The sequence below is a fragment of the Pontibacillus yanchengensis Y32 genome, from assembly GCF_000770635.1.
GTDB lineage: Bacteria > Bacillota > Bacilli > Bacillales > BH030062 > Pontibacillus > Pontibacillus yanchengensis.
In genome coordinates this window covers 57,672-101,112 of record NZ_AVBF01000007.1, presented here as the reverse complement: position 1 = coordinate 101,112, position 43,441 = coordinate 57,672, and the positions used below count along the sequence as shown (strand labels likewise).

The following is a 43,441-nucleotide window of genomic DNA, read 5'->3' as shown; positions in this document are numbered from 1 at the left end:
ACTCCCTCCCCAATAATATCTCGAATCCAAGTCTTCAAGATTATGCCTCGATTATTGAATAACCTTTCATTTTCATTTTTTACATATCATAAAAAAACCCTACGCTTTAGGCGCAGGGCTTAATATGTGAATTCATTATACTTGTGGTCCACCAGTTTTCTTTTTCTCAACGTATTGGATTGGTTTTTTATCTAGCATGCTACCTCTCCATACTAACCACAGTTGTGCTGCGATAAATAAGGAGGAGTACGTACCTGCGATAAGTCCAATCACTAATGCGAAGGAGAAGTTCGTGATGGAAGTTGCACCGAATAACATCAACATGAGTGCTGCAAAGATTACCGTTAGAACTGTGTTGATACTTCTAGGCAATGTTTGCATGAGGCTTCGATTGACAACTTCTGAAAGTTCTTTAAATGTTCGTACTCGTTTCTTGAGCTTCAAGTTCTCTCGAATTCGGTCAAACGTCACGATTGTATCATTGACGGAATAACCAACTATCGTCAGTATCGCTGCAATGATCGTAATATCAAATTCTAGTCGAGTAATACTAAACAACGCGATAATGAAGAATGCATCGTGCAACAATGCCACGATAGCAGTCAATGCAAAGTAGAATTCAAATCGGATTGTTACGTAAATAATAATCCCGATGGAGGCAATAGCTACAGCATACACCGCATTTTTCACTAACTCTTGTGCAACAATTGGAGAAACAATACTTGTGTTTATGTTCTCAGGACTTCCATATTTCTCTCCAAGTGTCGTTCGAATTTCAGCAATTTGATCTTTTGTTAGTTCCTCATCAAAGCGGGCAACAGCTATTTCATTGTTGTCGCCAGAAGAATTGATTTTTTCTGGATTAAGCCCAAGGTTTTCGAAATCTTGTTCAATTTCATCCACATCTATGGTGTTCTCTGCTAGAACCTGCACACGAGAGCCATTTGTAAAGTCAATTCCTAGATTTAGACCATTAAAGGCAATAATAACCGCTCCGGCAAGTACTAGGAAGATAGATAGACCAAAGAATTTCTTACGATTTTTAACAAAATCAAACTCTCTACCTAAGACTTTGGCTTCTACTTCTTCACCATCTTCAATATTCTTGATGTCTTTTTGTTTAACACCAAAGAATCCAGGCTTCTTGTTCAGGGCTCTACTATTCACCCATAACCCTAGCAATAGACGTGAACCGTAAACAGCTGTGATGAAGCTGACTATGATACTCAGAATCAACATAGTAGCAAAGCCTTTCACAGAGCTTGTACCAAAGGCAAACAGTACAACGGCAGCTAACAATGTGGTAATGTTAGCGTCTAGTATTGTAGCTAAGGAACGACTATTCCCTGATTTAAAAGCAGATAGTGTTGATTTACCAGCTTTCAATTCTTCCTTTATTCGTTCATAGGTAATGATATTGGCATCGACCGCCATACCAACACCTAGCACTAGTGCTGCAATTCCAGGTAGTGTTAACACACCATTCATCCACTCAAATACTTGAAGAATCAAGTAGATATATAGAGATAATGTGATGACTGCTACTACACCTGGTAGTCGGTAATAAAACATCATAAATATGAAAATTAATCCAATACCAATAGCACCAGCAAGGATTGTTTTATTCATAGCTTGAGCACCAAATTGTGCTCCAACTGATGTAGAGAACTTCTCTTCCATATCTACAGGAAGAGAACCAGCGTTTATGATATTTGCAAGTTCTTTTGCTGATTCTACAGTGAAGTTACCTGTAATCTGCACATCACTTGTCATTAAGCGCTCGTTAACTCGTGGAGCTGAAATGAATTTCTGATCTTCTGTTGGCTTTTGTAGTTCAGCTAAGTAAGAATCACCTTCATCAAAGTCCATCCAAATGACCATAGAATTTTCACTATAAGCAGGTGTAGAAGGATCGTCTCCTAGAGCGGCAACCTTTTCTGTTACTTGAGCAAAATCATTTGCATTCTTTACCTTAAGGGTAACCATTGGTGCATTGGTTTGTTGGTTAAATGCTTGTTGTGCACTACCCTCAACGATGTTAGAACCATTGAAGATTTCGCCTTCTTCTGTATCGGGCTCATTTGGTTCATTTTCTTCTTCTAACTCTAAACTTAATGGTTGATCATTAATTCGAATAGGATCATCATCAATCGTTCTAAATGACAATCGAGCTGATGTAGATAACAGCTCTCTAGCTTTTTGCTGATCATCAATACCAGCTAATTGAACGCGAATTCGATCATCTTCTTCGATGCTTACATTTGTTTCACTAATACCGAGTGCGTCAACACGACGATAAATGGTTTCCACTGTCGCTTCCATAACATCTCGATTAATTTCTTGCCCTTCTTCAATTGGCTTTACTTCATATAGAATTTCAAATCCACCTTGCAGATCCAATCCAAGGCGAATGTCCTTTGATATTCCTTGTATCGTTGTTCCTATTGTTCCTGCAAATATCAACAACAATAGAAAAAAGGCAACGATACGACTCCGTTTAATCATGAGTGTTTATGCCTCCTTCTTCTCCAACAACCCTTATCTTACAACATTCATCTTATAACAATCATAAATCGGGCATAAAGGTAGGACTTTATGCCAATAAAGCAATTATAGAAATGTTTTACAAGCCCTGTCAATCATACATTTCTGCTTCTTCATGACTTTCACTCTCTGGATAATTGTAGCGTAATGCTTCAATGGAAGCCAACAAATCATCGCTTTGATAAGCTTGAACAGTTAAATAAGCCATATATGTACCGACACTAAGATGGAAAACGTCTTGGACAATTTCATACAATCGTTTATTTGGTTTACCCTTCCATACTTTATGAATCAAGCAATCCCATATTTCTTCTTTCCGTGCTTTTTCATAACCCAGCATATGGAATTCCTCTACCTTACTTTGCAAAACAGGTTCAATCCACTTTTTCCACTCAACAACCGTTTTTCCTTCTTCCACTTTGCTCCCCTCCATCAACTGTCTATTAATATATTCTATAAAAAGGACACCGATAGGGATAGGGCCCCTACCACAATACCTGCAATCAACACACCCATAGCGATTGATAGAAAAGCGTACCAAAAACGAATCGCAAAAAATGCTGCTGCTAAGCAAGCACTATATGCTCCGGTAGTAGGCAATGGAACGGCTGTAAATAAAATCAATCCGACTGCACCAAATTTTTCAACATTTGAGCTTTTTTTCATCGTACGCTCATAAATCCAATGATACATTTTTTCATACCATGGAAAACGCATAAACCAATTACTAATGGGATGAAATAACAATAATAACGGAATGATTGGGAGGATGTTTCCAAATACACTTAACATATATGATTTAAAAAAAGTGAAATCATACACTCCATAAGCGACAGGAAGTCCCCCTCTTAACTCTAGAATTGGCATTGCCGATATGACCATCACTACCATCTCTGGTGGTAAAAAATCAAACGTATGAATAAAAAAATCTATTAACTTTTCTTTCAACTATTCGCTCCTCCTGCTTATGTAAAATCAAAAACAATCTTGATTGCTTGTCATGCTTGACCACCTTTTTCGCATATACATTCATTGTATATGAATTTCAATTTTTTGAGAAGGTAGGGCTTTACTATGAGCAAGCAAACCTTTTTACAAGGAACGCTTATTTTAATAGCAGCAGGAATGATTACAAGATTCTTAGGTTTTGTAAACCGCATTGTAGTAGCAAGAATAATGGGTGAAGAAGGTGTAGGCCTATATATGATGGCTATCCCCACACTTATTCTTGTCATTACTCTTACTCAATTTGGGTTACCAGTTGCTATATCCAAACGAGTGGCTGAAGCTGAAGCTCATGGAGATTTACTAAAAATCAAAAAAATCCTTGTAATTTCGCTTGTCGTAACAGGGGTTTTAAGTATTATTTTCACAGCGGGAATGATTTTTCTGGCACCATTACTCGCCAAGACACTACTTACGGATGAGCGAACCCTTTATCCTCTACTCGCTATCAGTCCTATCGTTCCAATCGTTGCAATATCTTCAGTACTTCGAGGATATTTCCAAGGTAGACAAAACATGAAACCTCAAGCCTATTCTCAAGTCATTGAGCAAGTAGTACGAATTACATTTGTCGCTTTATTTACAAAAGCATTAGCTCCTTATGGTGTAGAATATGCTGCAGCTGGCGCTATGTTTTCTGTCGTACTTGGAGAGTTATGTTCCTTGTTATATATGATCCGGATGTTCAAAATGAAAAAACGTATTAAAATAAGAAAAAAATTCGCTTCTTATTTGAAGGAAGGAAGAGACACGTTAAATGAACTTCTTTCGATTGCCTTACCAACAACCGGTAGCAGGCTAGTTGGTTCGTTATCTTTCTTTCTTGAGCCTATCCTAGTAGCACAGAGCCTAGCAATTGCCGGAGTTCAGACAGCCTTGGCTACGAAACAGTATGGGGAGTTAACTGGATATGCGTTACCGCTTCTTATGCTTCCAACGTTTATTACGCATTCTCTATCGGTTGCACTTGTTCCAAATATTAGTGAAGCTGGAGCAAAAAAAGACATAAAACTCATTCACTACCGTATTCATCAAGCAATACGATTATCTTTCGCATCAGGTGCATTAGCGACAGTGGTACTTGCTATTTTCGCAACGCCAATATTAACGTTTATGTATGGACATGCTAATGCTTCCCGCTTTTTAATTGTAATGGCTCCTTGTTTCTTATTGCTTTATTTTCAAGCACCACTACAAGCAGCACTTCAAGCTTTAGATTTGGCTAAAGCTGCCATGTGGAACAGTCTAATTGGTGCATTTGTTAAGTTTGCAGTGCTATTAACCCTAGCTACCCAACCAGAATTTGGGATTATGGGTGTCGCTTTAGCTATTGTTGTAGGGGTGGTATTAGTGACATTCTTGCACTTATTTACGCTAATGAGAGCTATCCAGTTTAAGATTCCTATATTGGATGTGTTTAAAATGATAACGCTTATTATGTTGACCTGGTTAGTTGGAGATAAACTAAATGATTTTTTTCAAGAGGCTACCATGCACGTTCTACCATTTTTACTCATTTTAATCCTGTTCACTACCGTCTACACCATGCTACTGTTCTTATTCCGTTTTATCACCGCTGAAGAAATTAAGCAACTCCCGTTTTTCAAAAGAAAATAGTATAAATAGAGCAAGGGGGCTACATAGTCAACATCCCTTGCTTTTTGTTAGTACTCTAACTATTGTAGTGCAAACCACACTTTCCCTCGATTGTTGCTACTGATCTCGAGTTATTTTCTGAAACACCATCCAAGTGGCAGTTTTTCCTGCTAGGTATAAATCAACTCCCATTAGACAATCTCTTAACTGTTTAACCACAGGAACAAAAGCGCAAGCGCCCGGTTAGTGACGTACAAACTGTCCTGCTTATGCGGAAGTTCGATTAAAACCGCTGCGTCACGCAGCAACATCGAACCAACCCACCTCGTGTGGGCCGAAAGGAAACACGAAGAACGAAGTGATTCGATGTTAACTTATCGTACGGAGGCGAGGGAAGCATACTAGTTGCTGTGCGCTGGAGCTAGACACTTATGCGCCAGTAATTTATGCTTTCTTTACTTTTAAATTAGGCTTTGTTAAAGTTTGGTGTTGATTTTGGAATCAACTAATCTAAATAGTTTTATTCAAGATAAGAAGCATAATCTGAAAGACTTGGTTTCGAGATAATTTGGGTTAGGTGGACCCAATGCTTAATGAGGGTTAGGGATGGGTGGGAAACGGCTCGCGTCCTGCCGGCGAGCTGGCAAGCTACCTTCGGGGAAAGCGCCCTCAGGGGATCTTGCCTACCTCTTTCTCCGGCGGGAGTCTCCCCGTTTCCCACCCATCCCTACTGAAATGTTACGATCGGACTAGTCACTAAGTACGAACTTTTTTTGACGGACATATAATCTCTTATTTACTGTAAAAAACCTATTTTGGAGAGGCTTTCGGACATATGGTATCTTATTTGTGAAAGAACACATTACATTAAGGTGATTTAGGCCAAATAGCGAACTGAATGTCCGTTACGAATGCAAAATAGCCTTCAAATTGAAGAATAAGAGACTATATGTCCGCATAGCCTCATTTTTGTGTCATGTAATCTCTAGCCTGGCTATGTTTCCGTTATACCACACGAACGCAAAGATGGGCCGGGAAATGGCGAGACTCCCGTGGAAAAACGGATGTGTCAAGACCCCGCAGGGCGATTTTTGCCCGAGGAGGCTTGACCGTTCGTCCACAGGAAAGCGAGCTATTTCCCGGCCCATCTTTTCTCTAAATTAACACAACGGAAACATTTCTCTAATCCATAATATCTCGATTCCAAGTCTTCAATTTAATGGTGCTTATATAGAAGAACATAATACTTCAATTATATCAACAACAAACTTTAACACAGCCTTAAATTAAAAAGAGCTTGGATTTCTTATAATCCAAGCTCTTTTTTTCTCACGCATATAAGTCTCGTATCAACTATTATATCTAGCTTACTCCTTTTGAAACATAAAAAGCCACATGAATGTCAGTGCTTGTTTAAGCTGTTTAGGAAGGGTTTCATAGTGTTCTGGTTTTACACCCTCTTTATACACTCCTTGGCCATCTATGACGCTCCAGCTACTTTCTAAGGCCAATTGTTCAAACTCCCAAGGCATCATTGTATTACAGATAACACTTTCCCCTAAAAGTCTTCTAAAGCTGTTTTGTCTAGGCCCTGCAGTTGGGCCTAGGAGTCCTACACATAATAAACCGCCTGGCTTTAGTACTCGTTTTAACTCCTTTAGTGCTAGATAAGGTTCCTCTGTCCATTCGATGGAATTAATTGCAATCAAAGCATCAAATGTATTATCTTCAAATGGTAGTGAAGCTAAATCACCTAATTTAAAGCATAAATTCTCATCACAGACTTTGTTCGCATGTTCAACCATTTTAGGAGAGAGGTCAACACCTATCACATCATATCCCGCTTCTTTTAATTTATAGGAGCCATAACCATCTCCGCATCCTATATCCCCTATGTAACTCCCTTTTCCTACATGCTTTTCAATAAATGGAACAATCGATGATCGACTGCCATGGTCCCACATCGCTCGACTTTTCTCAGACCAGAATGTTACATTTTGGTCCCATTTTTTCTCTACCTCTTTGTGCCAATTAAATGATGTTGTCAAAATCATCTCTCCCATCCCCTATTTATTCATCTATTATCTATTCGATAGTATCAACATTTAATCCTTCGTTTCTGATTCGTATGTGTCAATGTACCATTTGTCTTTCTGATCTACAGATAAAAATGATATTTGTTCCGGGTGCTCATATCCTCTTTTGCGGATTTCTTTCCTGAGCCACTCTTCATCTTTATCATTTTGTTTAAGGTTTTCATATTGAATTTTACCATCTGCAATCAATGGCATAATAAAACCAGAGAAATCATTAGAACCTTTTTCACTTTTATCATAAATAGATAACTTACCTGATGGCTCAAGCACTGCAAAATCAACATCTGCAATACTTCTTGTACCATTTTCCCTTAATTGTTGCATAAGATCATCAAAGTTATATCGCTGTTTTCGCATTTCATTTTCGTTAATTTTCCCTTCACGTATAATAACAGAAGGCTTTCCATCCAGTAGAACACGAAACATTTGGCTTTTCAATGATAGCCAAGCTGTAGCGCGCTGAATAAACAGTAAGACAATCATTGGTATAATAGCGTGAATAAATTCATCTTGAGGGGACTCAATGGAGAATACTCCAATTTCCGCTAACATAATAAAAACAACCAAATCGAGAATACTCAATTCTCCAATCTCACGCTTTCCCATTAGACGGAAGATAATTAATATGGCAAAGTATGTTGCAAATGTACGAGCAATAACAATAATCATTTCGTTAATTGGCAAGAGAACTCCCTACTTTCTATAAAATGTCACCATTTTATAGAATGAACCAATTTACGTTCATTATGCCTATAGTGAGCTTTGAATAAATGGTAGTAAGTAACGGAAATATACATAAATAGTTGAGACTATCAGTGAAAAAAGCACCACTGGCATACCATACAGCATAAATTTCAAAAAGCCTATGGGGTGTTTGGCACTAGCAGCTAGTCCTGCTACTACAACATTAGCAGATGCTCCTATTAGTGTACCATTCCCACCTAGACAAGCCCCTAATGCCAACGACCACCACAATGGATCGAGGTTTGCCATTCCGTAAGATTGGAATTCTTGTATAACTGGGATCATCGCCGCTACAAACGGAATATTGTCGACAATTCCAGAGAACAACCCTGACATCCACAAGATAAGAAGAGCAGTTAATGGTAAATCACCTTGAGTTAACCACATCATCCCTCTAGCCATTTCATCAATTACACCTACTTGTTCAAGTCCTCCCACAAGCATAAACAAACCTATAAAAAAGAACAGTGTAACCCATTCTACCTCTTCAAATACTTTTTCAGCATTAGCTTCCTTATCTGTTAATAATAGCAATAATAAGGCCCCGCATACAGCCACAGTCGTTAGTTCCACATGAACAAAGGCATGTAATAGAAACCCTAAAATTGTTAATGACAGAACTGTAATGGATTGATATAGCATCGGTGTTTTCTTTAAGTAGGTACTAGCTGTCATATTCATTAGCTCATCCACGTGATTCCCTTGTTTCGTTTGCAGTCTCTTTCTAAAAAGTATCACTAAAAAGAACAAAGTACTTGCAAAAATCAACAGTACAACCGGCCCAAGATGCACGATAAAAGAAACAAAAGTTAAATGTTCTACAGCTTGCCCAATCATTATATTTGGTGGATCCCCAATCAATGTAGCTGTTCCACCAATATTGGCGCAAAGGATAACGGTTAATAAATATGGGAATACAGGTAAGCTTAATAACTTTGTTAAAGTGAGCAAGATTGGTACGAATAATAAAACTGTAGTCACATTATCTAATAAAGCCGAACCGATAGCTGTTAGCACACCAGATACAATAAGTAATGGTATTGGTGCCCCTTTCACCCTCTGAGCTAATACAATAGCAACATACTCAAAGAAACCTGTCTTCTTCGTAATGGATACTAGAACCATCATGGAAAATAACAGTGTTATCGTTCCCCAATCAATATAGTCCGTAAAGGCGTCATTCCACTTGTATATACCCGTGACAAGCATTAAGAAACCACCAGTTACAGCAATCAGGGCTCTATTTATTTTTTCAGTCATTATGAATATGTAACTAACGATAAATACCGCAATCGCTAAGGTGGTTTCCATATATATACGTTCCCCTCTTCTTGTCCATTTTTACTAATGTATTCAAGTAGGTAGGGAAAATATTTTATTCTATTTTAATTTCTTCGAGAATAAGCTAATAAAAAGTGGGACGAACAGGGGGAAATCCAATGACAAAAAACCGTATGACCGCACTGGCCTATGGATGGGGAACTATATTTACTATGATGATTCTTAGTAGCCTTATTCTAGCTTTAATATTAAAGTTTACGTCCATGACAGAAACAACACTTCAATGGGCAACACTTATACTCGGGCTATTAATCCTATTTATAGGAGGCTTTATTTCTGGAGCAAAAGGAAATGAAAAAGGCTGGATGCTAGGTATCTTTACAGGATTAGGCTTTTCGCTTATCGTATTGTTATTTCAATACCTTGGCTTTCAAGAAGGAATGGGCATGACACAGTTGTTCTACCACGGTGGATATATACTCATGGCTCTACTTGGAGGAATGATTGGTGTTAACGTAGGTGGAAAATCAACATAAAAAGAAACAAAAGCGCAAAAGGAAGCATTATAACAAGAACAAAAGCGCAAGCGCCCGGGTAGCGACGTACAAACTGTCCTGTTTATGCGGAAGTTCGATTAAAACCGCTGCATCACGCAGCAACATCGAACCAACCTACGTCGTGTAGGCCGAAAGGAAACACGAGGAGCGATAGCGATTGGATGTTGACTTATCGTAAGGAGGTGCAGGAAGTTTGTTAGTCGCTGGGCGCTGGAGCTGGACGTGGCTACTTCACTTTTTCAGTTATACACAAGCATTAAATTTTATAGTACGCTAGACAATAAAAAAGCGCCATTCATTATGAATAGGCGCTTTTCCTATGGTTTAGTCTTTATTCACTACTTCTCTTACTGATGAACGATCATATGTAAGCTTTGTGCCATCCTGGCCTTCGACTACAAGAGTTCCTTCATCCAATGCATGAACGGTTCCATGTAAACCGCCAATGGTAATGATTTTATCACCCTTTTGAAGCTCAGCTTGCATTTGCTGCACTTTCTTCTGCTTCTTTTGTTGAGGGCGAATAAGTAGGAAATAGAAGATCACAAACATCAAGATTAATGGAATAATCGATGCTAAAGTACCTCCACCCATTATAAATTCCTCCTTTCTTTATTTAAAAATTCTTAGCATTTGGTTTATTTAAGCCATACTGCTCGAAAAATTCTTCACGAAAATCGCCAAGACGGTCTTCTCGAATGGCTTGTCGCACTTGCTCCATTAATTTTAACAGAAAATACAGGTTATGATAAGTTGTAAGTCTGAAACCAAATGTCTCATTAGCTTTTACTAAGTGACGGATATATGCTCTAGAGTAATTTCGGCACGTATGGCAGTCACAATTCTCATCAATAGGTCGGAAGTCACGTGCAAATTTAGCATTTCGAACAACCAATCTACCTTGAGAGGTCATACATGTTCCATTACGAGCAATTCGAGTTGGTAGTACACAGTCAAACATATCAACGCCTCTGATGGATCCATCAATAAGTGAATCTGGTGAACCCACTCCCATTAAATAACGAGCTTTGTCATTTGGAAGCAACGGAGTCGTAAAATCAAGTACACGATTCATGACATCCTTTGGTTCTCCAACAGACAAACCACCAATAGCATAGCCTGGGAAGTCTAAAGAAATTAGATCCTTCGCACTTTGTCTACGAAGATCCTCATATTCTCCTCCTTGAATGATACCAAACAATCCTTGATCGTGCGGACGCTGATGTGCTTCCAAACAGCGCTCAGCCCAGCGACTCGTGCGCTCTACAGAACTCTTCATATATTCATGACTAGCTGGATATGGAGGACATTCATCAAATGCCATCATAATATCGGCACCGAGTGAGTTTTGAATATGCATTGCTTTCTCTGGTGAAAGGAAAAGTTTCTCGCCACTTATATGGTTTCGAAAATGTACCCCTTCCTCTTTAATATCTCGTAAGTCACTTAAACTAAACACCTGAAAACCACCTGAATCGGTGAGGATAGAGCCATCCCAATTCATAAACTTGTGAAGACCACCAGCTTCCTCGACAATGTCTTCACCAGGTCGAAGCCACAAATGATAGGTGTTTGAAAGTATTATGTCTGCTCCCATTTGTTTTAATTCCTCTGGAGCCATTGTTTTCACAGTAGCCAATGTCCCTACAGGCATAAACATTGGTGTTTCAAATGAGCCATGAGGTGTATGGACACGTCCTAAACGTGCTCCGGTTTGCTTACACGTTTTGATTAATTCATATCGTATTGCTGGCATGAACGAAACCCTTTCCTTGTTAAACTTTTATTTAATAAACATTGCATCTCCGAAACTAAAGAAGCGATACCTTTGCTCAATGGCTTCATGATAGGCTTTCATTACAACATCCTTACCAGCCAGTGCACTCACCATCATAATGAGCGTCGACATCGGTAAGTGGAAGTTTGTAATTAATCCATCAACAGCCTTGAAAGTATATGGAGGGTAAATGAAGATATCCGTCCATCCTCGCGCCTCCGTAAAGCCACCATAATCGCGCACAATCGTTTCTAATGTTCGCGTTGAAGTTGTACCAACTGGAATAATACGTCCACCATTCGCTTTTATCCGTTTCAGCTGCTCAGCCGTTTGTTGATCCATATCATAAAATTCTGCATGCATCTCATGTTCTTCCACAGTCTCTGCACTTACTGGGCGAAACGTTCCTAGTCCAACGTGTAACGTTATATAGGCAATTTCCACACCCTGTTCTTGAATCTCTTCTAGAAGCTCATTGGTAAAATGAAGACCTGCGGTTGGGGCTGCGGCAGACCCTTCTTCCTTTGAATATACCGTTTGATATCTCTCTTGATCTGGCAGTTGTTCCTTAATATATGGAGGTAGCGGCATCTCTCCTAGTGATTCTAGGACTTCTAAAAAGATTCCATCATAGTGTAGCTTAACAATACGACCACCGTGATCTTTTAATGCTGTACATTCAGCAATCAACTTACCGTCACCAAATGATATTCTGGTACCTTCTTTTACTTTTTTAGCAGGCTTAACCAGAACTTCCCATTCGTCCCCTTCTTGTTGATGAAGTAATAATACTTCTACTTTTCCACCTGTATCTTCCTTCACACCATATAATCGTGCAGGAAGTACACGAGTATTATTCAAAACAAGGCAATCCCCTGAATTAAGATAGGAAGGTAAATCATAAAAGTGTTTATGATCAATAGTCTCGCTTTCTCTATCTAATACAAGCATTTTGGAATGGGTTCTATTTAGCAAAGGAGTTTGTGCAATAAGTTCTTCTGGTAAATCAAAATCAAAATCCTTAATGTTCATAACGCTCTCCCTACTCTATTTCAACGAATTTTTCCTATAAAATAAAAGATTAATGATAAAACGATGCTGACCACTATGGAGGTAACAATCGGGAAATAAAACGTCACATTCCCTTTCTTGAAAGAAATATCACCTGGTAGCTTGCCAAACATCGTCCATATTAACCCAATGACAATAAAGACGACCCCAATAATAATGAACAATTTAGGTAAATCGGTCAAGCCCCTGGCACCTCCCGATTAAAATGCTCGTAAGTTTTATTGGTAACCAGTCTTCCCCTAGGGGTACGTTGTATAAACCCCATCTGCAAAAGAAATGGCTCGTACACCTCTTCAATTGTTTGTGATTCTTCTCCAATCGTAGCTGCAATTGTATCTAAGCCTACTGGTCCACCTTTGAAGTGATCCATGATACTTGTAAGTAATTTATGGTCAACGTGGTCAAGTCCTTCCTGATCGACCTGAAGCATCGTTAATGCATGTTGAGTTGTATCTTTAGAAATAACTGCTTCCCCTTTTACTTGAGCAATATCACGAACACGCTTCAATAAACGATTAGCAATTCTAGGGGTACCTCTTGATCTCCTAGCGATTTCCACTGCGGCTTCTTCACTTATATCTACATGAAAAATGTCTGAAGTCCGCTCCACAATAGCACATAAGTCTTCTGTGGTGTAATAATCTAAGCGACTTAAAACGCCAAACCGATCACGTAATGGAGCAGATAAAAGACCTGCTCGAGTAGTCGCACCAACCAAGGTGAAAGGAGGTAAATCTAAACGAATGGAACGCGCTTCCGAACCTGAACCAATCACAATATCTAAACAGAAGTCCTCCATTGCTGGATATAGCACCTCTTCCACAGAACGAGGAAGTCGGTGGATTTCATCAATGAATAACACATCACCAGCTTCAAGTGATGAAAGGATAGCAGCTAAGTCCCCTGCTCTTTCGATTGCAGGACCGGCTGTTGTTCGAAATTGGCCTCCCATCTCATTGGAAATAATAGAAGCAAGTGTAGTTTTTCCTAATCCAGGAGGTCCATATAAAAGGACGTGATCAAGTGGTTCGTTTCTCATTCTGGCTGCTTCTATAAAAATCTTTAAATTTTCTTTTGTCTTTCCTTGCCCAATATATTGGGCAAGGCTTTGAGGTCTAAGGCTATATTCAACCGATTCTTCATCAGGTTGAACATCACCACTTACCATGCGATCGTCCATTGTACACCTCCTCCTTTATTATTTTTGCATCATAAGAGATAACCCTTTTCTAACTAGGTCATCAGTACTTGTAGTTGTTTCTTCCTGTAGCCGTGGACGAATGGATTTTAATTCTTTCTCAGAATATCCTAAAGCTTTCATAGCTTCGATGGCTTCCTCGAGCTGTTTGGACTGCTCTTCTTTTGTTTCACCCTCAAAGAAAATTGTACCTTCTTCTTGCTCCACTGGTAACCATTCTGTCAATTTACCTTTTAAGTCAAGAATCATTTGGCGAGCTGTTTTCTTACCTACACCAGGGAACTTCGTAAGGAACGTCTCGTCCTCACGCTCAATAGCTGATACAACTTCGCCAACTGATGTAGAGGCAAGTATAGCTAAAGCCCCTTTAGGGCCTATTCCTGAAACATTCAACAACTTTGCAAATAAAGATTTTTCTTCAGGGGTTTTAAAACCGTAAAGCATTTGTGTATCTTCTCTCACATAGTGATATGTATAAATACGTACCTCTTTATTTTTATTAGCCTGATAAGCAAACGGATTTGCACAACAAATATCATATCCTACTCCATTTGCTTCGACAATAACACTTTCCGCATCAATAGATGTTAACACACCTTGTATATAAGCAATCATTTCCGTAACTCCCTTACTCGTACTTAACCTCTATTTATTTTAACACAAGATGGCTGTGTACTCGAAGATTGTTTCGGACGTATGTTCGCCTGCTTTATTTTCCTAACACATATAATTTTTCGAAAATAATGGTTGACTGACTGGTCATTAAAATCTACTATAGAAGTTAGATAAGTCTGAAAGGTAATGAGGTGCCTCCGTACATGAAAACCATCGACCGCATCATCAAATACTTAAAATCACTGGGCGTAAACGCAGAAAAAGTAACCAAACAACCGAAGAGTTCCAGATAAACTCATAAGCGAAATGGTTATATACATAGGAAAGAAACGAGCTTCCATATACGCCTAAATAACAAAAACCTTCCTGATTTCAGGAAGGTTTTTTGCTATTTAATATGTTGGGTAGCATATTGCTCATATGTCTTAAGCAAACTTAAGTATTGATCTTTGGAATGTATCTTTATCCCCTTCTTCAATTCCTCCGTTTGATGACTCTCTAATTTCTCTGTATTAATATAGAAGAAGGATTGTATGGCCTTTTGATGATTAGGCGTTCCTTCAAAAATCGTAAGCTCTCCTTTTTGATTAATACCAAAGTATCCATCATGCTTCATTGCTGGAGATAGTTCATCTACTTCTTTTTGAAATACCACTTTTCCTTCTATTTGCTCTACAAGATTCCAGTCTTCATACGTTGACCAGAAATCCTCCAGGGACCATATTGTTTCTGTAAATGTTTCCTCACTAACCTGACCATCAACATAAGATCGACGGAGTACAATCTCCAATTCCAAGGGATCCTGCTCCCATGATTTTTTCTCATCACTTTTGCTCTGATTGGTAGTGTCACCTTCAGACGCCTCACTATTAAATACTGATATACTTCCAGCTACCAACACGACAAATATGGTTAGTACTAGCAAACGAAACGCATTCATGTATGTCCCCTCCTATCAAGGATTTCTTTTCACAAACTGAGAAGACGTTTCTCGACAGATTAAACTTCCTTTTAATCAAATAAAAAAACTTCTAATCTCAGTATGTCCTGAAATTAGAAGTTTCATCCCTCCATTGAGGTAGAATCATTATTTTTGGTTGTGATAAATCTCTTGCACGTCTTCAAGGTCTTCGAGCATATCAATCAGCTTTTCCATTTGCTCAGCTTCTTCTCCTTCAACGTGTGAATAGGTTTGCGGGAAGAATGTAACCTCTGCATTTTCTAATGTGTAACCTTGTGCTTCTAACGCAGTGCGTACATCTTGAAACGACTCAGGATCAGTATAAATCTCAAATGACTCCTCATTCGTTTCCATTTCCTCGGCACCTGCTTCAATAACCTCTAGCATAAGTTCTTCTTCATCCACATTATGTTCCGTTCGACTAATCACAATATAACCTTTACGATCAAACATAAAGGATACACAACCATTTTCCCCAAGGTTGCCATTGTGTTTATTAAAGGCGTGACGAACTTCAGAAGCTGTACGATTACGATTATCCGTAAGCACCTCAACCATCACTGCAACTCCCGCTGGTCCATACCCTTCATAAGTAGTTTCCTCAAAGTTTGCACCATCAAGGTTTCCAGTGGCTTTATTGATTGCTCGATCAATATTTTCATTTGGTACATTATTTGCTTTTGCCTTATCTATTGCCTTACGAAGAGCAGGGTTCGTTTCAGGATCCCCTCCACCTTCTTTTGCAGCTACATAGAGGTCCTTTGCAAGTTTCATAAATATTTTCCCGCGTTTTTTATCTTGCGCACCTTTCCGATGCTTAATATTGGACCATTTCGAATGACCTGCCATGGGACATTCTCCTCTCTCCTAATTCCATAATTCGAAATCCTTATATAATATAACACAATCACCTATAATACAAAAGGTTCACGGTACTCAGCACAGTCAGTGTGGAAGGTGAGCTTTTCTCTATCTAGAGAGTCATTTACTTACTTCGTATAAGCACCATTATGTTGAAGACATGGATTCTAGATATTATGGGGAAAGAGATGTTTCCGTTGCTTTAAATGGAATAAAGATGGCCCGATTAGAGTGGGACTGTTTCGGAATCATGGTATTCACGAAGCAAGGAATGAATTGTGACACGAGGTGATGCTGCTAGTGGACATATAGTATCTTATTCCCCGATTTGAAGGCTATTTTGCATTCGGAACGGACATACAGTTCGCTATTTGGCCTAAATCACCTTAATGTAGTGTGTTTTTCACAAATAAGATACCATATGTCCGCAAACCTCTCCAAAAGAGGGTTTTTACTGAAAATAAGAGATTATATGTCCGTCAAAAAAGTATTATTGCACAGATACCTTTACGCATATGTCCTTTTAAATATGTATAAAAAAAGGAGCGCTGGTTGGCACTCCTTATCGATACGTTTGTTCTCTAAATTGGTCAACACCATTTGGCATTTCTTCATCTTGGTGCAGTCGGCTTTTTAAATCCTTCATACGATCCCAATATCGCTCATCTGTGTACACCACGATTTCTTTCCCTTTAGTTTCTGGCATTTCTTTCAATACTGCCCTTACCTTTTCGGCAACATTTACTCTTGTATATGTGGTTCTGTCTGGCTCTTCAACAGCTACAACAACCTTTTCATTGGTTACGACTACTTGAGCTGTTTTTACATATCTAGATTCACTTAACCGTTTGCCAATTTCTCTAGACTGCTTATCATATTCCTTATTATTTGTGGACATCGCGTCGGGATCACTCTTTGGCGTGTTCTTTTTAGGATATTCATTTTGAGGAACAGAACGATCGATATATTCTTGATGCTTTTCGCTAGGCTGATCTTTTCCATCATTATCAATCGCCTCTTTGTTCATGCGATCTCTTTCGAGGGAGAGAGATTCAGGTTCTAGCTCAGGTTGGATATCTGATTCAGACTCCTCTTGTGCAGCACAACCTACTAATATCGCTAAGACTAGCACAGATAACAGCATAAATTTGTTTTTCATTATAAAAAACCTCTCTTTCCTTCTTAGGATGGATGAGAGAGGTTTTGAATAACCGAGTTACTTTTAGGTAATTTTTTCTTATGTTTAAAACTTAGGGGGAGCTGATGCTATATCACGTTTATGTTCTGTCTTTTTGTGAAGATCTTCTATAACTTTTTTATCATCCTCTGGTATTTCTTCCCCTTTTAGATGCTTATCAATTGTATCGTAGGAAACCCCTAACTCTTTTTCATCTGTCTGACCTTCCCATAAGCCTGCACTTGGTGCTTTTTCAACGATTTCAGAAGGAACGCCTAACTCGCGAGCTAATTCTCGTACTTCTCCTTTTGTGAAATGTAATAAAGGAACAAGATCGACTCCACCATCACCGTACTTAGTAAAATAGCCGGTGTACCATTCAGCAGCATTATCTGTTCCAACCACCAGATATTTATAGTTAGTCCCAAGTGTATAAAGTGTACTCATACGGAGCCTAGCACGTAAATTGGCATCAGCTAAACGCTCTTGGTCTTCGTTGTATTCATTCTTGCTTTGAAGTTGATCTTTGATGGTTGAGAATAATACATTATGTGTCTCGGTTAAATCCACCGTAACAGCTTCAATACCACAGCTGTCTATTACTTTTTGAGCGGCGTCTTGATCACCAGGATTGCTTTTACATGGTAAAATTACTGCTAATGAGTTTTCGGGGAAGGCTTTCTTAATTAGATGTGCTACAACTGCTGAATCAACTCCACCACTAACACCAACTAACAATCCGTCTAACCCAGCATCTCGGACTTGTTGTTGCAACCATTCTACTAATTTGTTTACGTTCTCTTGCATAAATGTACGACTCCCTTTCACATCATAATTATGTTAAGTTTCTTGTCATTTCATGTTAGCACACTAGTTAGTTGCGCTACAAATGATTGGTGAAGATGCCACCATTTATGAACTTTTTCTATCCCCTGCACAATCTGTTCACTCGAGGGTTTTCTTTGCAACAGCACATTCCATTCTCTAAGAATCCAACTTGGGAAGCATATACCTTTATAAAAAGATTCTTCTTTCAGATGTGGGTGAAACAAATCTAAAAGGATAAACTCGTTTACACTTATACCTTGAGAAATAAATCGATGAGCAAGTTGGATACGATCATAACACTGCGGACCTAATGTTAATAAATCAAAATCAATGAGCTTGATATGATTATCTGTGGTTCTCAGAAAATTATGCGAAGCAACATCACCATGATTCCATTCCCATTTATTATTACTTTGTTTAATAAGCGTATCCCAATCTATAGATTTAAATTGCTTCAGCGCTTCAGAACTATAAAAAGATAGCTCATTGAACAGGCCTTTGTCTTCATACCTTGTGTACATACGTTCACTTAATGTGAATTGATAATATCTTTTTTGCCATTTGATATATAATGGTGAGCGGTGTTGAACGGTATTAATTGGAATGCCACGTGCATGATTATGAAATAAAAGTAACGCTCTTTGAGCATCATACCTATCTTTTTCATCCTTAAAAGTAAGCGTAGTTCCTTCTTGCCAAGTACTTATGGTCCATATGTAACGTGCACCATCATATAGTGTTAATCGGCCACTTGGAAATGGAACGAAGGGAATGATACCAGCATAAGATGCCGCTCTAAAAAACTCCGCTTGCTGACGAATTACTTGCATGGAAGGATACCGCTTTGCTACGTAGTTACCTTGATGAGTGAAGAGTTTACAAACATGCGGAGTAATCCACTTTACTTGATAAATATCAAGATTGCCTTTTTCTTTAAAAAAAGAAAAGGGAAGGTCCTGATAGACATTCCCTTTCCCTAAATGAGTATAATCCATAATTATTCCTCGTCATCAAAACGTGGCATTTCAAACGATCCAAAAGGTTGGTTACCACCAGGACCCATAAATGGCATTGGGTAATCCTCACCAGACATCATACCTGAACCTGGTTGGAACATTCCACCCTGTTGTGGCATACCTCCTTGTTGCGGCATTCCACCTTGTTGCGGCATTCCACCTTGTTGCGGCATTCCACCCTGTTGTGGCATTCCACCCTGTTGTGGCATACCTCCTTGTTGTGGCATTCCACCTTGTTGTGGCATACCTCCTTGTTGTGGCATTCCACCTTGTTGTGGCATTCCATAGCCTTGTGGCATGCCGTATCCTTGCATCGGCATTCCATAACCACCTTGTTGCATGTCTCCGTAAGAACTGCTATATCCATAACCATCGTCACATCCACAATCATCTCCGCCATATTGACCAGGCATTTGTGGCATATCCATATCAGAGGATTCCATCATATAATCCCCCATACCATCTTGCATAGCCGGACTAACCTGCTGAGGCATCCATTCGTAACCATATTGCATTGGCATATGTGGTACTGGCATACATGGGTGAACTTGACATGGATAATATCCAGGTGGACAGTGCATATACATCATTGGATAGTACATTTGTTGTTGTGGTTGTTGTTGCGGCTGGGGTTGTGGGTTTACTGCTTTAGCTGGTTTTACATCCTTTGCTGGTTTCACATCTTTTGCTGGTTTGACATCTTTTTTCTTTTCCTTTTTTGGCGCCTGATATTGAGGCATTTGAGGTATATTTACAGTTGTATAGTAATTTTGCATTTCTTGTTCCATTGTTGGAAATTGCATTTGAATTGGCATATTAATAGGTTGTGGTTGCATAGGCATCATTGGTTTCTCTTGAACGGCAGGCTTGACAGGCTTTTCCTTAGGTTTTGGCATTTCTTTCATAGGCATTTCTTTTGGTTTTGGCATTTCTTTCATAGGCATTTCTTTTGGTTTTGGCATCTCTTTTTTAGGCATTTCCTTTTTAGGCATCTCCTTAGGCTTTTTTTCCTCTTGGATGACAGGGATAGGCTTAGGTGATTCATCTTTATAAGGGTGTTCAGATGGATACTTAGACTTCGGTTGTTCCTTCTTCACAGGCTTTGAATTGGAAGGCACTTTTATCTTCATACCCGGCATAATCATATCTGGATTACTTAACTGAGTATTCATCGCCTTTACTTCTTCAAAATTCACACCATACTTCTTAGCGATTTTCCACAGTGTATCTCCTTTTTGAACAACATGTATTTTCACCGCTGTTACTCCCTTCTTTCTGTTATTTGAATCAAGGCAGTTAGTAAATAACAGATAAACTCATTACAACATATGCGACAACCTTTAAAAGGTTGATGAAAAAGCCCAAATTTTTTTCTAACAAATACCTAGCATCCTATCACAAAGTGACGTACACTACTTGTTTATGGGAGGGAATGACCAATATCTTATTAAGCAACACATGATGCTTTCAAAATAATACACCATTAAAAAAACGCCTAGGGAAATCCTAGACGCTCATTGCCAAACTTGTTCATATGAGATTAACGGTATTATCTACAATATAGAGAACTTGAACACTTTTTTATTCTGCTGTTTTTTCTGTAGATAAGCTTGGAGCCTCTACATGAAAACATGGATACGTCCCAAGTACTTTGATCTGACAACCAAGTGCAGCTAACTCTGCTTGAACTGCAGGGAACAAAACAGCATCATAAGGTTGATTTACATCTATAATAAAGAAATAATTCCCAAGCCCTGTTTTCATTGGCCTTGATTCAATCTTGGATAAGTTCATTTTTCTCCAAGCGAACGCAGATAATACTTGATGAAGAGCACCCGAATAATCACTAGGCAACGTAACCATGATGGTCGTTTTGTATGTGTTAGCTGTTAATTCTTTCATTTGGACGGGTTTTTGATTCTTTTGCAAGACAGCGAAGCGAGTATGATTGTTTTCATAATCGTGAATCGATGTGCGCAACACTTTCAGACCATATTCTTCAGCTGAAAGTATATTACCAATTGCAGCATGGCTACCTTTCTTCTGTTGTACAATTGAAGCCGCTTCACCGGTAGATGAAGTGTATTCTATCTCCGCATTATTCATTTCCTTATGAATAAATTGGTGACATTGGGCAATCGCTTGGGTGTGCGAGTGGATTGTCTCGATATCCTTTAAATCCCCAGTGAAGCCTGGATGTACAAGTAAATGCTGTTCAATAGGAATAACAACTTCTGCAATGATTGGCACATCCACTTGGTGAATTAAATAATCAACAGTCAGATGCACTGTCCCTTCTATGGCATTCTCCATAGGTACTACAGCTAATGCTACCTCATCATTGTTCACAGCATCCAAGCACTCCGGTATTGTGCGATAACCTTTTGTATCTACTGAATCAAATATGGCATCTACCGCAACATTGGTAAACGTTCCTTTTGGTCCTAGATAGCCTACAGTTGACAATTTCATTCCCCCCTACTAAGCTCCGCTACTCAAAATTTCTACTCGATCAATAAAATCAAGCCGTTTAAAGTCTTGAATCATTTGTTCAATAGATTGAGTCATACCTGACGTATTTAAAGAAAGCGTTACGTTTGCCTTTCCTTGCAATGGAATCGTCTGGTGAATGGTGAGAACATTACAACCAGACTTTGCGACCATCGCCAGTAGGTGAGAAAGGGTTCCAGATCGGTCTTCCAAATGAAAGAATAGCGTAATCATTCTTTCCTTCACCATTGCCTGGAAAGGGAAAACCGCATCCCGATATTTATAAAACGCACTTCTGCTTAAATCCACCTTTTGAACAGCTTCATGGACAGAATCTACTTTCCCTCTCTCAAGTAATGCTTTGGCTTCTAACGTTTTTTGCATAGACTCTGGTAATACATCGTGTCTTACTAAATAAAATTGCTCATCTCTTTGGACCATTGCTGATCCTCCTTATTGAATAGTCTATTCGACAAATTCAAATTCGTAATCCAATAGACGAATGGTATCGCCATCTTTTGCCCCACGTTCTCTAAGAGCATCATCTACACCCATTCCTCGAAGCTGGCGAGAGAATCGATTAATCGTTTCATCACGGGAGAAGTCTGTCATCTTGAATAATTTTTCAATTTTATCACCTTTAAGGACAAAGGCACCATCAGATTCTCGTGTAATCGTAAACGGTTGTTCTTCTTCTTTATATTTGTATAGTACACGTTCGTCTTTTTCTTCGATAGGTGTTTCTTCCTTTGGAATTGTCTCAAGAAGGTCTGCAATAGCGAACAACACCTCATTTACACCATCACGTGTAATTGCAGAAACCGGGTACACAGGAATATCTTCTGTTAATTGTGATTTAAACTCATCTAGTTTTTCTTGAGCTTCTGGCATGTCCATCTTTGTTGCCACAATTAGCTGCGGACGTTTCATCAGGCGTTCATCGTATTGTTGTAGTTCTTGATTAATTGTGGTGAAATCTTCGTACGGATCTCTTCCTTCCATACTTGCCATATCGACTACATGCACAATAACTCGGGTCCGCTCGATGTGACGCAAGAATTGATAGCCTAACCCTACACCTTCATGAGCTCCTTCAATTAATCCTGGTAAATCAGCCATAACGAAGCTTCTATGATCCTGTGTTTCCACAACCCCTAAATTTGGAGAAAGAGTTGTAAAATGATAGTCGGCTACCTTTGGCTTCGCAGCACTCACAACAGAAAGCAAGGTGGATTTCCCTACACTTGGATACCCAACAAGCCCTACATCAGCCATTAATTTTAACTCAAGGGAAATATTCCTTTCCTGACCTGGCTCTCCTTTTTCTGCCAACTCTGGAGCAGGGTCTCTCGGACCAGCAAACCTTAGGTTACCTCGGCCACCACGGCCAGCTTTTGCAATAACGGCTCTTTGCTTGTGCTCAATAAGGTCAGCAATAACTTCTCCTGTATCATCGTCCTTTACGGTTGTTCCTGGTGGTACAGGAATAACGTAAGGATCAGCATTTTTACCATGTGCACCTTTACCCATGCCATTTTCACCGCGCTTAGCTTTGAAATGACGCTGGTATCTGAAGTCCATCAGTGTATTCAATCCTTCATCAACTTCGAAAACGATGTTACCACCATTTCCACCGTCACCACCAGCAGGTCCACCTTTAGGTACATACTTCTCACGGCGAAAAGCAACAATACCATCGCCGCCATCACCAGCTTTTACATATATCCGAACTGCATCGACAAACATGACCTTCACCTCTCATTCATATCTAAAAATATCTCATAGCTTGTACTTTGTTCTTCTTCATGCCTAATTAAATTTTGAACACTTTGAAGTTGATCTATTCGACTTCTAAACTGTTCATCATTTGAAACTTGCCCATAAATGCACATTCGTAACTGGGGATACTCTTCCCCCCAGAGAGTTATCATACATTCATATAGCTGTAATGGGTTCGTGTATTCTTCTAATTGTTGAATGATTGTGGAGCACGTTTGCACAAGACTCTGATCAAATGCAGAAAAATCAGCCTGCGTATCAATCTGATAAGACATACGAAACTGATTATACTCTGCATTAAACCGAACCATCCAAACGGCAAAATGAGGAGCTTTTAAATTCATGAGTTTCGATTCCTCTCTCGAGAAATCGATAATCTCCTGAAGTTTTTCTTTTACTTTTTCCATCTTATCCATCGAAGCATACCCATGGACCAGTTGAAGTTGATTCATCCAGTCATGTCGGTAATGCCGTAAGAGATTGGCTACCTCATCTACTTTCATCATCCCCGCTCCTTTATCCATAATAGTAAAAGTATAGCAGACTTCAAGAATAGCGGAAAGAAGAACAAAAGCGAAAGCGCCCTGCTAGCGACGTACAAACTGCTGCCCACACGATGTGGGTTGGTTCGATGTTGCTGCACGATGCAGCGACCTTAATCGAACTTCCACGGAATCCGTATGAGATAAAGGAAACACGGAGAGCGACAGCGATCCGATGTTGACTTATCGTAAGGAGGTGCCGGAAGTTTGCTAGTCGCTGGGCGCTGGAGCTGGACGTGGCCGCATCACTTTTTTTCAGTTATACACAAGCCTTGAATTTTATACTTTCCTAGACGATGAAAAAAGAGAGGATGACCAACAACCTCTCTTCTTTTGGATTGCTTATGGAACTGTCATAGTTTTAACGTATTAAAAAACTCTAACCCGAAGGTTAGAGTTTTTGTAACGTTTACGCTTCTTGTGCTACTGGGTAAACGCTAACCTTTTTACGGTTACGTCCGTAGCGTTCGAATTTAACAACACCATCAATTTTAGAGAAAAGTGTGTCATCTCCGCCGATTCCAACGTTCTCACCTGGGTAAACTTTTGTACCGCGTTGACGGTAAAGAATAGAACCAGCTGTAGCAATTTGACCATCTGCGCGTTTAGCTCCAAGACGCTTAGAAATTGAGTCACGACCGTTCTTAGTACTACCTGTACCCTTCTTCTGCGCGAAAAACTGTAAGTCAAGACGTAGCATTGGGCTGCACCTCCTTATAGTTCAGAAATTTTTATATATTCACTATAATCATGTTCAATGGTTTTCAACGAGACCATCATACCTTCAAGCAACACATTCGCTTTATCAAATGCTTCTGGGGATAGGTTCTCTGGGAGTTCCACTCTCAGATATCCACCTTCTCCACCTTGCTCGATGATGGGTTCAAATGCACAAAGCTCCATAATTGAGTTTACTGCCCCAAATGAGACAGCCGAAACAGCAGCGCATACTAGATCATAGCCGTAAGGACCACTTTCAGCATGTCCACTTATTTCAAAATCAACTATTTGAGATTGTGAGTTACGAGTTACAAGCACTTGTATCATCGATCTACCAAAGCTTACGCGTTGATTTTATCAACAGTAAGTTTTGTATAAGGTTGACGATGACCTTGTTTACGCTTGTAGTTCTTCTTTGGCTTGTATTTGAAAACAGTGATTTTTTGTTGACGACCTTGTTTGTCAACAGAAGCCGTAACAGTTGCACCATCAACGTAAGGAGCGCCTACTTTTGTTTCGTCGCCACCTACTACAAGTACCTTGTCGAACGTTACGTTTTCACCATCAGCCGCATCTACTTTCTCAACGTAGATGGATTGGCCTTCTTCTACTTTCAGTTGTTTACCGCCAGTTTCAATAATTGCGTACATACTTGCACCTCCTTGTTTACTCAGACTCGCCATGCAGGTGCCTCGCGGGCTTTAAGACCTGTTTTGAGCGGTTGTAGCATCGGGTGCTACGAGACATAACGTATTGATGTTACCATGTTTACTATAACCTGTCAATAGAGCCTTGTTGATAAAAGTCTCTTTTCTGCAGTGTCTCTTCGTCTCCAATGAAACGAATTTTATATGGCACATCACTTACCCTATTATTCAGGAAGTAAAGATCTTTGTAAAGAGTAGATTTCAACACATTTACATCGATTTTCTGGCGAAAGGCTTGAGCTACATCAGGTCTTACTTCCATTACAATGACATCCTGATCATAATTGCTATAGGAAAGCAATTCCCGCTCTAGTTGATAGGCATATGAATGAGCTGAAGGTACATAACCATGCCCATTACAGGAGTCACACCTCTCTGTTAACGTTGATAGTAAAGACCTTCCTTCTCTTTTTCTCGTCATCTCCACTAATCCAAGCTTTGTGAAACCATACACTTCCGTACGAACAGGGTCGTCATATAAGGATTTCTTAAGTTTTTCTAGTACTTGCTGATGATCCTTATCATTTCTCATTCCAATAAAATCAATGATAATCATCCCTGACAAGTTACGCAGTTTCAATTGTTTGGCGATTTCGGAGGCAGCTTGGATATTCGTTCCGACAACCGATCGTCCTTTATCCGATCGTTTGGTATTCTTCGCTGTATTTACGTCCACTACCACCATTGCTTCGGTTTGGTCAATGCGAATTTCAGCGCCACCATCTAGCTTTACAAGAGGCTGAGCTATCGTTTCTGTTAATTGTGGAATCGTAACTGGTAATTCTTCTTCTATTTGCTTGGACCATCTACATTTTTCTCTCAGATGGGGAAATTGTTTTTGAATAGACGTTACAAGCTTTGTATCATCAACTACAACTTCTTCAACTGCTTGATCAGGAAATCTCCTAAGTAGGCGTTGAGGAATATCACGGTCCTCCCACACAAGGACAGGAGGCTTATTAGATTCGAATTTAGCTTGTAACGTAGTCCATTGCTTTTGTAAGGTACTCAGTTCCTCGATTAAATGAGAATCCTCCAGAGTAGCAGAACTTGTGCGAAAAATTATCCCTTCCTCATCTGTTGTGTTCTCTTTCGCCCATTCTTTTAGACGATTTCGCTTCTCATCATCCACCTTTTTCGAAACAGCATGGTAATTACCAAAAGGTAAGTAGACTAGATGCATCCCTGGTAATGTTATGTTCGCTGTAAGTTGAGCTCCTTTTTCATCAAATGCATCCTTCGTTACTTGAACCCAAATCGCTTGTCCTTCATGAACTAATTTTTCAATAGGTAAAGAGGGATTCCTCCTTGACTCTGGACACTCATTTTTCTTTAAGAAACCAAGTTTAGACTGCCCAAAATCGACAAAGGCAGCCTGAAGACTTGTTTCAATATTTACAATGCGTGCTTTATATAGGTTCCCTACTAAGCTTTTTGAATCAGGACGTTCCACAACAACTTGTTCAATGGAACCTCCTTCCATTACGACTCCCCACTCTTCAGTAGGGAGAGTTTGTAAGTATATACGTTTCATATTCTAGCCTCGCTTTATGTTGCACACCAATCTGCAAGCTCTTTTGCCGATGCGGAAGATTGTTTTAACGTGAAGTAATAGTATAAACACTCACCTTCATCGATAATCGCTCGCGTGTTATTTTTAAAATTCACAAAGATTTGATGATGCGTCCCCCGTTTAAATTGCTTGAAAATTTGATGGATAGGTAAGTCTTCTGTTACATGTATGGAATGAATCGCATTTACAGGGAGGCGCTTCTCTTCATATCTTCTTAATAAATAACGCAGAAAGGCATACTGTCGTTGTTTCCATTCTAGACGATTTTCCCATAATAGAAAACAACCTAACATAACCGTACTTAACGAAAAAGGGAGGAAGAATAAGCTGAGACCAAAGGCAAGCACTATTGTTACTAAAGAACAATAGAGAGAGTAAACTTGGGCTTTCACAAAAGGAAACTGGTGCGAGAGTAGTAAGAACATTAACTTACCGCCATCTAATGGCCATATCGGTAACAAATTAAACAACAATATTACAATATTATACGTGTATAATAGCTCTATAAAACCACTAGATAAGATTGAAAAAGTGTCCAATATAGCAATAGCTCCAAATATCCAGATATGCTGAAAGGGGCCTGCTAATATGACAGCCACTTCTTCCTTGAATGGACGAGTATGATGTTCATCCGTTTCCATCACACCTCCAAACGGCCACAGCATAACGGTCCGGATACGCCACCTAAAAAAAAGGGCCATCCCATAATGACCCAATTCATGCGCTAACACGATTAAAAAGATTGATAAAAGCTGTAAAAAGGAACCCGTAAGAATCCCAATCCCTACCATAACCCATAAAACAGGATGGACATGGAAGTGGCGTAATATATTAAGGCTGCTCATCAACTTGAATCACCTTTATAGGATCTACGAATTGATTCCCTTGTTGAATAGCAAAATAAAATGACTGCCCCTGTCCCTCGGTTGTTGAAGAAGTTGTTCCAATGACTTGGCCATGAGTAACTTGTTCATATTGTGTGACATCCATGCTTTCCAAAAAACCATAGTAGGATTTCGATCCATCAGCATGTTGAATGATTACTGTATTCTGTGTGTCTGCTTTTTTACCAACAAACTCAACGGTACCCCCGTCCGAAGCGTGCACTTGCGCTGCATCATCAGTAGAGATCACGATTCCTTGACCATTTTTTTGAAAAGATTCACTAATAGTGCCGTTTACAGGTAGAGCGAATTGTTCCGTCATTGCAGGTTGAGTACCCCCATTGTCAGGAGGATTTTGAGGGAGAAAAGCAAATGGTTCACCGAATTTTTCTTGATACCATTTATTTACTGATGCAAATTGAAACTCCTGTGTAATCGCTTGATTCACCCATTGTTTTGGTGTCTCGAACAATTGACTATCGACTCGATATACGATAGCAACGGAAAAAAATAAAATAGCTGCTATGATGGCTTTAAATACAAACGCGGAAAAAATCTGCGAGGTTGCACTCTGCTTTTCATCACCTGAGAAAAAAGGTAAATACCCATGCTTTTCTTCTTCTTGTACGTTAGAAATAGGCACTGAGGTTGATCGATTACGATCTCCTCCTAGTTCCCTTTGTTTCTTCCGTTGAGCAATTGATTTGCGAATATCGCGCGCATCTTTGTTCATAGCCTCTCCTCATTTCTTTCTGCATACTTTGTAAAAGTCTATGAGAAGAGTGGACAAGATATGAAACTACGCCCACAAAAACAAAAACTTTTCTTGCAAAAAGAAAAGCAAAGGGCACCTTATTCACTCCGACAGCTAGAAAACCTCAATTGTCCTATAACAATATGGAAATTCATTGCATAATGTCTTAGTTAGATTTGTTATAGAGTTAGAGAAATAAAAAAGTCCTACTGATAAACAGCAGAACTTTCTTTTACATAATTAAGAACGAATGCCAAAGAACTTCTTCACCTTTGCAAACATTCCTTTGTCTTCTTGTAAAGAGAGAAGTGGGACAGATTCGCCCAAAATTCGACGAGATATATTTCGATAAGCTAAGGAAGCTTTCGTATTCGGCTGAAAAGCAATTGGCTCTCCATGGTTTGATGCTTTAATCACTTCATCATCGTCTGCAACAATCCCTAAGAGATCAATAGATAAAATATTCACAATCTCATCTACGTCTAGCATATCTCCCTGTTCTACCATATGATTACGAATACGGTTCACAATTAAGCGCGGGGATTCAATATCTTCTTGTTCCAACAAGCCAATAATACGGTCTGCATCTCTAACAGAAGATTTCTCAGGGGTTGTGACCACAATCGCTTTATCCGCCCCAGCAACCGCATTCTTATAACCTTGCTCAATCCCGGCTGGGCAATCAATGATTATGTAGTCAAAGTCTTGCTTTAACTCCTGAACAATCTTTACCATGCCTTCTGGTGTTAAATCCGATTTATCACTGGTTTGAGCAGCAGGTAGTAATGATAAGGCTTCAAATCGTTTATCTTTGATTAACGCTTGCTTAAGCTTGCAACGTTCTTGAATGACATCGACAATATCGTAGATAATTCGGTTCTCTAATCCCATTACCACGTCAAGATTTCTCAAGCCGATATCCGTGTCTACTAAACACACTTTCTTGCCCATTAAGGCTAATGCTGTTCCAACGTTTGCTGTTGTTGTCGTCTTTCCGACGCCACCTTTTCCTGATGTTATTACAATCGATTCACCCATTCAGCATTCTCCTTTCTAACCCACTTAAATCAGGTCGTTTCTGATTGAGAAGTTGCAAGCGATCAATAATAATTTTTTCTTGATTTAGATCGATGTATCCACATTCCATGTAAACGCCTTCGGTATCATAGTCTGGAGAACGACTTATGTAATTGGCGATACGCAATTGACTGGGCTTCATGTAGGAGGCTGCAATAATAGCATTCGTATCACCATTAATTCCGGCATGAGCTATTCCTCTAAGATGACCCATCACATAAATATTACCAGTCGCAGCAATCTTACCACCTGGGTTTACATCGCCAACGAGTAAGACATCACCACGAACATCGATTACTTGTCCACTTCTTACAACTTTAAACATAGATGTAATTTCACTATCTTTCATCCATTCCATTGCATCTTCTTTTGTAATGACATCAGATTCAATCGAATGAATGACGAGTTTATTATGACCACGAACGACTTCGCGAAGTTGCTCTAATTGTTCTTCATTCAAATATCGATTTCCTAATTGAATACTTACCGTAATCATTGGCTGATCATCATCCACATAGTTTCGCAATAATTTATGGTCTAATTCTTTTAATACTTCATCGAAGGAGCAAGTATCATCAACATGCAACGTCAGTCCGTCTTTTGTTCCTTTTATGGTTACAATTTGCTTCTTGTTACTCACGGAAGCTTCACCTCAAACAATATATTCGACTAAAGCATTGTGAAATCCTGTTTAAAGGAAATATTCAAAGCCGAGGAACATTTCCTTACCAAATAATACGCAATTAAAGGCCTAGGATGTACATTTTTAGATTTCAACAAGACAATCCTTTAGAATGTGTCATTCCATTACTCCAGCATGCTTTTAAATAGCATTCGACCTTTTCAATTGTGACTCTGACCATTCTTGCAATTTCCCCGGCAATAATGGATACAATAACACTGCGAATAATACATTTGCAGCTAATGTAGGTAGTAAACTCATAAGTGTATAGGTTTCCCATACCATTTCGGTAGCTTGAATAAAGGAATACAATACATAAATAATTGCATCTGCTAATACAATCGCTACAATCGTTAAGAGTAAAGTCACAAATACATTAGAATGGAGCATCTTTTTAAAACCATGGGTAATGTAAATGACTAACCCGTACGTAAACATATAGACGCCTAGCATATCCGTATAGATTAAATCAATTAGAAGTCCAAATATAATCCCGTATAACACACAATAATAGGTGGAATCGAAATCATAAAATATCGCTATGTAGGTTAACACAACGAGTACCCAGTGAGGAATGATATAGTAATTTGCAAGCAGCCATTCTTTAGGTAGAAAGTCCATAGCAGTGCCTTCTAATACGAGAAAAAGCAATAGGGTAAGAGGAAGGAGTAAACGCTTCATTCACTATCTTCCTCCTCTTCTGTTGATGGTGGCTCGTCTAATGATGGCGAATAACTTGCACGATCTACAACAGACACATGATTAATATCATATAAATCTGCTGCTGGTTCAACGTAAGCTGTCTGAGTCAATCCGTATTCATCAATAACGACTTTTTCAATCTTCCCTATCAACAAGCCTTTAGGGAATACGCCTCCCATACCTGAGCTAACAACCGTCTGACCTTTTTCTATTTTTGCTTCATAAGGTATCTTCTTTAAAAGTAAGGAGTCCTTCTGTTTATCATCGGGTGCTTCGATTAGACCATATTGATCTTTTCCATCTTCTCCGCCTAAAATGACCCCATGGATGACATTAGAACGGTCAAACCCGCTTAATAACTGAACCTTAGAGGTAACAGCAGATGTGGATTGTATTTTTCCTACTAATCCATCACCGGTAATCACAGCCATATTGGCTTTCACGCCGTGTCGTTTCCCTTTATTTATTGTTAATTGCTTAAACCAACGAGGCTCTGGGCTTCGGGCTATGACTGTGGCAGGGATTTCTTCATAGTCACTCATATTCTCTTGTTTATCAAGCAGCTTACGTAATTCTTCGTTATCCTTCTTTAATTCCTTCACATCAATGAGTAAATCCTTAAATTCAGATACTCTAGCTTTTAACATTTGATTTTGTTCATATGTTTGTCGTATATCTTTTATATTATCATACATTCCAGTAACGAATTGGACAGGGGTATGAAAAACCGTCTGCACCCCACCAATCGTATCCTGTAAAAACTCTTCTGGCCATGTTAAGTTATCACGATCTCTCATCGTAAAGCCGATTAATGCCACCAAAAGAATGATGCTAATAAGAATTAGGATTAAACGCTTGTTCCTGAAAAACGATGGCATAGTTACACCTACTTACTCCATGTTAGTTCTTGTAGCTACATTTGGTTGCGATCTAAAGTGATGGATGTACTCTAGTGATTTACCTGTCCCAATCGCAACACAATCTAATGGCTCCTCTGCTACAAATACTGGCATTTGGGTTTCATGACTGATTACATCATCTAGTTTCTTAAGCAGGGCGCCGCCACCTGTTAAGACAATCCCTCTATCCATAATATCTGCTGCAAGCTCTGGAGGTGTTTTTTCTAACGTTACTTTAACAGCATCGACGATTTGATCAACCGTATCTTGTAAGGAGCGAGAAATCTCTTCTGCCGTAATCGTAATGGTTTTTGGTAGTCCTGTAACTAAATCACGACCACGGATATCTAATTCGTCATTTTCTTCAGGCTTACCTGCTGTACCAATTTCCATCTTAAGCGTTTCAGCAGAGCGCTCCCCAATCATCAGGTTATATTGTTTACGTATATACTGTGTAATCGATTCATCCATCTCATCACCGGCTACACGTATTGATTGGCTAGTTACAATTCCACCGAGAGAAATAATCGCTACCTCCGTCGTACCTCCGCCAATATCTACTACCATACTACCAGTAGGCTCCCACACTGGCAATCCTGCACCTATGGCAGCAGCAAATGGTTCTGCAATCGGGAAAGCATCCCGCGCCCCAGCTTGTTTTGTGGCGTCGATCACGGCGCGTTCTTCTACCATCGTAATACCTGAAGGAACACACACCATAACATTTGGTTTTCTAGCAAATGATGATCGTGTTTTTTGCGCTTTCTTAATGTAATACTTCATCATTGCTGCAGTCGTGTCATAATCTGCAATTACGCCGTCCTTCATTGGGCGAATGACGGAAATGTTTGACGGTGTTCTACCTACCATATTCTTTGCTGAATTTCCGACAGCTTCTATTGTTCCTGTATTTTTATTTTTGGCAACAACGGATGGTTCGCGTACAACGACACCCTTACCTTTCAAAAAAACTAATGTATTTGCAGTACCTAAATCGATTCCAAGGTCTTGGGAAAATCCAAATCCAACCACGTTCATCTTCCTTTCTTTTGTACAAACAACCTATTCTATACTATTCAATGAAATGTTAAGATAACTATCTTTCTTGTTCCCGAATGTATGTATTACCCAACATTTTTTTACAAAAATCACGTTAAGAAGCGCCAAACGTAGAAAATATCTTAACGAATGGCGCTTACATAGCTATTTTGTCAATTCAATTATACGAAAAAATAGATAAAATAGATAGTGTTATGGAGAGGTATTTTTAATGGAACTTTTCAAAAATTTGGGTTGGAAGAAGCTTGTGGTTAGATTTTGGTAGAGGAAATTTTATATTAAAAGGCCCTTTCTATAATATAAAATCAAAAGCAACTTGGTAGCAGATTAATATAGTTCATGAACTTCTACTTTATTAACAAAAAGAAGAGCCTAATTTTCATTGTTGATTATTGATTTCGTTTTTTAGCTTATTAACAAATACATCCTTCTCGAAATGTTGCTGTACCTTTTCAACTTCTTTATTAAGTCCTGGTAATGAAATATCTTTCTTTTTCACTTGTGTAGATATATCTTTTAAACTCTCTGAGACGAAATTCTTTTTTACAATCTCTTCTCCTTTAACTTCATAGTAATTTGAATATTCTCCTAGGATCCAGTAAGTATTATCTTTGTTCCTAGTTTCACTTAAGAATAAAATTAATTTATCTCCCTTTTGGAAAGGTTCAATATTATTAACAACCACTTCATCCGTACCAGCTTGTAAGATTTTAATGAAATCTGTTTCATTAAGTGAATTTTCATCTTTATATATATCTAGCAAAGTAGAATCAAATTTTGTTTTTGGCAGATTTCCCCCAACCTCTCCTGCAACTGCTTCAATCGTTACTTTAGCAATTACATCTGCATTACTTACAGATTCCTCAAAACTATATCCTTTGACTTGAGCATGAATTTGTTTTACTTCCCTTTCACCATGGTTGACCTCTTCATCTTCGGAGCTAAGACTTATTTGGTTTTTCCCTGTCTTCTCTTCCTTAAATACGTTATAAGCAGCAAACACTAAACATACTCCAAGTACACATAATAAAAGGACATACATTGGTTTATAAGTTATCTTAACGACCTCCTTTTTTATAAACTCAAATGACATACTACCTTGTTAGAAGGTGGCGAATTCTATCTTGAGATATACAATCAATAACTAAAGTTTTTATACTATTGCGTTCTCATTCATTTTTAGTATTTGATTACTGCATTTGCTCCGCTAAATGTAACAAAGTTTCTCTTACTTTTCTTTTATCCTTGCCTTTTTCATAATCATATTTTATTTCAAATAAGATCCCATTATCTCTCCAGAATAGATTTGCAAAATTAGCATCTACAATAGATGGAAAATGCACATATACACTTTGGTTATCACCTAATTCATGAAGCTCACTATTATCTTTAAACCTATCCACAAAAGAAGCCTCAAAATCCCGAGCAAATATTATCAAATTATAATCTGGCGCAGCTCCTTCCCTTATATCCTTAGCTCCTATTCTTATACCAATGTCCTTTTGATCATTTTTATCTTTAAAATCAATTATTGTGAATTCATCAAACGTACCAAATCGTTTCGGAATTTCCTTAGGAAGGTGTAATTCAAATGGAATCGCAATCAGTGCTTCTTTCATTGAGGAAGCTTCATACATGGTTACAGTATCATTTTTTGCTGTATTTACTTTATCTAAATTATTAATTTTCAACTTTTCGTTATTAACACTATGACATGCAACAAGTGTAAAGAGGATGACTCCTATTATTAGTCTTTTCATCTTTTTTATCCTCCTTACTTCAATGATAGATAGTATGATTCTTTGATTTTCCATTCATTTACCAAACAACCTATCATTTTTCTTTTTCATTGTCTATGTTGGTAAAGAGAGTTTATTTATGTGAACATTACATAAAAAGCCCTCACTTATTGTAAGTGAGAGCTAAAACCATGCAAGAAATTTATAAATTACAAATACCCTTTTTCTTTCAGAGAAACAAACTTCCGATCACCAATAACTATATGGTCAAGCACCTCAATGCCTAACATCTTGCCACATTCAGTTAATCTTCTGGTTACATGGATATCTTCTTGAGATGGGGTGGGATCACCTGAGGGGTGGTTGTGAGCACAAATGATGGAGGCTGCGGAGCGTTTGACCGCTTCTTTGAATACTTCTCTGGGATGGACAATCGAGGCGTTTAAACTACCGATGAAAATCGTTTGGCGGTGTATGACTTGATTTTTTGTATTGAGGAAAATACATACGAAATGTTCCTGGTGAAGATCACGCATTTCTTCCATAACGAAGTCTGCACCATCTTCTGGACTCTTAATAATGTATCGTTCATTAGGCTTATGGTTATGGAGGCGCTTTGCTAATTCTAATGCAGCTAAAATCACCACAGCCTTAGCAGTTCCGATACCTCGTATGGCTGTTAGTTCCTCAATTGTTGCATCTCGTAATAGCATTAAGCCTTCAAAGTGAATCAATACACGTTGTGATAAAGAAATAACAGACTCATTTTTCATCCCACTGCCTAATAAAATGGCTAGCAACTCTTGATTTGATAGATGCTTAGCCCCCAGTTGGATCATCCTTTCACGTGGGCGATCCTCCCGGGGGACATGTTTAATTAGTACAGAGGTTTCAGACAAACCATCGCCTCCTTGGCGCTTAATTCCCTGTTACCTTATGTTCTGGTTGAGAAAGGTTTGGAAAAATACCGTATGAACGTAGAGAACGGACTACACGAGATAGTGGTAGACCTACAACATTGTAATAGTCACCTTTTATTTCTTTTACGAAGATAGCACCACTAGATTGAATACCGTATGCTCCAGCTTTATCATATGGCTCTTCGGAATCTAAATACTCGTTAATTTCATCCTTTGTTAATGGCCAGAATTCTACTGTTGTTTTTTCAACAAAACTGGTCTCTTGCTCTGCAGAGCGAATCGTTACGCCTGTATAAACCTTGTGAATATTACCACTTAGCATGGACAACATGTCAAAGGCTTCCTTGCGCGATTTAGGCTTACCTAAAACTTGTTCTTCAAAACTGACAACTGTATCCGCACTTATAATCACTTCGTTATCAACCGAAAATGGGACTGAACGAGCTTTCAACTCGGCTAACGCTTGAACATAAGCACGTGGACTGCGACACGTCATCTTCGATTCATCTACATGTTGCTTGCGCGTTTCATAAGAAATGTTCACTTGCTCTAGTAAGTCTCTTCTTCTAGGAGAAGAAGAAGCTAAAATTAATTGTGTCATACTAACCATCCTTTATTAACTAAGTTGTGTAGGGAAACAGGGTATATACATCATAACGCTCAATTGTTTCCAACTGCAAAGCCTTATAAGGAAAAATTACATAATTTACATTATTTTAAAACTGCATTATTGTTAAAGCGTTATCATAAAACCACCTTCATAAAACGGTCAAAAACAGAAAGACAAGCTATTGGATAACTTGTCCTTCTTTCTTTTTTCTATGAGGAAGCGTTCTTCATAAACTGTTCATAACTAAACCATATTTTTAGTAAATCTCGTTGCATTTCCCACAATGATGAGGTGCTTTTGGATGACTGAAAACGCTGGCTAGATGTATGCAACTGATCCATGCTATTAGATAACACCGCTGTTTTTTCCGTCGCTTCCCCAGGTATTGATTTTTTCCAATCTGTAATTTGTGTAACTATATTGCCTGTGTCGCCCTTGCCGCTATCAATTTGTGAAGCAACCGGAGCTAAAAAGGTAGACCAATGTTTCATACCTTTTTCAATCCACTGCCCTTCACTTTGAGCCACCTTCACTTCCTGACCGGTCACACTCCAATCTTTGACAAACGTATCAAATCCTTGCGCTTTTAAATATGTAGCGATTTTTTCCCCTTCTTGTTTAGAAGGTGCTACACCCGCAAATAAATAAAACTGGTTTTCGCGCTCCCATATATAACTTGTAATTCCCTTACCAGCTAAATCGCTTTGCCAAGCAGTTGCTTTATCCTTCGTTGAGAAAATCCCCGCCTGTACCACAAACGCCTTCATGGTTGGAAGAGAATACATTTGCTTTTGAACGCTCGCAGCTGGCTTTGAATTTGTTGTAGCTTGGTTACCTGTTACTGATGTCGAAGCTGGAGTAGCCTCACTATTTGGTGTTTGTTGTGCCTCTAAGCCAGAGAATAACCGCAACATAACAAAGCCTAAAATGATTCCAACAAAAACAGCTGACAAACCAGCCATAACCAAATGCTTCCACGTACTAGGAAATGAAAGTTTTTTACGCTTTAAGGGATATGCCCTCTCTAGTACTGATAAATTCATCCCAGATAAAGGTTTACGATTCTGCTTTTTTTCTTGTTTCTGCTTTTTCTTCTCTTGTTCCTCCATCCAATCTTCAATGGCAGAAGCCTGTTCATCATGGGCAACTTGTATTTCCTCGTGAACTTGCTCGTCCTTATCTAACTCATCGCGATCGAGGTACGTATGTTCACCATTGATGCGAATGGATATCTTTTTGGATTTGTCCACGCCTTTCCCTCTTTTCTCACTAGGTTTGTTTAACCCTATCACAACCTCCGAGAAAAGAAAGACGAGTTTTGTCATCTACCATTCTTCTCTTTTCGGCAAGGAATGGCATAAAATCCATACATACATTTACGTAAATAAACTCTACTCTTATTTAATAAGAGTAGAGTTTATTTAAATTATTTAATGCTATATTCAGTTTAATCTGGTAATAAAGGGTTTTTTTTATCTGCAGAAGGCTCATAATGATACTGTGGTATTTCATCTTTTAGAATTGAATTACCTTCATCATAAAAGGTAGAAACAACTATAGTGTATTTTAGCATATCTGTTTCTTCATCGGAGGTCATTTCATCCTCAAATTCAATGGTATTTACATCTATAATGCGCGGTATATTTTTTAGTTCCTCTAAAAAAGTTAACAAATCACCGAATTGGGGAGATTGAACATTAATTTGAAAAGCCATTTGATTTACTTGTATAGCTTCATCAACCGAAGGAGTGTCTTTACTCTTTACTACTTCTGAGTCATTTTCTTTAACTATATCATCAGAATCATTTTCGTCATCAGTCATATCACTATCCTCATTGGATGATAAGTCGAATTCACTCGTACCTTGTTGCGTAAAACCCATAACTACGCTATTGGATATATTCTCAGCTCTTTCTAATGCCATAAAAAATTGATCTATCACAGGAAGAACTGGTAATTTACTTTGGGTGTCTTGGGAGGTATTAAATGAATTTCCCTTCACTTTTTTATCTCTTAATGCTGTTAGGATTTTCTTTTCAGATTCTAATGAATCTTTCACTTGTTTAACTTCTTCCTCAATGGGGTTTATAAAATGTCTATGAGTGAATGTATAGGAGACGATAGTTAATAATAAAAGAAGTGTTAGTATAATGATATGCTGTCTCTTCCATTCAAATTTCACTCTCACCAAACTCCTTCTCCCACTTATCTTCAATAACTAGAAACTCAAAAGTCGCAAAATAACGAGGTAAAATATTAGTATTATTTTGGCTTGCTGTAACTTCTTCAGCATTCATATTTATAAGCAAACCTTCTATATAACTCTCTTCTTCTAATGCATTTGTATAGTTTGCAATTTGTTGCATACTTTCAAATTGAATCTTTACATTTACAGTACCATCACCTATATATGAATATGTAACAAAATAGCCTTCTTTTGGTAATAAAGTAATTAGTCTTTTTAACAAATCTACAGAGGGAAATAGTTGATTTTCTAGTTGAGAGGCTTTTTTAGTCAACTCTTCTCTTGCAACTTGAATATTATTTTTGTTGGTTTGCTGCAATGTTTGTTGTTGTTCTTTGAGATTTGTAATTTTATTCTCAGATATTGTTTTTTTCTCTAAAAGGTGTTGTTGCTTAAAATATACTTGACTTAATACTCCAATTAATAATAATAAACTAAGTATAGCGAGAAGGTAGGGAACGATATTCCTTTTTTCTTTTTCTTCTAAAAGATTTATCTCTACCATAGTTTAATTCTCCTCATATAAATTGAAGGAGCTTTTTACTCTTTGAGTGAGAGCCCTGCTACTTCTGCAAATTGATCTGGGAGTCGCTCCCCACTTTTAGTATGAATATCATGCAACCTTAAAAGCTCAATGGGGATGGAGAACCTTTCTGTACACTCTGAATATACATAAGTAAGTTCTGAAAAATCACCACTCAGTAATATCTTTGTTATTCCTGCATCCCCCTTCATGACAGAATACCGATAAAAGTCCATAACGCGTTGAACTTCCATCAACTGATCTTGGATATAAGCATTTAAATCTTCCTGTGGTCCATACCATTCGAATCTGAATGAATCAACAGTAGCTTTTTTAAATGATTCTATATCTAGAGGGTTCTTCATATGTCGAATAAATTCTGGCCTACCTTTTCGAAAAACTGTCAAGACGCATCCGTCTACATTCCATTGCAATGATAAAAGGTGTTCATCTTCCTTATTTGGATTACTTTGATTATATAAACGGTAGATAGACAATGAAGATAGATCAGCTACTTTTGCTCTTAATTTTGTTTCTTCAAAAATAGATTCATAAATTCGAATTTGTTGCTCTGGATATGCAAATAATAAGATATGATTCATGTTTTCATCTTTATGTAAAAATTGATAGTCAAAAATAGGGTCGTCGAAAGGGAGATGAAGATCATCCCCTAACTTCATATATAAGTAACCCTTAATCTCATCTTTTTCTATATCAACAGGAATCTGATAGGTTCTTATAACAACAGAAGCATCAGGAAGACAAAAATATAATTTGTCTTTTTTCCAATTATAGGTGTCTACTAATTGTTCAATAATAGACATTAACGTTTGAGAATCTAGTATTTTCCCCTCTTTTATTACACCTTTTGGGAGTGTCTGAACCCCAAAATAATCCAAGTCATCTAACTCTGCTGGACTATTTGTATAACTAAATCGAATCACATGGTCTTTAATAACTAAATTCACTCGATGTTTACCAGGTTTTAATGAAAAGCGCATCTTATCCCTCACCTAATAACAATACTTATATACCAATGAATTATCTCATCACCAAAAAAATGAGCCATAATAGCTCCTACAATAATATATGGTCCAAAGGGAATTGGGTTATTCCTCTCAATTATTCCTACACCTAATAATATACCACTTACAACGGCTCCTGTAAGAGTAGAGAGAAAAAAAGATAATAATGTTTTTTTAACTCCTAATACAATACCGATTAATCCAAAAAATTTCATATCCCCAGCACCCATTCCACCTTTACTAATAATAATTATGATAGCAAGTAATACTACACCTACGATAGCTCCTAAAATCGAGTCATACCAGGGTTGGAGAGGGTTGAAAATACGGAGTACTAAGAAGAAAGGAAGAAAAAAGAGTAGTACACTATCTGGAATCACCATATACTTTATGTCTGATACAAATATAATCATACTTAAAGAAATAAAGAGAAGAGAAACAATCAATTCAATTGACCATCCGAACACATATAAACTACTAACAAATAAGAAAGACGTACACACTTCAACAAAAGGATATAATATAGATATTGATTTATTACAAGACCTGCATTCACCTCTCTGCAAAAAGAAAGATACAACAGGGATTAATTCAAACCATTTTAAACTTTTTCCACAATAAGGGCAACTTGATCTAGAAGTAAAGAAGCCTTCGGATTTAGGAACCCGAAGGCCAATCACATTATAAAAGGAGCCAAGTATTAAACCTAAAATAAACAGATGAATTGGTATTATTTGTATCATTTTGTATCTCCTGATTTATAGTATTATTGAGCGCTTACCTCACCCTTTTCACCAGAAGCAACCTCACCTTCTCCATCATTAAGAGAAACTGAATATGTTATACCACCACTAGAAGTATTCTCGGTAACCGTAACTGTGCTCGTTTCTCCATCATAGCTTCCACTATCAGGATGTCCTGGCATACTATCTAAGTAACCTTGTTCAACCAATTCACTAAGTGTATATGGTGAGCTAAGATCAGGATCATCAGTTGTATGAGCTAAACGAGCTGCTTCAATCATACTTTGAGCATTAGAGACATGTGCTTCTTTTTTGGTATCTCCGATTATATTACCAATAGCAGGTACAGCAATCGCAGCGATTATACCTAAAATAACAATAACAGCTAATAGTTCTACGAGTGTAAAACCTTTTTCATTAGATAATCTTTTCCTAAAGTTATTAAACATCTAATTTTCTCCCCTTTTTAATTATATCGGTACAAGGTCATTAGGATTATTCAATAGTTGTAAATTACAACCACTATGAAACTTATTGCTCATGACCCAACACCATTATATTTCATTTTATCGTATATACCAACCATAATATATATCATTTTACAAATTCTTCATTAATTCGACTTCATTTATTGTAGTATTTTAGGCTCATTTATTGAATCTGCTCAAAGATTGAAAACATAGGAATAGCTATCGATGCTACTATTGTACCTACGATGACAGCTAGAAATGTTATCATCACCGGTTCAAGAAGTGTTTTTAATCGATCTGTTGTATGATCTAATTCTTGTTCATAGAAATCAGCAATTTTTTTTAACATCTTATCTAGTGAACCAGTTTGTTCTCCTAAAGCTATCATCTGTGTAACAAGAGGCGGGAAAATCCAATGACTTTCAAAAGGTTTTGCCATTGACTCCCCTTTTTCTAATTCACTCCTAGACTGAATTAGAACTTTCTCAATAATTTTATTTTCTACTACACGTTCAGTAATACGTACAGAATCTAAAATTGGAACTGAACTATGAAATAACGAGCTTAATGTTCTCGTCATTCTAACTAATGCAGCCTTTTGAATTAAAGATCCAAAAATTGGTATCTTTAACTTCAAAAAATCCATTCGGTATGCAATAGTGTCAACTTGTTTAATATAATTCAAAGTTAATATTAGAATCAAAGGAATTAATATCAAAAGCCACCATACAGATTGAGTTAATTGCCCTAATGTAAAGATAAATTTTGTTATAACAGGTAATTCCCCTCCCATTGATTCAAACATTTGTTTGAATTGAGGTACCACAGAACTCAATAGAAAAATGATAATTCCTACTGCTATAAATAAAACTATACATGGATAAGTTAATGCTGAAATCACTTTTTGACGAGTCTCGTTTTGTTTCTCATAATATTCAGCCATTTGGTCTAGAACTTCATCAATATTTCCTCCTGCTTCACCTGCACGAACCATATTAATAAATAATGGAGGGAATATTTTAGAATGTTGCTCAGCTGAATCAGAAAATGGCTGCCCACTCTCTAATCTTTTAAAAATATCATTTAATGCACTTTTTAATGCTTTATTGGTTGATTGTTGAGCTAAGATAGATGTGGATTGAACTATTGAGACTCCTGACTCAATAAGTGTAGAAAACTGCCTCAAATAGATTACAAAGTCTTTTGACTTTACTGCATTACCTATTTGAATTTCTTTATAAAGGATGCTATTTAATTCTTTAATAGAAATAACTGATAAACCGTCCACTTTAAGTTGCTCTATAGCGTCACGTTTTGATTCAGCCTTTAACTTTCCTTCCTTGTGCAGCCCCTTCTTGTTTCTTGCCTTGTAACGGTAATAAGCCATGCTACAAATTCCTCTTTTCTATGTAAGGAGCAGCAAATTCTTCTGTTATAACTTCTGCTTCTAGAAGATTTCTAACAGACATTTCTAATGTGTGCATTCCTTGTGCCTTAGAGGTTTGCATTATATTAGGTACCTGGTGTATTTTCTCATTTCGAATTAAATTTTTAATTGCAGAATTATTTATTAGTATTTCTGTAGCTGCTCTCCTTCCCTTTCTATCAGATTTTTGAAATAATCGTTGCGAGATAATAGCCTGTAAAACACTAGCAAGTTGGATTCGAACTTGAGGCTGTTGATTAGGAGGAAAAACGTCTATAATTCTATCAATAGTCGCTGCTGCATCCGTTGTATGTAAAGTACCTAAAACTAAGTGACCAGTTTCAGCTGCAGTTATGGCAGTAGATATGGTCTCTAAGTCTCGCATTTCACCTACCAAAATGACATCTGGATCTTGTCGAAGACAGGCTCTTAAACCATTCGAAAAGTTCTTTGTATCTAATCCAATCTCCCGTTGATCGATAATACAGTATCTGTGCGAATGTAAATACTCAATAGGATCCTCGAGGGTGATAATGTGTTTACGC

The 43,441-nt window shown here is 38.1% G+C and carries 47 protein-coding genes and 1 other annotated feature (1 of these 48 running past the window's edge); of the genes, 2 read left to right on the top strand and 45 right to left on the bottom strand.

Going from position 1 to position 43,441, the window contains the following annotated elements:
• Positions 1-135 precede the first annotated feature (135 nt).
• The 3 genes from secD to N782_RS04520 form a co-directional block, all read right to left on the bottom strand.
• A complete protein-coding gene (gene secD, locus N782_RS04530) occupies positions 136-2,505 on the bottom strand; it encodes a protein translocase subunit SecD (RefSeq protein ID WP_036816677.1) in 2,370 nt (789 codons plus the stop codon).
• 130 nt (positions 2,506-2,635) lie between these two features.
• Positions 2,636-2,962 (bottom strand): post-transcriptional regulator, encoded by a 327-nt coding sequence (locus tag N782_RS04525; protein ID WP_237582551.1) that lies wholly within the window; start codon positions 2,960-2,962, stop codon positions 2,636-2,638.
• 35 nt (positions 2,963-2,997) lie between these two features.
• Positions 2,998-3,492 carry a COG2426 family protein gene (locus N782_RS04520; protein ID WP_237582548.1) on the bottom strand — a complete coding sequence of 165 codons (495 nt, stop codon included), beginning with the start codon at positions 3,490-3,492 and terminating at the stop codon, positions 2,998-3,000.
• Positions 3,493-3,618: 126 nt separating this feature from the next.
• On the opposite strand from N782_RS04520, the gene spoVB reads away from it, so the two are divergent.
• On the top strand, positions 3,619-5,166 hold the full coding sequence (spoVB, locus tag N782_RS04515; protein ID WP_036816673.1) for a stage V sporulation protein B: 1,548 nt from the start codon (positions 3,619-3,621) through the stop codon (positions 5,164-5,166).
• A gap of 1,346 nt (positions 5,167-6,512) precedes the next feature.
• On the opposite strand, the gene N782_RS04510 is transcribed toward spoVB, so the two are convergent.
• The 3 genes from N782_RS04510 to N782_RS04500 form a co-directional block, all read right to left on the bottom strand.
• Positions 6,513-7,193, bottom strand: a complete 681-nt coding sequence (locus N782_RS04510; RefSeq protein WP_237582546.1) for a class I SAM-dependent methyltransferase — start codon at positions 7,191-7,193, stop codon at positions 6,513-6,515.
• A 57-nt stretch (positions 7,194-7,250) separates the two neighbouring features.
• Positions 7,251-7,910 (bottom strand): DUF421 domain-containing protein, encoded by a 660-nt coding sequence (locus N782_RS04505; RefSeq protein WP_420805575.1) that lies wholly within the window; start codon positions 7,908-7,910, stop codon positions 7,251-7,253.
• An 81-nt stretch (positions 7,911-7,991) separates the two neighbouring features.
• Entirely contained in the window at positions 7,992-9,296 is a 1,305-nt protein-coding gene (locus N782_RS04500) for an ArsB/NhaD family transporter (RefSeq protein ID WP_036816668.1), read from the bottom strand.
• 128 nt (positions 9,297-9,424) lie between these two features.
• Between N782_RS04500 and N782_RS04495 the strand changes: the two genes are divergently transcribed.
• Positions 9,425-9,802 carry a TIGR04086 family membrane protein gene (locus tag N782_RS04495; RefSeq protein ID WP_036816666.1) on the top strand — a complete coding sequence of 126 codons (378 nt, stop codon included), beginning with the start codon at positions 9,425-9,427 and terminating at the stop codon, positions 9,800-9,802.
• Positions 9,803-10,147: 345 nt separating this feature from the next.
• Here N782_RS04495 and yajC read toward each other — a convergent pair whose 3' ends face one another.
• From yajC to N782_RS04300, 39 genes are all read right to left on the bottom strand, one after another.
• On the bottom strand, positions 10,148-10,417 hold the full coding sequence (gene yajC / locus N782_RS04490; RefSeq protein ID WP_036816663.1) for a preprotein translocase subunit YajC: 270 nt from the start codon (positions 10,415-10,417) through the stop codon (positions 10,148-10,150).
• A 22-nt stretch (positions 10,418-10,439) separates the two neighbouring features.
• Complete coding sequence (gene tgt / locus N782_RS04485) at positions 10,440-11,579, bottom strand: tRNA guanosine(34) transglycosylase Tgt (RefSeq protein WP_036816661.1); 1,140 nt, start codon at positions 11,577-11,579, stop codon at positions 10,440-10,442.
• 27 nt (positions 11,580-11,606) lie between these two features.
• Positions 11,607-12,632: a tRNA preQ1(34) S-adenosylmethionine ribosyltransferase-isomerase QueA gene (queA, locus tag N782_RS04480; protein WP_036816659.1), complete on the bottom strand. Its 1,026-nt coding sequence runs from the start codon at positions 12,630-12,632 to the stop codon at positions 11,607-11,609.
• Positions 12,633-12,652: 20 nt separating this feature from the next.
• Positions 12,653-12,853, bottom strand: coding sequence for a DUF2905 domain-containing protein (locus N782_RS04475; RefSeq protein ID WP_036816656.1), 201 nt, complete (start codon positions 12,851-12,853; stop codon positions 12,653-12,655).
• Positions 12,850-13,851 carry a Holliday junction branch migration DNA helicase RuvB gene (gene ruvB, locus N782_RS04470; RefSeq protein WP_036816653.1) on the bottom strand — a complete coding sequence of 334 codons (1,002 nt, stop codon included), beginning with the start codon at positions 13,849-13,851 and terminating at the stop codon, positions 12,850-12,852. Before ruvB ends, N782_RS04475 begins: the two co-directional genes overlap by 4 nt.
• Positions 13,852-13,869: 18 nt before the next feature.
• Complete coding sequence (gene ruvA, locus N782_RS04465) at positions 13,870-14,484, bottom strand: Holliday junction branch migration protein RuvA (RefSeq protein WP_036816651.1); 615 nt, start codon at positions 14,482-14,484, stop codon at positions 13,870-13,872.
• Positions 14,485-14,872: 388 nt separating this feature from the next.
• Complete coding sequence (locus N782_RS04460; protein WP_036816648.1) at positions 14,873-15,424, bottom strand: BofC C-terminal domain-containing protein; 552 nt, start codon at positions 15,422-15,424, stop codon at positions 14,873-14,875.
• A 147-nt stretch (positions 15,425-15,571) separates the two neighbouring features.
• The gene (locus N782_RS04455; RefSeq protein WP_036816647.1) at positions 15,572-16,294 is read right to left on the bottom strand and encodes a YebC/PmpR family DNA-binding transcriptional regulator; all 723 of its coding nucleotides are present in this window, start codon (positions 16,292-16,294) and stop codon (positions 15,572-15,574) included.
• A 574-nt stretch (positions 16,295-16,868) separates the two neighbouring features.
• Positions 16,869-17,465, bottom strand: a complete 597-nt coding sequence (locus N782_RS20610) for a YhcN/YlaJ family sporulation lipoprotein (protein ID WP_052111170.1) — start codon at positions 17,463-17,465, stop codon at positions 16,869-16,871.
• 84 nt (positions 17,466-17,549) lie between these two features.
• Entirely contained in the window at positions 17,550-18,290 is a 741-nt protein-coding gene (gene nadE, locus N782_RS04445) for an NAD(+) synthase (protein ID WP_036816645.1), read from the bottom strand.
• Between the two features lie 50 nt (positions 18,291-18,340).
• Positions 18,341-19,306 carry a phosphotransferase gene (locus N782_RS04440; RefSeq protein WP_036816643.1) on the bottom strand — a complete coding sequence of 322 codons (966 nt, stop codon included), beginning with the start codon at positions 19,304-19,306 and terminating at the stop codon, positions 18,341-18,343.
• A 2-nt stretch (positions 19,307-19,308) separates the two neighbouring features.
• On the bottom strand, positions 19,309-20,583 hold the full coding sequence (gene safA, locus N782_RS22065) for a SafA/ExsA family spore coat assembly protein (RefSeq protein ID WP_052111169.1): 1,275 nt from the start codon (positions 20,581-20,583) through the stop codon (positions 19,309-19,311).
• Positions 20,584-20,908: 325 nt separating this feature from the next.
• Positions 20,909-21,799, bottom strand: coding sequence for a prephenate dehydratase (pheA, locus tag N782_RS04430; protein WP_036816641.1), 891 nt, complete (start codon positions 21,797-21,799; stop codon positions 20,909-20,911).
• Positions 21,800-21,808: 9 nt separating this feature from the next.
• The gene (locus N782_RS04425; RefSeq protein ID WP_036816638.1) at positions 21,809-22,258 is read right to left on the bottom strand and encodes an ACT domain-containing protein; all 450 of its coding nucleotides are present in this window, start codon (positions 22,256-22,258) and stop codon (positions 21,809-21,811) included.
• 24 nt (positions 22,259-22,282) lie between these two features.
• Positions 22,283-23,563 carry a GTPase ObgE gene (gene obgE, locus N782_RS04420; protein WP_036816635.1) on the bottom strand — a complete coding sequence of 427 codons (1,281 nt, stop codon included), beginning with the start codon at positions 23,561-23,563 and terminating at the stop codon, positions 22,283-22,285.
• Between the two features lie 5 nt (positions 23,564-23,568).
• The gene (locus N782_RS20600; RefSeq protein ID WP_052111168.1) at positions 23,569-24,099 is read right to left on the bottom strand and encodes a Spo0B domain-containing protein; all 531 of its coding nucleotides are present in this window, start codon (positions 24,097-24,099) and stop codon (positions 23,569-23,571) included.
• Positions 24,100-24,547: 448 nt separating this feature from the next.
• Positions 24,548-24,838, bottom strand: coding sequence for a 50S ribosomal protein L27 (gene rpmA / locus N782_RS04410; protein WP_036816633.1), 291 nt, complete (start codon positions 24,836-24,838; stop codon positions 24,548-24,550).
• A gap of 14 nt (positions 24,839-24,852) precedes the next feature.
• Complete coding sequence (locus N782_RS04405) at positions 24,853-25,185, bottom strand: ribosomal-processing cysteine protease Prp (RefSeq protein ID WP_036816630.1); 333 nt, start codon at positions 25,183-25,185, stop codon at positions 24,853-24,855.
• A gap of 14 nt (positions 25,186-25,199) precedes the next feature.
• A complete protein-coding gene (rplU, locus tag N782_RS04400) occupies positions 25,200-25,508 on the bottom strand; it encodes a 50S ribosomal protein L21 (protein ID WP_036816629.1) in 309 nt (102 codons plus the stop codon).
• A gap of 12 nt (positions 25,509-25,520) precedes the next feature.
• Positions 25,521-25,591: a sequence feature (ribosomal protein L21 leader region), on the bottom strand.
• 38 nt (positions 25,592-25,629) lie between these two features.
• A complete protein-coding gene (locus N782_RS04395) occupies positions 25,630-27,099 on the bottom strand; it encodes an Rne/Rng family ribonuclease (protein WP_084102971.1) in 1,470 nt (489 codons plus the stop codon).
• 14 nt (positions 27,100-27,113) lie between these two features.
• Positions 27,114-27,983, bottom strand: coding sequence for a M50 family metallopeptidase (locus N782_RS04390; protein ID WP_052111167.1), 870 nt, complete (start codon positions 27,981-27,983; stop codon positions 27,114-27,116).
• A complete protein-coding gene (locus tag N782_RS04385; RefSeq protein WP_036816622.1) occupies positions 27,970-28,755 on the bottom strand; it encodes a M23 family metallopeptidase in 786 nt (261 codons plus the stop codon). Before N782_RS04385 ends, N782_RS04390 begins: the two co-directional genes overlap by 14 nt.
• Before the next feature lie 261 nt (positions 28,756-29,016).
• Entirely contained in the window at positions 29,017-29,814 is a 798-nt protein-coding gene (gene minD / locus N782_RS04380; protein ID WP_036816621.1) for a septum site-determining protein MinD, read from the bottom strand.
• Positions 29,807-30,493 carry a septum site-determining protein MinC gene (gene minC / locus N782_RS04375; RefSeq protein WP_036816620.1) on the bottom strand — a complete coding sequence of 229 codons (687 nt, stop codon included), beginning with the start codon at positions 30,491-30,493 and terminating at the stop codon, positions 29,807-29,809. The genes minD and minC overlap by 8 nt, the downstream gene beginning before the upstream one ends.
• A 183-nt stretch (positions 30,494-30,676) precedes the next feature.
• Positions 30,677-31,216, bottom strand: coding sequence for a rod shape-determining protein MreD (gene mreD / locus N782_RS04370; protein WP_036816619.1), 540 nt, complete (start codon positions 31,214-31,216; stop codon positions 30,677-30,679).
• Positions 31,213-32,115 carry a rod shape-determining protein MreC gene (gene mreC / locus N782_RS04365; protein WP_036816618.1) on the bottom strand — a complete coding sequence of 301 codons (903 nt, stop codon included), beginning with the start codon at positions 32,113-32,115 and terminating at the stop codon, positions 31,213-31,215. The genes mreD and mreC overlap by 4 nt, the downstream gene beginning before the upstream one ends.
• 12 nt (positions 32,116-32,127) lie before the next feature.
• Entirely contained in the window at positions 32,128-33,174 is a 1,047-nt protein-coding gene (locus N782_RS04360) for a rod shape-determining protein (RefSeq protein ID WP_036816616.1), read from the bottom strand.
• A gap of 400 nt (positions 33,175-33,574) precedes the next feature.
• Complete coding sequence (locus tag N782_RS04355) at positions 33,575-34,237, bottom strand: hypothetical protein (RefSeq protein ID WP_036816614.1); 663 nt, start codon at positions 34,235-34,237, stop codon at positions 33,575-33,577.
• Between the two features lie 148 nt (positions 34,238-34,385).
• Positions 34,386-34,955 carry a hypothetical protein gene (locus N782_RS04350; RefSeq protein WP_036816612.1) on the bottom strand — a complete coding sequence of 190 codons (570 nt, stop codon included), beginning with the start codon at positions 34,953-34,955 and terminating at the stop codon, positions 34,386-34,388.
• A gap of 188 nt (positions 34,956-35,143) precedes the next feature.
• Positions 35,144-35,833 (bottom strand): RadC family protein, encoded by a 690-nt coding sequence (gene radC / locus N782_RS04345; protein ID WP_036816609.1) that lies wholly within the window; start codon positions 35,831-35,833, stop codon positions 35,144-35,146.
• Positions 35,834-35,852: 19 nt separating this feature from the next.
• A complete protein-coding gene (locus N782_RS04340) occupies positions 35,853-36,455 on the bottom strand; it encodes a Maf family protein (protein WP_036816607.1) in 603 nt (200 codons plus the stop codon).
• Positions 36,456-36,673: 218 nt separating this feature from the next.
• Positions 36,674-37,714 (bottom strand): SPOR domain-containing protein, encoded by a 1,041-nt coding sequence (locus tag N782_RS04335; protein ID WP_161783071.1) that lies wholly within the window; start codon positions 37,712-37,714, stop codon positions 36,674-36,676.
• A 197-nt stretch (positions 37,715-37,911) separates the two neighbouring features.
• A complete protein-coding gene (locus N782_RS04330) occupies positions 37,912-38,646 on the bottom strand; it encodes a hypothetical protein (RefSeq protein WP_036816603.1) in 735 nt (244 codons plus the stop codon).
• A complete protein-coding gene (locus N782_RS04325) occupies positions 38,636-39,214 on the bottom strand; it encodes a hypothetical protein (protein ID WP_036816601.1) in 579 nt (192 codons plus the stop codon). The genes N782_RS04330 and N782_RS04325 overlap by 11 nt, the downstream gene beginning before the upstream one ends.
• 35 nt (positions 39,215-39,249) lie before the next feature.
• On the bottom strand, positions 39,250-40,233 hold the full coding sequence (gene pilM, locus N782_RS04320) for a type IV pilus biogenesis protein PilM (protein ID WP_036816599.1): 984 nt from the start codon (positions 40,231-40,233) through the stop codon (positions 39,250-39,252).
• Positions 40,234-40,241: 8 nt separating this feature from the next.
• Positions 40,242-41,000 (bottom strand): prepilin peptidase, encoded by a 759-nt coding sequence (locus N782_RS04315; RefSeq protein WP_036816597.1) that lies wholly within the window; start codon positions 40,998-41,000, stop codon positions 40,242-40,244.
• A 23-nt stretch (positions 41,001-41,023) separates the two neighbouring features.
• On the bottom strand, positions 41,024-41,449 hold the full coding sequence (locus N782_RS04310; RefSeq protein WP_036816595.1) for a prepilin-type N-terminal cleavage/methylation domain-containing protein: 426 nt from the start codon (positions 41,447-41,449) through the stop codon (positions 41,024-41,026).
• Between the two features lie 202 nt (positions 41,450-41,651).
• Positions 41,652-42,857, bottom strand: a complete 1,206-nt coding sequence (locus N782_RS04305; RefSeq protein WP_036816594.1) for a type II secretion system F family protein — start codon at positions 42,855-42,857, stop codon at positions 41,652-41,654.
• Position 42,858: 1 nt separating this feature from the next.
• Positions 42,859-43,441: the 3' portion of a type IV pilus twitching motility protein PilT gene (locus N782_RS04300; RefSeq protein ID WP_036816593.1), read on the bottom strand. The gene runs 458 nt beyond the window's last position; 583 of the gene's 1,041 nt are visible here — the last part of the coding sequence; its start codon lies beyond the right edge, outside the window; the stop codon is at positions 42,859-42,861.

What these genes read in the sequence shown, in the direction of transcription:
- N782_RS04460 (WP_036816648.1), bottom strand. Translation starts at nt 15,424, where the DNA reads ATGAATGCGTTTCGTTTGCTAGTACTAACCATATTTGTCGTGTTGGTA.
- queA (WP_036816659.1), bottom strand. Translation starts at nt 12,632, where the DNA reads ATGAACATTAAGGATTTTGATTTTGATTTACCAGAAGAACTTATTGCA.
- N782_RS04390 (WP_052111167.1), bottom strand. Translation starts at nt 27,983, where the DNA reads ATGAGCAGCCTTAATATATTACGCCACTTCCATGTCCATCCTGTTTTA.
- N782_RS04440 (WP_036816643.1), bottom strand. Translation starts at nt 19,306, where the DNA reads ATGGATTATACTCATTTAGGGAAAGGGAATGTCTATCAGGACCTTCCC.
- minD (WP_036816621.1), bottom strand. Translation starts at nt 29,814, where the DNA reads ATGGGTGAATCGATTGTAATAACATCAGGAAAAGGTGGCGTCGGAAAG.
- rpmA (WP_036816633.1), bottom strand. Translation starts at nt 24,838, where the DNA reads ATGCTACGTCTTGACTTACAGTTTTTCGCGCAGAAGAAGGGTACAGGT.
- N782_RS04340 (WP_036816607.1), bottom strand. Translation starts at nt 36,455, where the DNA reads ATGACACAATTAATTTTAGCTTCTTCTTCTCCTAGAAGAAGAGACTTA.
- N782_RS04315 (WP_036816597.1), bottom strand. Translation starts at nt 41,000, where the DNA reads ATGATACAAATAATACCAATTCATCTGTTTATTTTAGGTTTAATACTT.
- N782_RS04425 (WP_036816638.1), bottom strand. Translation starts at nt 22,258, where the DNA reads ATGGTCCAAAGAGATGAGCAATTTTATTTAGTAAGACACGATGTATTA.
- obgE (WP_036816635.1), bottom strand. Translation starts at nt 23,563, where the DNA reads ATGTTTGTCGATGCAGTTCGGATATATGTAAAAGCTGGTGATGGCGGC.
- tgt (WP_036816661.1), bottom strand. Translation starts at nt 11,579, where the DNA reads ATGCCAGCAATACGATATGAATTAATCAAAACGTGTAAGCAAACCGGA.
- N782_RS04355 (WP_036816614.1), bottom strand. Translation starts at nt 34,237, where the DNA reads ATGTATGTCCTTTTATTATGTGTACTTGGAGTATGTTTAGTGTTTGCT.
- N782_RS20610 (WP_052111170.1), bottom strand. Translation starts at nt 17,465, where the DNA reads ATGAAAAACAAATTTATGCTGTTATCTGTGCTAGTCTTAGCGATATTA.
- N782_RS04325 (WP_036816601.1), bottom strand. Translation starts at nt 39,214, where the DNA reads ATGGTAGAGATAAATCTTTTAGAAGAAAAAGAAAAAAGGAATATCGTT.
- mreD (WP_036816619.1), bottom strand. Translation starts at nt 31,216, where the DNA reads ATGAAGCGTTTACTCCTTCCTCTTACCCTATTGCTTTTTCTCGTATTA.
- pheA (WP_036816641.1), bottom strand. Translation starts at nt 21,799, where the DNA reads ATGAAATTGTCAACTGTAGGCTATCTAGGACCAAAAGGAACGTTTACC.
- N782_RS04395 (WP_084102971.1), bottom strand. Translation starts at nt 27,099, where the DNA reads ATGAAACGTATATACTTACAAACTCTCCCTACTGAAGAGTGGGGAGTC.
- N782_RS04385 (WP_036816622.1), bottom strand. Translation starts at nt 28,755, where the DNA reads ATGAACAAAGATGCGCGCGATATTCGCAAATCAATTGCTCAACGGAAG.
- ruvB (WP_036816653.1), bottom strand. Translation starts at nt 13,851, where the DNA reads ATGGACGATCGCATGGTAAGTGGTGATGTTCAACCTGATGAAGAATCG.
- N782_RS04405 (WP_036816630.1), bottom strand. Translation starts at nt 25,185, where the DNA reads ATGATACAAGTGCTTGTAACTCGTAACTCACAATCTCAAATAGTTGAT.
- pilM (WP_036816599.1), bottom strand. Translation starts at nt 40,233, where the DNA reads ATGCGCTTTTCATTAAAACCTGGTAAACATCGAGTGAATTTAGTTATT.
- N782_RS04455 (WP_036816647.1), bottom strand. Translation starts at nt 16,294, where the DNA reads ATGGCAGGTCATTCGAAATGGTCCAATATTAAGCATCGGAAAGGTGCG.
- rplU (WP_036816629.1), bottom strand. Translation starts at nt 25,508, where the DNA reads ATGTACGCAATTATTGAAACTGGCGGTAAACAACTGAAAGTAGAAGAA.
- spoVB (WP_036816673.1), top strand. Translation starts at nt 3,619, where the DNA reads ATGAGCAAGCAAACCTTTTTACAAGGAACGCTTATTTTAATAGCAGCA.
- N782_RS04305 (WP_036816594.1), bottom strand. Translation starts at nt 42,857, where the DNA reads ATGGCTTATTACCGTTACAAGGCAAGAAACAAGAAGGGGCTGCACAAG.
- N782_RS04495 (WP_036816666.1), top strand. Translation starts at nt 9,425, where the DNA reads ATGACAAAAAACCGTATGACCGCACTGGCCTATGGATGGGGAACTATA.
- mreC (WP_036816618.1), bottom strand. Translation starts at nt 32,115, where the DNA reads ATGCCATCGTTTTTCAGGAACAAGCGTTTAATCCTAATTCTTATTAGC.
- N782_RS04505 (WP_420805575.1), bottom strand. Translation starts at nt 7,910, where the DNA reads ATGATTATTGTTATTGCTCGTACATTTGCAACATACTTTGCCATATTA.
- N782_RS04360 (WP_036816616.1), bottom strand. Translation starts at nt 33,174, where the DNA reads ATGAACGTGGTTGGATTTGGATTTTCCCAAGACCTTGGAATCGATTTA.
- N782_RS04350 (WP_036816612.1), bottom strand. Translation starts at nt 34,955, where the DNA reads ATGAAAAGACTAATAATAGGAGTCATCCTCTTTACACTTGTTGCATGT.
- nadE (WP_036816645.1), bottom strand. Translation starts at nt 18,290, where the DNA reads ATGCAAGAGAACGTAAACAAATTAGTAGAATGGTTGCAACAACAAGTC.
- secD (WP_036816677.1), bottom strand. Translation starts at nt 2,505, where the DNA reads ATGATTAAACGGAGTCGTATCGTTGCCTTTTTTCTATTGTTGTTGATA.
- yajC (WP_036816663.1), bottom strand. Translation starts at nt 10,417, where the DNA reads ATGGGTGGAGGTACTTTAGCATCGATTATTCCATTAATCTTGATGTTT.
- ruvA (WP_036816651.1), bottom strand. Translation starts at nt 14,484, where the DNA reads ATGATTGCTTATATACAAGGTGTGTTAACATCTATTGATGCGGAAAGT.
- N782_RS04500 (WP_036816668.1), bottom strand. Translation starts at nt 9,296, where the DNA reads ATGGAAACCACCTTAGCGATTGCGGTATTTATCGTTAGTTACATATTC.
- N782_RS20600 (WP_052111168.1), bottom strand. Translation starts at nt 24,099, where the DNA reads ATGAAAGTAGATGAGGTAGCCAATCTCTTACGGCATTACCGACATGAC.
- N782_RS04310 (WP_036816595.1), bottom strand. Translation starts at nt 41,449, where the DNA reads ATGTTTAATAACTTTAGGAAAAGATTATCTAATGAAAAAGGTTTTACA.